The organism is Streptomyces sp. NPDC060184 (genome assembly GCF_042728795.1).
Classification (GTDB): domain Bacteria; phylum Actinomycetota; class Actinomycetes; order Streptomycetales; family Streptomycetaceae; genus Streptomyces.
This window is the reverse complement of the sequence record NZ_JBHWYX010000015.1, coordinates 1-57,671: the sequence shown is the minus strand read 5'-3', so window position 1 is coordinate 57,671 and position 57,671 is coordinate 1. Positions and strand designations below refer to the sequence as shown.

At 74.2% G+C, this 57,671-nt stretch carries 28 protein-coding genes (1 of these 28 running past the window's edge); 14 read left to right on the top strand and 14 right to left on the bottom strand.

Translation table 11 applies throughout. The features are described 5' to 3' along the window. Positions 1 to 4,422, bottom strand: partial view of a type I polyketide synthase gene (locus tag ACFWEE_RS12720; RefSeq protein ID WP_386888685.1) — the 5' portion only. Its footprint begins 3,900 nt before the window's first position; the window shows 4,422 of its 8,322 coding nt (coding positions 1–4,422); the start codon lies at positions 4,420 to 4,422; its stop codon lies off the left edge, out of view. Between the two features lie 444 nt (positions 4,423 to 4,866). Here ACFWEE_RS12720 and ccrA point away from each other — a divergent pair, with 444 nt between their 5' ends. The 3 genes from ccrA to ACFWEE_RS12705 all read left to right on the top strand — a co-directional run bounded on the left by ccrA (position 4,867) and on the right by ACFWEE_RS12705 (position 9,433). Continuing rightward, positions 4,867 to 6,228: a crotonyl-CoA carboxylase/reductase gene (ccrA, locus tag ACFWEE_RS12715; protein WP_386888608.1), complete on the top strand. Its 1,362-nt coding sequence runs from the start codon at positions 4,867 to 4,869 to the stop codon at positions 6,226 to 6,228. Positions 6,229 to 6,485: 257 nt separating this feature from the next. Next, positions 6,486 to 8,399: a fatty acyl-AMP ligase gene (locus tag ACFWEE_RS12710; protein ID WP_386888607.1), complete on the top strand. Its 1,914-nt coding sequence runs from the start codon at positions 6,486 to 6,488 to the stop codon at positions 8,397 to 8,399. Then, complete coding sequence (locus tag ACFWEE_RS12705) at positions 8,399 to 9,433, top strand: beta-ketoacyl-ACP synthase III (RefSeq protein WP_386888606.1); 1,035 nt, start codon at positions 8,399 to 8,401, stop codon at positions 9,431 to 9,433. The genes ACFWEE_RS12710 and ACFWEE_RS12705 overlap by 1 nt, the downstream gene beginning before the upstream one ends. Positions 9,434 to 9,533: 100 nt before the next feature. On the opposite strand, the gene ACFWEE_RS12700 is transcribed toward ACFWEE_RS12705, so the two are convergent. Next, the gene (locus tag ACFWEE_RS12700; RefSeq protein WP_386888605.1) at positions 9,534 to 10,379 is read right to left on the bottom strand and encodes an SDR family NAD(P)-dependent oxidoreductase; all 846 of its coding nucleotides are present in this window, start codon (positions 10,377 to 10,379) and stop codon (positions 9,534 to 9,536) included. A 306-nt stretch (positions 10,380 to 10,685) separates the two neighbouring features. Then, positions 10,686 to 11,510: a hypothetical protein gene (locus ACFWEE_RS12695; RefSeq protein ID WP_386888604.1), complete on the bottom strand. Its 825-nt coding sequence runs from the start codon at positions 11,508 to 11,510 to the stop codon at positions 10,686 to 10,688. Between the two features lie 226 nt (positions 11,511 to 11,736). Between ACFWEE_RS12695 and ACFWEE_RS12690 the strand changes: the two genes are divergently transcribed. Then, positions 11,737 to 12,603 (top strand): maleylpyruvate isomerase family mycothiol-dependent enzyme, encoded by an 867-nt coding sequence (locus ACFWEE_RS12690; protein WP_386888603.1) that lies wholly within the window; start codon positions 11,737 to 11,739, stop codon positions 12,601 to 12,603. A 67-nt stretch (positions 12,604 to 12,670) separates the two neighbouring features. Here the strand turns inward: ACFWEE_RS12690 and ACFWEE_RS12685 are convergent, their stop codons facing one another. The 3 genes from ACFWEE_RS12685 to ACFWEE_RS12675 all read right to left on the bottom strand — a co-directional run bounded on the left by ACFWEE_RS12685 (position 12,671) and on the right by ACFWEE_RS12675 (position 15,992). Further along, positions 12,671 to 13,684 carry a HEAT repeat domain-containing protein gene (locus ACFWEE_RS12685; protein ID WP_386888684.1) on the bottom strand — a complete coding sequence of 338 codons (1,014 nt, stop codon included), beginning with the start codon at positions 13,682 to 13,684 and terminating at the stop codon, positions 12,671 to 12,673. Further along, positions 13,671 to 14,360 carry a HEAT repeat domain-containing protein gene (locus ACFWEE_RS12680; RefSeq protein WP_386888602.1) on the bottom strand — a complete coding sequence of 230 codons (690 nt, stop codon included), beginning with the start codon at positions 14,358 to 14,360 and terminating at the stop codon, positions 13,671 to 13,673. The genes ACFWEE_RS12685 and ACFWEE_RS12680 overlap by 14 nt, the downstream gene beginning before the upstream one ends. A 231-nt stretch (positions 14,361 to 14,591) precedes the next feature. Continuing rightward, positions 14,592 to 15,992: an FAD-binding oxidoreductase gene (locus tag ACFWEE_RS12675; protein WP_386888601.1), complete on the bottom strand. Its 1,401-nt coding sequence runs from the start codon at positions 15,990 to 15,992 to the stop codon at positions 14,592 to 14,594. 118 nt (positions 15,993 to 16,110) lie between these two features. On the opposite strand from ACFWEE_RS12675, the gene ACFWEE_RS12670 reads away from it, so the two are divergent. The 4 genes from ACFWEE_RS12670 to ACFWEE_RS12655 all read left to right on the top strand — a co-directional run bounded on the left by ACFWEE_RS12670 (position 16,111) and on the right by ACFWEE_RS12655 (position 20,943). Further along, positions 16,111 to 17,052: a LysR family transcriptional regulator gene (locus tag ACFWEE_RS12670; RefSeq protein WP_386888600.1), complete on the top strand. Its 942-nt coding sequence runs from the start codon at positions 16,111 to 16,113 to the stop codon at positions 17,050 to 17,052. 140 nt (positions 17,053 to 17,192) lie between these two features. Next, positions 17,193 to 18,863, top strand: coding sequence for a cellulase family glycosylhydrolase (locus ACFWEE_RS12665; protein WP_386888599.1), 1,671 nt, complete (start codon positions 17,193 to 17,195; stop codon positions 18,861 to 18,863). A 189-nt stretch (positions 18,864 to 19,052) separates the two neighbouring features. Continuing rightward, positions 19,053 to 19,148 (top strand): putative leader peptide, encoded by a 96-nt coding sequence (locus ACFWEE_RS12660; protein ID WP_386888598.1) that lies wholly within the window; start codon positions 19,053 to 19,055, stop codon positions 19,146 to 19,148. A gap of 352 nt (positions 19,149 to 19,500) precedes the next feature. Beyond that, the gene (locus ACFWEE_RS12655) at positions 19,501 to 20,943 is read left to right on the top strand and encodes a hypothetical protein (RefSeq protein ID WP_386888597.1); all 1,443 of its coding nucleotides are present in this window, start codon (positions 19,501 to 19,503) and stop codon (positions 20,941 to 20,943) included. 53 nt (positions 20,944 to 20,996) lie between these two features. On the opposite strand, the gene ACFWEE_RS12650 is transcribed toward ACFWEE_RS12655, so the two are convergent. The 5 genes from ACFWEE_RS12650 to ACFWEE_RS12630 form a co-directional block, all read right to left on the bottom strand. Next, positions 20,997 to 28,718, bottom strand: a complete 7,722-nt coding sequence (locus ACFWEE_RS12650) for an amino acid adenylation domain-containing protein (RefSeq protein ID WP_386888596.1) — start codon at positions 28,716 to 28,718, stop codon at positions 20,997 to 20,999. Further along, positions 28,715 to 43,312 carry an amino acid adenylation domain-containing protein gene (locus ACFWEE_RS12645; RefSeq protein WP_386888595.1) on the bottom strand — a complete coding sequence of 4,866 codons (14,598 nt, stop codon included), beginning with the start codon at positions 43,310 to 43,312 and terminating at the stop codon, positions 28,715 to 28,717. The genes ACFWEE_RS12650 and ACFWEE_RS12645 overlap by 4 nt, the downstream gene beginning before the upstream one ends. A gap of 756 nt (positions 43,313 to 44,068) precedes the next feature. Beyond that, positions 44,069 to 44,287 carry an MbtH family protein gene (locus tag ACFWEE_RS12640; protein WP_386888594.1) on the bottom strand — a complete coding sequence of 73 codons (219 nt, stop codon included), beginning with the start codon at positions 44,285 to 44,287 and terminating at the stop codon, positions 44,069 to 44,071. A 582-nt stretch (positions 44,288 to 44,869) separates the two neighbouring features. After that, positions 44,870 to 45,265, bottom strand: coding sequence for a GNAT family N-acetyltransferase (locus ACFWEE_RS12635; protein WP_386888592.1), 396 nt, complete (start codon positions 45,263 to 45,265; stop codon positions 44,870 to 44,872). A gap of 136 nt (positions 45,266 to 45,401) precedes the next feature. Next, positions 45,402 to 45,995: a sigma-70 family RNA polymerase sigma factor gene (locus ACFWEE_RS12630; protein ID WP_386888591.1), complete on the bottom strand. Its 594-nt coding sequence runs from the start codon at positions 45,993 to 45,995 to the stop codon at positions 45,402 to 45,404. Positions 45,996 to 46,346: 351 nt separating this feature from the next. Here ACFWEE_RS12630 and ACFWEE_RS12625 point away from each other — a divergent pair, with 351 nt between their 5' ends. Then, positions 46,347 to 47,525 carry a hypothetical protein gene (locus ACFWEE_RS12625; protein ID WP_386888590.1) on the top strand — a complete coding sequence of 393 codons (1,179 nt, stop codon included), beginning with the start codon at positions 46,347 to 46,349 and terminating at the stop codon, positions 47,523 to 47,525. A gap of 211 nt (positions 47,526 to 47,736) precedes the next feature. Next, entirely contained in the window at positions 47,737 to 49,809 is a 2,073-nt protein-coding gene (locus ACFWEE_RS12620; protein ID WP_386888588.1) for a BTAD domain-containing putative transcriptional regulator, read from the top strand. Positions 49,810 to 49,890: 81 nt separating this feature from the next. Here the strand turns inward: ACFWEE_RS12620 and ACFWEE_RS12615 are convergent, their stop codons facing one another. Together ACFWEE_RS12615 and ACFWEE_RS12610 are read right to left on the bottom strand one after the other, a co-directional pair. Continuing rightward, positions 49,891 to 50,613, bottom strand: a complete 723-nt coding sequence (locus tag ACFWEE_RS12615; protein WP_386888587.1) for an alpha/beta fold hydrolase — start codon at positions 50,611 to 50,613, stop codon at positions 49,891 to 49,893. 134 nt (positions 50,614 to 50,747) lie between these two features. Continuing rightward, positions 50,748 to 51,326: a Dps family protein gene (locus ACFWEE_RS12610; RefSeq protein WP_386888586.1), complete on the bottom strand. Its 579-nt coding sequence runs from the start codon at positions 51,324 to 51,326 to the stop codon at positions 50,748 to 50,750. Positions 51,327 to 51,916: 590 nt separating this feature from the next. Between ACFWEE_RS12610 and ACFWEE_RS12605 the strand changes: the two genes are divergently transcribed. The 4 genes from ACFWEE_RS12605 to ACFWEE_RS12590 all read left to right on the top strand — a co-directional run bounded on the left by ACFWEE_RS12605 (position 51,917) and on the right by ACFWEE_RS12590 (position 55,881). Continuing rightward, the gene (locus ACFWEE_RS12605) at positions 51,917 to 53,797 is read left to right on the top strand and encodes an amidohydrolase (protein WP_386888683.1); all 1,881 of its coding nucleotides are present in this window, start codon (positions 51,917 to 51,919) and stop codon (positions 53,795 to 53,797) included. 123 nt (positions 53,798 to 53,920) lie between these two features. After that, complete coding sequence (locus ACFWEE_RS12600) at positions 53,921 to 54,583, top strand: hydrolase (protein ID WP_386888585.1); 663 nt, start codon at positions 53,921 to 53,923, stop codon at positions 54,581 to 54,583. Between the two features lie 49 nt (positions 54,584 to 54,632). Beyond that, complete coding sequence (locus tag ACFWEE_RS12595) at positions 54,633 to 55,172, top strand: DoxX family protein (RefSeq protein WP_386888682.1); 540 nt, start codon at positions 54,633 to 54,635, stop codon at positions 55,170 to 55,172. After that, positions 55,153 to 55,881, top strand: coding sequence for a YoaK family protein (locus ACFWEE_RS12590; RefSeq protein ID WP_386888584.1), 729 nt, complete (start codon positions 55,153 to 55,155; stop codon positions 55,879 to 55,881). Before ACFWEE_RS12595 ends, ACFWEE_RS12590 begins: the two co-directional genes overlap by 20 nt. Positions 55,882 to 55,961: 80 nt before the next feature. Here the strand turns inward: ACFWEE_RS12590 and ACFWEE_RS12585 are convergent, their stop codons facing one another. Next, a complete protein-coding gene (locus tag ACFWEE_RS12585; RefSeq protein WP_386888583.1) occupies positions 55,962 to 57,188 on the bottom strand; it encodes a helix-turn-helix domain-containing protein in 1,227 nt (408 codons plus the stop codon). Positions 57,189 to 57,671: the final 483 nt, after the last annotated feature.

Here is a 57,671-nt window from a genome sequence, read left to right as displayed (position 1 = left end):
GATGTTGGACTTCAGGGAGCCGAGGAGCAGCGGCCGGTCCTCGGGGCGGTTCTGTCCGTAGGTGTGGATCAGCGCCTGGGCCTCGACGGGGTCGCCGAGGGTGGTGCCGGTGCCGTGGGCCTCCACCGCGTCGACGTCGGCGGCGGCCAGCCCCGCCGACGCGAGTGCCTGTTGGACGACCCGCTGCTGGGAGGGGCCGTTCGGGGCGGTCAGTCCGTTGCTGGCGCCGTCCGAGTTGACCGCGCTCCCCCGGATCAGGGCGAGCACCCGGTGCCCGTGCCGACGGGCGTCGGAGAGGCGTTCCAGCAGGACCAGCCCCACCCCCTCCGACCAGGCGGTGCCGTCGGCCGCCGCCGCGAAGGGCTTGCAGAGCCCGTCCGGGGCCAGGCCGCGCTGTCGGCTGAACTCGGTGAACATGCCCGGTGTGGCCATCACGCTGACGCCGCCCGCCAGCGCGAGGTCGCACTCGCCGGACCGCAGGGCGCGGGCCGCGAGGTGGAGCGCGACCAGGGACGAGGAGCAGGCGGTGTCCACCGTGAGCGCGGGCCCCTCCAGGCCGAGGGCGTAGGCGATCCGGCCGGAGGCGACGCTGACGGCAGCGCCCGTCAGGCGGTAGCCCGCCCCGTCGCCGGTGGTCTCGTGCAGCCGGGGACCGTACTCCTGCTGGGTCGCCCCCACGAAGACCCCGGTACTGCTGCCGCGCAGGGTGGCGGGGTCCACTCCGGCGCGTTCCAGCAGTTCCCAGGAGGTCTCCAGCAGCAGCCGCTGCTGGGGGTCCGTCGCTTCGGCCTCGCGGGGCGACAGGCCGAAGAAGTCGGCGTCGAACCGGTCGGCGTCGTGCAGGAATCCGCCCCGTCCGACGTACGATCCGCCGGACCGGTCGGGGTCCGGGTGGTAGAGGTCCTCGGGCCAGCCCCGGTTGACGGGGAAGCCGCTGGTCGCGTCGGTGCCCGAGATCAGCAGGTCCCAGAGCTGTTCGGGGGTGTCGGCGCCGCCGGGCCAGCGGCCGGCGGTGGAGACGATCGCCACCGGGTCGTCCTCCGCGCCGGTGGACGCGCCGGTGTACGGGTCAGCGGGCACGTCGGTGTGCGGGTCCGTGGACGTCTCCGGGTGCGCGCCGCCCCGGAAGGTCTCACGGCGCTGTCGTACGGCTTCCGCGCCTTCCGGGGGCGCGTCCCGGTGGGACTCGGCCTCCAGGTGCCGGGCGAGCGCGAGGGGCGTGGGGTGGTCGAAAGTCAGCGTGGGCGTCAGCCGGAGCCCGCTCGCCCGGGAGAGCCGGTCGGCGAACTCCACGGCGCCCAGGGAGTCCAGGCCGAGGGCCTTGAAGGTACGTTCCGTGTCGAGCCCGTCCGTGGAGGTGGCGCCCAGCACCTCCGTGGCGGCGGTGGTCACGAGCCGCAGGAAGTCCGGGCGGGCGGCGGGGTCCGGCGTCTCTTCGCGGTGCGGGAGCTCCCGGCCGGGCGCCGCCTCAGCGTCCCGACCGGGGCTCCGCGTGGCGGCATCCGAGCGGGCCGGGAGCGCCGCTCCCGCGTCGGCGGCCTCGGCGCGGGCCGGGAGCGTCCCTTCCGCGTCCCGACCGGTGTCCGGCGTGGCGGCCTCGGCGCGGGGTGTGGTGGCGAACCGGAACGGCCGGCGCTGGAAGGCGTACGTGGGCAGGGCGGCGCGCTCCCGGCGACTGCCGCCGTCGAAGAAGCCCGCCCAGTCGGCGTCCGTGCCGGTCGTGTGGAGTCCGGCGACTCCGGTGAGCAGGGAGAGCCGTTCGGGCGTCCTGGGGCGCAGCAGCGGCACCGCGGTCGCGGTGGTGTCGCCGTCCGCCGCCAGGACGGAGCGGGTCAGCGCGGTGAGGACGTTGCCGGGGCCCAGCTCGACGTAGCCCGTGGTCCCCCGGGCCGCCAGCGTGCGCACGGCGTCGCGGAACCGGACCGGGCGCCGGATGTGCTCGGCCCAGTAGTCCGGGGAGGTCAGCTGGTCGGGTCGGGCGGGTCGTCCGGTGGTGTCGGAGATGACGGTGAGGGTCGGCGGCCGGAGGGTGAGGCCGGCGGCGATCCGCCGGAACTCTTCGACGGCGCTGTCCATGTGCGGGGAGTGGAAGGCGTGGCTCACCGTGAGCGCGCGGGTGCGGCGGCCCAGGGCGGCGAACCGTGCGGCGGCCTCCTCGGCCGCGTCGGCGTCTCCCGAAAGCACCACGGCCCGTGGTCCGTTGACGGCGGCAAGGGCCAGACGACCGGCGTAGTCGGCGAGTACGGGGGCCGCTTCCTCCTCCGTCGCCTCCACCGCGACCATCGCCCCGCCCGCGCGGGCCTCGCCCATGAGGCGTCCGCGCGCCGCGACGAGGGTGGCCGCGTCGGCGAGCGTCAGCACCCCCGCCACGTACGCGGCGGTGAGGCCTCCGACGGAGTGGCCGAGGACGAAGTCAGGGGGCGGAAGGTGTCGTTCGAGTGCCTTGTGGAGAGCGGCGCCGAGGGCGAAGAGCGCGGCCTGGGTGTACTCGGTGCGGTCGAGCAGAGCCGCTTCCGGAGTGCCGGATGCGGCGAACAGGATTGCGTGCAGGGGGCGTTCGAGGTGGGTGTCGAGAGCGGCGCACACCTCGTCGAGTGCGCGGGCGAAGGCGGGCGTGGTGCGGTGGAGTTCGAGGCCGGTGCCGGGGCGCTGGCTTCCCTGGCCGGGGAAGAGGAACGCGACGGGTCCGGCCGCCGCGGCGGCGCGGCCGGTCACCGCGTCGGGCGTGTGGTCGCCCGCCGCGACGGCGTCCAGGGCGGCCAGCAGGCTCGCGCGGTCGGCGCCGAGGGCCACCGCCCGGTGGTCGAACAGGGCGCGGGTGGTGGCGAGGGCGTGCCCGATGCCGTCGGGGGTCGCGTCCGGGTCGGCCCGCACATGTGCGGCGAGGCGTCCGGCCTGGGCGCGCAGGGCGGCCGGATCGGCGGCGGAGAGGGTCCAGGGCAGGACGGTCTTTGTGCCGGTGGCGGCGTCGGCGGCGGGTCCGGGGCGGGGTGCCGGGCGGACGGGCCGGGGCGGTTCGGCCAGCAGGACGTGGCAGTTGGTCCCGCCCATGCCGAAGGCGCTCACCCCGGCGATCAGCCGCCGGTCCGGCCGGGGCCACGGGCCGAGGTCGCGCTGGACCCGCAGGCCGAGCGCGTCGAGCGGGATGCGCGGGTTGGGTGTGTCGTGGTTGAGGGTCGCCGGGATGCGCCGGTTCTTCAGACTCAGCACGGTCTTGAGGAAGCCGGCGATCCCGGCGGCGCCCTCCAGGTGGCCGATGCCGGTCTTCACCGACCCCACCACGAGCGGTGCGTCCGCGGCGCGACCGGCGCCGTAGGCTGCGCCCAGCGCGGCGGCCTCCACCGGGTCCCCCACCGGGGTTCCGGTGCCGTGCAGTTCGACGTACTGGATCTCGTGCGGGTCGATGCCCGCCTCCCGGGCCGCCAGGTGCAGCACCTCGCGCTGGGCGTCGGCGCTCGGCACGGTGAGGGCTTCGGTCGCGCCGTCGTTGTTGACGGCGCTGGCGAGGATCACGCCGTGGACGCGGTCGCCGTCCGCGAGGGCCGCGTCCAGCGGCTTGAGGAGGACGAGCCCGCCGCCCTCGCCCCGTACGTATCCGTTGGCGCGGGCGTCGAAGGTGAACGAGCGCCCGTCCGGGGAGAGTCCGCCGAAGCGGGCGGCGGCGGTGGTGCTGTCGGGCGCCAGATTGAGGTTGACCCCGCCGGCCAGCGCGAGCTCGCAGTCGCCGTCCCGGACCGCCCGGTGGGCGAGGTGGAGGGAGACGAGGGCGGACGACTGGGCGGAGTCGACGGTCAGGCTGGGACCGCGCAGGCCGAGGTGGTAGGAGATCCGGTTGGCGAGCAGGCCCCGGTTGAGGCCGGTCAGGGTGTGCCGGGTGACGGGTTCGGCGTCCTCGCGGTGGCGCAGCAGCGCGTAGTCGTACGCCATCGCCCCGAGGTAGACGCCGACCGGCGTTCCGGCGAGGGAAGCGGGGACGATTCCGGCCTCTTCCAGCGCCTCCCAGGCGAGTTCGAGGACCAGCCGCTGCTGCGGGTCCATCTCGGCGGCCTCGCGCGGGGAGATCCCGAAGAACGCGTGGTCGAAGTGGTCGACCTCGTCCAGGAAACCGCCGGGCAGGTCCTCGTCGCGGGGCACCGGGGCTTCCCGGCTCCGGTCCCCGGCCCGGCCCGCACCCCGGTCCCCGGCCCGGCCCGCACCGCCGCCCGGTCCTCCGCCCGGCCCGTCGCTCCGGCGCCGCCCCGCGACGGGAGCCGGGCGGCGGTGCTCGGGCACCGGGCGGATCGCGTCGGCGCCCTTGCTCAGCAGGTCCCAGAAGGCGTCGGGACCGGGTGCTCCGGGCAGCCGGCACGCCAGTCCGACCACGGCGACGGCCCGGCCACCGTGGCCGGAGCCGGCCGCGCGGTTGGCACCTTGACTGGTCATCGTCATCGCCGAGCCCTTCTCGTACGTCGCACGGAGCGTTTCCGGCGGTAGGGGTCCGCTCTCCGCTTCCGGGGAATTCAGCACCGGGCGGACGGGGATCAAAAGCCGAGTTCCCCGCACCTGCTTCATTTCTTCCGGGGCCGGAACATTTCGATTCCACCCGTTTCCGAGTGGCCTGTTCCGGAGCCCGGCCGACCCCTCGGCACCACCTCCCACATCCTGACCTCCGGGGCGTGCCGCGCCTACCCCTAGCCTCCCCCTATGACCCCCATCACTCCGCCCCGACCTGGGATTTCACCCTCACACCCCTGGTTCGGCCCCTGCCTCGAAGTCACCCCCTAGCGGCACGGGGAATAGGGGTTCCGTTCCGGAAAAGGACCGCCGTAGCGTCGACGGGAAACAATGCGGCAGCCCCGCGCAGCATCAATTCGAGAGGGATCAGAAATGGATTCTCTGACCGAGGCCGTTCTCCGTGGAGCCTCACCGGACGAGCTGGAACGCGCCCCCGTGCCCACCGAATTCACCGCCGCCCACATCCGGCAGGAGGACGTCGGCATCTTCGACGGCGTGGCCGACAAGGACGTGCGCCGTTCGCTGAAGGTGGACCGGGTACCGATGCCCGAACTCGCCCCGGACGAGGTGCTGGTGGCGGTCATGGCCAGCTCCATCAACTACAACACCGTCTGGTCGGCGACCTTCCAGCCCGTCTCCACGTTCAACGCGCTCAAGCGGTACGCCCGCACCGGCGGTTACAACGCCCGCCACGACCAGCCCTTCCAGGTCGTCGGCTCCGACGCGGCCGGAGTGATCGTGCGCACCGGCGCCGGGGTCCGGCGCTGGAAGGTGGGCGACCACGTGGCCGTCAACGCGGCGGTGGTGGACGAGCAGGACCCGGTGACGCACTCCGACGGCATGCTCGGCGCCGACCAGAAGGCCTGGGGGTACGAGACCAACTTCGGTGGCCTCGCGCACTACACGGTCGTGCGGGCCAGCCAGTTGCTGCCCAAGCCGGCCCATCTGACCTGGGAGGAGGCCGCCTGCGTGCCGCTCTGCGGCGGGACCGCCTACCGCATGCTGGTCAGCGACCGGGGCGCCCGCATCAAGCAGGGCGACATCGTGCTGATCTGGGGCGCGACCGGTGGTCTCGGCGCGTTCGCCGTCCAACTGGTCAAGAACGGCGGTGGCATCCCCGTCGGAGTCGTCAACTCCGAAGCCAAGGCGAAGCAGTTGCAGAAGCTCGGCTGCGACGTGGTGATCAACCGCGAGGAGATCGGCATCGGTGGCGAGCCGGCGGCCGGAGCCGGGACGGTGGAGCTGGCCAAGCGGCTCGGCCGGGCCATCCGGGCGGAGCTCGGCGAGGACCCGCACGTGGTGTTCGACCACGTCGGCCGGGCCACCTTCGGCATCTCGGTCATCGTCGCGCGGCGCGGCGGCACGGTCGTCACCTGCGGTTCGAGCACCGGCTACGACCACAGCTTCGACAACCGGTACTTCTGGATGAACCTCAAGCGCATCGTGGGCAGTCACGGGATGAACCTCCACGAGGCGGCGGAGATGATGCGACTGCTCAAGCTCGGCAGCGTCTCACCGGTCCTCTCCGAGGTCTACCCGCTGGCGGAGGTCGGCGAGGCGGCACGCCTGGTGCAGACGAACAGCCACACCGGCAAGGTCGGCGTCCTCGCCCTCGCCCCCGAGGCCGGTCTCGGCGTGACCGACCCCCAACTGCGCGCCCGGATCGGCGAGGAGCGGCTCGGCCCGCTGCGCACCGGCCTTCTCCCGCAGCCCGCGCCCGCGCTCGCACGATGAGCGTGCCGCGCGGAGCACGTACGCGCACGGTGAGCACGCCACGCGGAGCCCGCGCTCGCACGCGCACGGTGAGCGCGCCTCCCGCAGCCCGCACACGCGCGACGAGAGTGCCGCGCGGAGCACGTACCGCACCGCCCGCCACTGTCATGCGTGCTCAGCGCCGAGCACGCGCCGCACCGCCCGGCACCGCCATGCGTGCTGCCCCGAGCCGAACGCACCGGCGCACGACGCCGCAGCGACGAGAGGCCTGACACCCCATGACCGCCACCGCTTCCACCGCCACCGCCCCCGCCCGGCGTCGCTCCGCCGCACCGGACACCACGACGGGTGAACTTCCGAGCCTCCCCGAGGTGCTGCGCCTGCGCGCCCGGACCCGGCCCGACGACCTCGCCTACGTCTTCCTCCGCAACGGCGAGACGCCCGACCAGACACTGACGTACCGTCAACTCGACGTGGCCGCGCGCTCCCGGGCCGCGAAGCTCGACGCGGCCGGACTGCGCGGCAGTGCCGTCGTGCTGCTCTACCCGTCCGGCCTGGAGTTCGTCTCCACGCTTCTCGCCTGCATGTACGCGGGTGTCGCGGGCGCCCCCGTCCAGGTGCCGACCCGGCAGCGCGGCCTGGAGCGGCTGCGGCGCATCGCGGACGACGCGGGCACGACCACCGTACTCACCACGGCTGCGGTCAGGAGTGATCTGGAGCAACGCTTCGGAGGTACCGAGGAGTTGGCAGGACTCACCCTCGTTGCCACTGACGCTACCGACGCCTCCGACTCCGCCGGACCGTCCGCCGGTACGCCGGACGGGCCGGCGGCGGACGGGCCGGCGGCGGACGGGCCGGAGACCGTGGAGTGGTCCGGACCGCCGGCCGGTCCGGACGACACTGCTCTGCTCCAGTACACGTCCGGATCGACCGGTGACCCCAAGGGCGTCCGCGTCACCCACGCCAACTTCCGCAGCAACGTCGCCGAGACGGACCAGCTGTGGCCCTGCCGTGCGGACAGCGCCGTCGTCAACTGGCTGCCGCTCTTCCACGACATGGGAATGCTGTTCGGGATCGTCCTGCCGCTGTGGGCGGGGATTCCGGCCTATCTGATGGCCCCCGAGGCGTTCATCCGGCGGCCGTCGCGCTGGCCGGAGGCGATCTCCCGGTTCCGGGGCAGCCACACCGCCGCGCCGAGCTTCGCGTACGAACTCTGTGTACGGGACGCCGCGGAGAACGGCCTGTCCGCAGGGCTCGACCTGTCCTCGCTCCGGGTGGCCGCCAACGGGGCCGAGCCCGTGCGATGGGACACGGTGCGCGCCTTCACCGAGGCGTTCGCCCCGGCCGGTTTCCGGTCGAGCGCCATGTGCCCCGGTTACGGCCTGGCGGAGAACACCCTGAAGGCCACCGGCAGCCGGGAGGACCGGGAGCCCACGCTCCTCGTCCTGTCGGCACAGGCACTGCGCGAGGGGCGCGCCCAGCTGGTCACCGGGGCGACGGCGGTCGAGGCCTCCGGCGCGGACGCGTCGGCCTCCTCCGCCCGCACGGTGTACGCGGTCGGCAGCGGCACCGCGGTCGGCGCCACCTCGGTCCGGATCGCGGATCCGGAGCGGTTGACCGGCCTGCCGGACGGATCGGTCGGCGAGATCTTGGTCAACGGCCCCTGTGTGGCCGATGGTTACCACGGGCGGCCCGAGGAGAGTCTGCGCACCTTCGGGGCGCGGCTGGTGGGCGAGGAGGAGCTGGGCAGCTGGCTGCGCACCGGCGACCTCGGCTTCTTCCACGACGGCGAGCTCTTCGTGACCGGCCGGCTGAAGGACGTGATCATCCGCAAGGGACGCAATTACTACCCGCAGGACATCGAGGTGTCGGCGGAGAGCGCCGATCCGGCGCTCCAGCCGAACTGCGCGGCGGCGTTCTCCGTCGACGACGGTGCGGCGGAGCGGCTGGTGCTGGTGGTCGAGGCGGACGGCCGGGCTCAGCGCGACGGAGGGGCCGAGGGCCTGCACGCCCGCGTCCGGGCCGCGGTGCTCGACCGGCAGCGGCTGGAGGCGGACGAGATCCTGCTGGTCCGACGCGGGTCGCTGCCGAAGACGTCGAGCGGGAAGGTGCAGCGCCGCGAGACCCGGCGCCGTTATCTGGACGGCGAGTTCGGGGCGCGTACGATCCCGTCGTCCGTCCCGGAGGCGTGATGGGCACCGAGGCGCCGCGGGCGGTGACCACCGCCGGAAGGCTGCGTGCGGCGGCAGCCGTCCCGGGCTCCCGTGTCCTCGGGGTCGGCGCCCACCGGCCCGCCCGGGTGGTGGGAAACGCCGAGGTGGCGGGGCCGATCGATTCGAGCGACGAATGGATCCGGCGCAGGTCGGGCATCGCCGCCCGGCGGTTCGCCGCTGCGGACGAGACGGTCGTCGGCATGGCGGCAGCCGCCTCCGTGAAGGCGCTGGCCCAGGCGGGCATCGCGCCGTCGAGCGTCGACACGGTCCTGCTGGCCTCGATGTCGCACCGGGAGCAGTCACCCCCGGCCGCTCCCCGGATCGCCCACCTCATGGGCGCGGAATCGGCGGGCGCCATGGACGTGGGGGCGGCGTGCGCCGGGTTCTGCCACGCGCTCGCGGCGGCCGACGCGCTGATCAGGTCCGGCAGCAGCAGATACGTCGTGGTGGTCGGCTCGGAGCGGATGTCCGACATCGTCGACCCGACGGACCGCGGCACGGCCTTCCTCTTCGGGGACGGTGCCGGCGCGGTCGTCGTGGGCCCGGCCGCCGAGCCCGGGATCGGGCCGGTGGTCTGGGGTTCCGAGGGTGGCCGCCAAGAGGCCATCGCGCACTCCTCGCCGTGGCCGGCGGTCGGTACGGAGCCGACTGCCTTTCCGCCCACGCTGCGGATGGACGGTCCCGCCGTCTTCCGGTGGGCGGTCGCGACCGTACCGAGGACGGCGCAGGCCGCGCTCGACGCGGCCGGTCTCACCGCGCACGACCTGGCCGCCTTCGTACCGCACCAGGCGAACCTTCGGATCATCGACGGGGCGGCCTCGGCGCTGCGGCTGCCGCCCCATGTGGTGGTCGCCCGGGACATCGTGCACGCGGGCAACACCTCCGCGGCGTCCATTCCGCTCGCCATGGAGGAGCTGCTCGCCCGGGGCGCGGTGCCCCGGGGCGGCCTGGCGCTGCTGGTGGGCTTCGGCGCCGGACTGGCGCACGCGGCCCAGGTGGTGGCGCTTCCCTGAAGGCCCCTGGGGGGGAGGGAAGCGCCTGGGGGTGAGCGAGGGGGCAGGTGCCCCAGGGGTGACCGAGGGCGGTCGAGTGACCCCGGGGTGACCGAGGCGGTCAGGTGAGCCAGGGGGTGGTGAACGCCTGGACGGCGGAGCCGTCCGCATCGGCCAGCTTGATCCCGGCGAGGTCCCGGGCGAGGCCGGAGGTCTGTACCCGGAACGCGGGCCGCTCGGCGGTGAGTACGTCCACCACGGAGGCCGCCGCTTCGGCCGAGCTCTGCGCCTGGTCGAAGAGGCCCTCCGTGGTCGCGGCGTACGCCTTGAAGGCGGCCTCGTACGGGCCTGCCGCCTCGATGAGACCGGGCACGGAAGGGCCGAGGGAGGCGACGAACTCACTGGCCACCGGGCCCGGTTCGACCACGGACACCTGGACGCCGGTGCCGGCGGCGACCGGCGCGAGCGACTCCAGGAAGCCTTCGACGGCGAACTTCGCGGCGCAGTATGCCTCGTTGAAGGGCTGGCCGATCACTCCCCCGAGGCTGCTGACGGCGATGACCCTGCCGCCGCTCGCGCGCAGATGCGGGAGCGCCGCGAGCGTCACCGTCACGACCCCGAAGAAGTTGGTCTCCATGACGGAGCGGAACGGCTCGACGCCGATCTGTTCGACGGTGCCGAGCTGCCCCACCCCGGCGTTGTTGATCACGGCGTCGAGCCGGCCGTACGCGGCGACCGCCCCGGCGACCGCCTCCGCGACGGAGGCCGGATCCGTCACGTCGAGGCGTGCGATCCGGACCCGTTCGGTGACGCCGGCCTCCTCGACGGCGGCGCGCAGGGCATCGGCCCTGCCGGTGTCGCGGAGGGTCGCGACGACGTTCCAGCCGGCCGTGGCCGCGGCGACCGCGGTGGCCAGGCCGATGCCGGAGGACGTGCCGGTGATGAGGACGGTACGGCGGTCGGTCATGGGGGCCTCCTGCGAAGTGCGCGTTCGCGCACGCCGGTTCGTGGGCGCGCCGACGCACGGCGGGTGGGACGGCTCCGCCCCGCGACGGCACGTCGGGTCCGGTGCGGGGCGGGGCGTCTCCTGGGATGCGGTCCACCGTGTCACCGCCGGGAAGAGGGGCCAACCCCTATCTTCCGGCCCCCTACGGTCAGCCCTGGTTTCGGTCCCTGAGCCGTGTCCCCGCGGCCTGCCGCTCCGGCCGGGGACCGGTCCACCCCGGCGCTCCTCCGGCCGGGGCCCGTCCACCCCGGCGGCTCCTCCCTCTCGTCAGTGGTTCCCGTCGTCGTGCGGCGGCGCGCCTTCCGCTTTCGGAAGAGGCGCGTGGCCGCCGTCGGCTCGGATCTTCGCGACGAGCCTCCCGAGTTCGGCCAGGGTGTCGTCGCCGAGCAGCGAGGGGTTCGCCTCCAGCATCAACGCGACCTGCTCCCCGATGCGCTGGGGCGTGAGTTCGTCCGTCGCCTCCAGTACCACCGGACCGTCCTCGCCCTCGTCCACGACCCGGGCGTTGCGCAGCAGCCGTAGCTGTCCATCGCTGTAGATCCTGGCCGTCACGGCCGCGGCGAAGCGTTTCCTCGCCTCGGCACCGGTCATGGTCGTCCGCCGGTCGTCCGAAACGGCGACGGCCTCCCCGAGGTCCTCGGCGGTCCCGGCCCGGTCGTCACCCGTGCGGCTTCGCGCCACTTTCCGCCACTTCGCCTTCGCGGACGGGAGCGCCTGGCTGTGCCACTTCGCTTTCACCGCCGGAAGCGCTTGTTCCTGCCACCACTTCCTGACGTGCGGCGCGGCCTTCTCCGCCAGCGAGAGGCCGATCTGGACGACCACCTCGGCGACGAACTCCGCGATCTCCTGGCGCTCCCGCGCTCGGGCCTGCGACTCCCGCTCGTCGGAGTGGAGCCAGTCCTGGGGGTACGCCGCCACCGGATCCGGCTCGCTCGCCTCCTTCAGGAAGATCTCGGCCTGGCCGACCTGATGGGTGTCGGGGTCGCGTGTCATGCCGCGATGAGCGCCCTCGGTCTTCCTCGACCGCGAGAGCCGTGTGCCCTTCGGGACTCTGACGATGGCCTCGTAGTCGTCGTACTCGCTGCTGTCCATGCCCCACCTTCGACCTGCGGGACGCCCTGCGTCCGCCGCCCGCCCCCCGGGAGCGATGCCCCCGACACTGTACGTCCGGCCGCCGACCGTCAGGCGATTCGGCGGAAGGACTTGTCCCTTGTCCCCGGGTCTGGTTGGGTACCGCGCACCCCACGCGACGGACGCGGCGGGCGGGACGGAAGCGGGCGGCGTGCGACCTTCGGTGCGGCAGGACGGGAGCGGGCCCTTGCCGACGGCGCTCCGAGAGGCGATACGGGAGACCGCGGCCGACATCGCCGCGCTGCTGCGCGGCGCGCCCGGCACCACCGCCTCCGTACCCGGGTCGGAGTGGACGGTCGGCGAGGCGGCGGCCCATCTGGCGCTGGCCAACGAGCTGATGGCGGACCTGGCGGCCGGTCGCGAACGCCCGTACGGGGACGGCACGCCGCAGAGCCTGGCCCCGGCCAACGCGCGGTCCCTCGCCGCCTTCGGGGAACGCGGGGCGGAGCCGCTGGCGGCGATGATCACGAAGCATGCCGAGGCGTTCCTGGCCGCCGTGGACAGGGCGGCGGAGTCTGTCCCGGCCGATGGGGACGACAAGGGCGACGCTGCCGGCGGAGGCGAGGCGGACCAGCGGGGCGACGAAGACGACGGCCCGACACTGATCACTCCGCTGGGCCCCATGAACCGGGCCGTGCTCGGGTCCTATCTGCTGACGCACATGCTGGGCCACGGTTACGATCTCGCCCGCGCGCTGCGCCGCCCGCACATGGTCGACGCCGCCCGGGTGGGGCTGTGCATGCCGTTCATGCTCGCCGTCATGCCCCGTGTCGCCGACCCGGCCGCGACCGCCCGCTTCTCGGCCCGGTACTCCGTACGGCTGCGCGGTGGTGGGCCGGCGTTCGGCGTCGCGCTGGCCGACGGCGCGGTGACCGTCACGGCGGGGCCGGCGGAACGGGCCGACTGCACCATCCTCATCGACCCCGTCGCCTTCCTGCTCATCGCGCTGGGGCGGCGTGATCCGTGGCGGGCCATGGCCCTGGGCCAGGTGTTCGCCCGGGGGCGCAAGCCGTGGCTCGGCCCCCGGTTCCCGGCCCTGTTCACCGCCCCGTGAACCGGCCCGGCGGGCCGGGACAGGTCGCGGGGAGCGGACGGCCGGTGCCGCGGAACGGACCACCGCGTCAGCGCGCCTCCCGCACCTCGCGGAGGTGGATCAGGTAGCGGGCGGTCAGCGAGACGGCGCGGTCCTCGTCGTGCGAGAGCTCCACGAGGGCGTGCGACGCCGACGGCCCGGGGATGCCCGACAGCGCCTGGGTCAGCCGTCCGCGTGCGGGTGCGCCGGTGGTGTCACGGGCGAGGCGGTCGACGAGCCCGGTCGCGATCCGCTCGGCGGTCGCGGTGTCGCTCGCCAGCTCGCTCAACGCGTCGGCCGCGTCGGTGTCGTTGCCGCCCTCCACGATCAGGTCGAGGAGCCTCGGGATCGCGGCTGCCTCTCCGCGTGTCCCCAGCGCGAGCGCCGCGTACCGGCGCACCGCCGTGTCGGGGTGGGCGAGGGCCTCCCGCAGGTGGGCGGTCGCCTCGGCGCCGGGCATCTCGGCGAGGGACCGCACGGCACGCTCCCGCACCGCCGCCGAGGGTGAGCCGAGGCCCTTCGCCAGCAGGGCCGTGCCGCCCCCGCCCGACTGGGCGAGCGCCCAGCGCAGGGCTCCGGCGACGTTCGGGTCCGTCTCGCCCAGGACCGCCTCGACCAGGGCCTCCACCGGCACGGGAGCCCGGTCGGCCGAGGAGAGCGCGGCGCGCTGGCGGGCGTCGGCGCTCGGTGACCCCAGCGCCTGGAGGAGGGCGACGACCTGGAGGACACCCTCCCAGTCGGCGGGGTCCGCGGCATCGATCCGGCGCAGCCGGGTGAGCAGTTCGGTCTCGGCCGCGATGCGCTCGCCCGTCCGGCGGACGAGGTCGTCCACGAGCGCCGAGGGCGTGAACCCGGGGTCGTCGAGCGCGCGCCCGATCTCCCGCAGCGACAGCCCCAGCGACCTCAGGCTCTCGATGTGGAAGATCCGCCGGATGTCCTCGGCGGAGTACTCCCGGTAGCCGGAGCCGGTACGGCCCGACGGCCGGACCAGGCCGAGCGATTCGTAATGCCGGAGCATGCGGGAACTGACCCCGGACCTTTTCGACACCTCACCGATCAGCACGGTCCTCATCGTCCGTCCCGGGGGCGCCGTCGAGGGCCACGACGCGCTTGGCCTCCTCGATCGCGGGCCCGAATCCGGCGTCCGGGTCGCGCGACAGAGCAGTGGTGGCGAGCGCGTGGGCGCGCACGCGCGGGTCGGCTGCGGCCTCGGCGGCGCGCAGAGCGGGCACGGCCGCGTCGCCCAGTGCGACCAGCGCCTGGCTGAGACTGAGCCGGGTCCGTCGCTCACCGCGTCCGAGCTGGGTCACCAGCACCGCGGCCAGGGAGGGCTGTTCGCCTTCCGGGACGAGTACGGCCGCGGCCCGCCAGGCGCTTCGCGCCACCTCGTCGTCGGGGTCCGCAAGCAGGGCCGGGGTGATCTCCGGCCACGCCCGCCGGTCCCCGAGCTTGGAGAGCGTGTGCAGCGCCTGGCTGCGCGCCTGTGCCCGGTCGGAGCGGACTTCGCGGAGCAGCCCGGGGAGCGTCAGGTCCACCGGGTGGCGGACGAGGGCCCAGGTCAGCATGTCGCGAACGAAGAACTCGGGTTCGACCGCGCAGCGCTCGACGAGCTTGCCGACGAAGCACGGGTCGGGCGCCGTGCCGACCGCGAGAGCGGCCCGCAGGCGTACGGTCGGGCTGCTGTCCTCCAGCGCCCGGAGCGCGCGTGCCGCGTTGGTGGCCGGTGGTGTCGTGGTCATGGGGACCACCTCCTCGGACAGCAGTGAAGACCTTGTCATCGTGTCAAGGTCAAGCCGCTCCGGACGCCCGGCGCCGAGTCGCCCGGTGGTGCCCGGTCTCCCGGCGGGAGACGGCCGGGAGACGGCCAGGAACGGCCGGGGGCGTCCGGGGGCCGGCCGCGGGGAGGCCAGGGGACGGCCGGGGGCCGGCGTACGCGGCTCGTCGCGCGGCCTCCGCCGCCCCCCTCGCGCTCAGACCGCCTTTCCCGGGTTCAGGATTCCGTGCGGGTCGAAGGCGGCCTTCACGCGCCGTTGCAGCGCGTGGTTCCCGGCTCCCAGCTCCTCGGCGATCCACTGGCGTTTGAGGGTGCCGACGCCGTGCTCGCCGGTGAGGGTGCCGCCGAGCCGCAGCGCGAGGGCGAAGATGTCGCCCGCCGCCTCCCAGGCGGCCTCGGGCAGTTCGGACAGGGCCGCGTCGACCACGACGACGGGGTGCAGGTTGCCGTCGGCCGCGTGGGCCAGGGTGAAGACGGGCACCCCGCGCCGGGCGGAGATCTCCGCGATGCCCCGTACCGCCTCGGCGAGCCGGGAGCGGGGGACGGCGATGTCCTCGATCAGCGGACGTCCGAGGCGTTCGAGGGAGGGCAGGGCGAGTCGCCGGGCCGCCAGCAGGGCGTCGGCCCCGGCGTCGTCGTCGGCGACGGTGAGCGTGGCGGCGCGCTTCTCCAGGACGGCGACGACCCGCTCGGCCTCCGCCCGCGCTCCCGCACCGTCGCACTGGACGATGAGCAGCGCCGCGCCCCGTACGCGCAGCGAGGTGCCTTCGGCCTCGTCGATCGCGCCGAGCACCGGGCCGTCCAGGAGTTCGGCCGTCGCGGGCTCGATTCCGGCCGCGGTGATCGCGGTCGCCGCGTCGGCGGCGTCGGCGAAGGTGTCGAACCAGGCCGCCAGGGTGGCGGTGGCGACGGGTACCGGACGGAGCCGCACGGTGGCTCCGGTGATGACGGCGAGTGTGCCCTCGGACCCGGTCAGCAACGCCGTCAGGTCGTATCCGGCGACCCCCTTCACCGTGCGCCGGCCGGTCCGCAGGACGGTTCCGTCGGCGAGTACGGCTTCCAGGCCCAGCACACTGTCCCGGGTGACCCCGTACTTGGCGCAGCGCAGTCCGCCTGCGTTGGTGGCGATGTTCCCGCCGATCGTGGAGAGGGCGGCGCTCGCCGGGTCGGGGGCGTAGCGCAGTCCGTGGGCGGCGGCGGCCCGGTCGAGGTCGGCGGTGACGACGCCCGGTTCCACGACGGCGAGCTGGTCGTCCGGGGCGAGTTCGACGATGCGGTTCATCCGGGACAGGTCGAGTACCAGGCTTCCCTCGCCGGCCGTCGCCCCTCCGGAGAGCCCGGTACCCGCTCCGCGTGGCACGACGGGGACCCGCAGGGCGTTCGCGTGGCGCAGCACGGTGGACACCTCGTCGGTGCGCAGGGCGTGCACGACGGCGAGCGGTTCGCCCGCTGAGGGGGCGCCCGAGCGGTCCGTGGCGTACGGGGCTGTGCGCACGGGGTCGGTGGTGAGCCGGTCGGGGTGCAGGTCCCGGGCGAGCAGGCCGAGTAACCGGGCTCCCGCCGAGGCCTGTTCGAGGGACTGGGTGGCCGTGTTCACGGTCCGGCCGTGGTGTGCGACATGCGGCCAGGATGGCGGAGCCCGCCACGTACGTTCAACAAGGAAGAACGATCACAAGTGATCGTGAATGCTTATTGATTGATGCTAGCGTGCCCGCATGGGACCAGTGTTCGACATTGTCGCGTTGCGTAGTCTCGTCGCTGTCGCGGACCGGGGCGGATTCCACCGGGCCGCGGAGGCGCTGACCCTCAGTCAGTCGGCAGTGAGTCAGCATGTCCGCCGCCTGGAGCGGGCGTTGGGCAGGCCGGTGGTCGAACGCGCGGGCCGGGCAACCCGGTTCACCGACGCCGGGAATCTCCTCCTCGAAGAGGCGCGCCGGATACTCGGCGTGCACGACGAGGCCGCACGCAGGCTCCTCGGCTCCGAGCCCGCCACCATCGTGATCGGCTCCACCGAGCACGGAGCCGACCAGATCCTCCCCAGAATCACCGAGGCGGTCCACGGAACGCTCCCGCACTGCCGAGTCCGGTTCCGCATCGATCGCTCCGCGCGCCTGGTGGAGGCCGTCGACCGCAGGTCGGTGGACCTGGCGGTGTACGTGACCGAGGCGGCCTCCACCGAGGGCATGCAGGTCGGCGGCATGCCTTTGACCTGGTACGCGGCGCCGGGCTGGTCACCGCCACCGGCCCCGGCACCGCTCCCCCTGGTGGCGGTCGCGGCACCGTGCGCGATCCGCCGCCGGGCGCTCGACGTGCTGTCCTCGCACTCCATCGCCGCCTCGGTGGTCTGCGACGCCGGCTACCTGGCGGGGGTGCTGGAGGCCGCGCGCGCCGGGCTCGGGGTGGCCCTGCTGGCGACGGCGGGCCGGGCCCCGGAGGGCCTGGTCGCGTACGCGGGCCTCCCGCAGGCACCCGCGATCCGGATGAGCGCGCACGCCCGGCCGGGCGCGGACCCCGCGATGGTCATGCACGCGGTGGAGGCCGTCCGTTCGCTGCTGGTCGGGCTGGAACAGCCCGGGGTGGACGCACCGCACGGGCCGTACCCGCCCCCGGAGACGATCGTCGCCGGCTCGGCAGCGCCGGTCGCACCGGCCCGGTGAGCCGGATCGCCCCTCGATCGTTCCGGCTCTGCGCGATGTCTTGACGTGACCCCGACAGAATGGCTTCATGGGAGCGCTCCCATTTGTGGGAGCGCTCCCATATCGCCCCATGCTCGACGCGTCCACCCTCTGGAGCCGCAGTGAGAACAGCGAGAAGCACGGCACGAACCCACCCCACCACCCTCCTCGGGCGAGCGCTGACCGCTCTCCTCGGGATCATCCTCGTCGGCGCCCTGGCCCCGGCGACGGCCCTGGCGCAGACCCGGTCGGCGGAGGCCGCCACCGGACTCCACATCAGCAACGGGCGCCTCCTGGAAGGCAACGGCAACGACTTCGTGATGCGCGGGGTCAACCACGCGCACACCTGGTACCCGGGCGAGACCCAGTCGTTGGCCGACATCAAGGCGACGGGCGCCAACACGGTCCGCGTCGTGCTCTCCGACGGATACCGGTGGACGAAGAACAGCCCCACCGAGGTCGCCGGGATCGTCGCCCAGTGCAAGGCCAACCGGCTCATCTGCGTACTGGAGGTGCACGACACCACCGGTTACGGCGAGGACTCCGCGGCAGGCACCCTCGACCACGCGGCCGACTACTGGATCAGCCTGAAGGACGTGCTGGCCGGTGAAGAGAGCTACATCATCGTCAACATCGGCAACGAGCCCTGGGGCAACACCAACCCCGCCGGGTGGACCGCGCCCACCATCAGCGCCGTCCAGAAGCTGAGGAACGCCGGCTTCCAGCACACGATCATGGTGGACGCCCCCAACTGGGGCCAGGACTGGCAGGGCGTCATGCGCGCCAACGCCCAGTCGGTGTACGACGCCGACACCACCGGCAACCTGATCTTCTCGATCCACATGTACAGCGTCTACAACACCGCGCAGGCCGTCACCGACTACCTTCACGCCTTCGTGGACGCCGGACTGCCCATCCTCATCGGCGAGTTCGGAGGACCGGCGGACCAGTACGGCGACCCGGACGAGGACACCATGATGGCCACCGCCGAGCAGCTGAAGCTCGGCTACCTGGCCTGGTCGTGGAGCGGCAACACGGACCCGATCCTGGACCTGGTCATCGACTTCGACCCGACCCGGCTCAGCTCCTGGGGCGAGCGCATCTTCCACGGCGTCAACGGCATCGCGCAGACCTCGAAGGAGGCGACCGTCTTCGGCGGGGCGACGGCCGACACCCAGGCCCCGACCGCTCCCGGCACCCCGGCCGCCTCGGCGGTGACCGCCACCTCCGCGACCCTCAACTGGGCCGCCTCGACGGACAACGTCGGCGTGAAGAGCTATGACGTCGTGCGCGTCAGCGGCGCCACCGAGACGGTGGTCGCCTCCTCCACCACGACCGGCGTGACCGTCAACTCCCTCACGTCCGGCACCGCTTACTCCTTCGCGGTGTACGCGCGCGACGCGGCCGGAAACCGTTCGGCCCGCTCGGCCGCGGTGAGCCTGACCACCACCACCGGCGGCGGCACATCCGGGGCCGCCTGCTCCGTCGCGTACCGCGTGGTCGGCGACTGGCAGAGCGGGTTCCAGGGCGAGATCACCGTCCGCAACACCGGCACCGCCGCCATCAACGCCTGGAAGCTCGGCTTCTCCTTCGCCAACGGCCAGACCGTCAGCAGCATGTGGGGCGGAACGGCCACCCAGAGCGGAAGCGCGGTGAGCGTGACCCCGGCCTCGTACACCTCCGCCATCGCCGCGGGCACCTCGGTGACCCTCGGCTTCCTCGGCACCCGGGGCGCCACGAACACCGCCCCGACCGCCTTCGACCTCAGCGGCACCGCCTGCACCGTCGCCTGACCGGTCGGGCCCGACCGGCCGGAGCGGTCCGACTCCTCCGGCCGCCGCGGACCGACCGCTCGTGAACCGATGCCCGGCAGGGGCTCCCGCCCTCTGCCGGGCATCGGCGTGACGCGGGAGCATCCCCGCGGGTCCACCATGTGGACCGCCCATTGCCCCCGACGGCACGGGCTGCCAAGGTCCATGACCATGACAACCCTCGGGGAACTCGGGTACACGCCCGCCCTGCTCGTGGCCCGCCGCCACGTGGACCAGTGCAGGCAGTCCAGCGCACTCTGTCGCTGAGCCCACCGGTCCGGTCGCGACGGGGACTTCCGCCGTCCCGCGGCGCTCGCTTCGCCCCCGGGTTCATTCCCCGGCGGCCCGCCGCGCGACGGCCTCCGCCCGTCGGCCTCCTGGCAGTGACGACCACCGCCCCGCCCTGTCGCGCCCGACTCCGCGGGCGGCCCGGCTCCGCCCTCCTCACCGCCTGAACGCCGGTCACTGAGCGCCGGACACTGAGCACCGGTCACCCACGGATGCCAGCTGCCCCCAGCCGTCCTCCGCCAAAGCCGGCCGCCTTTCGCCGTCCGCTTCCTCTTCTCCGTCCTCTTCTCCCTCTCCGCCCCCTCCTCCCCCTCTCCCGAATGGAATCCCCGTGCCTCGTCCGTCCCTGTTCCCCCGTGCCGCGGTGCTGGGCGCCGCCGCCCTCTTCACCCTGACGGCCGCGTTCCCCGCCCAGGCCGCGACGGCGTTCGGCCCGTTGCCGCCGCACAACCCGTACAGCGGACCCCAGGGCACCGCGACCATGCACGGCGACACCGGCTCGTCCGACGCCACTCCGCTCCCGGGGCCGGGTGCCGGGTCGCTGACCTCGAAGCGGGTCGCCCTCCAGTCCGCCTGCCCCACGATCCTGGTCGGGTCGGACGGGTACCCGGTCGCCCTGTGCACGCCGATCTTCGGCCAGGTGCCCACCGTGCATCTGCTCGACCCCGCGTCCGGGGAGTCGCTGACCACCCTCACCATCGCCAAGGGCTCGCTGCTGGGCGGGGTGTACGCGTACCTCGACGACCAGGACCGGCTCGTCGCGGTCGACGGGAACCGCACGCTGCTGCGCATCGGCCACCGCCGCAACGCCTCGGGCAACTGGGAGCTGTACGTGGCGAGTTCGCTCTCGCTGGCCGGTGCCGTCCCGGAGGGCGACGCCGTCACCGGGGTCTCGCCGGACTGGCAGGGCCGGGTCTGGTTCGCCACCGGCGGCGGTGTGGTCGGTACCGCGGACGACCGCACCGGCACCGTACGCTCGCTGGCCCTGCCGGCCGGGGAGCGTGTCGACAACTCGATCTCGACGGCGCCGGAGGGCACGGCCGTCGCCACCAGCCACGCCACCTACCTGCTGAACGCCGCCGCGGACGGCACGCCCACCGTCACCTGGCGTCAGCCCTACGACCGCGGACCCGCCCGCAAGCCCGGCCAGCTGAGCTGGGGCACCGGTTCGACCCCGACGTTCTTCGGCCCGAACACCGGCACCGGCTACGTCACCATCGTGGACAACGCCTCCCCCACCGAGAACCTCCTCGTGTACCGGACCGACACCGGCGCCCGGGTCTGCTCGGTCCCGGTGCTCAAGTCCGGCAGCGGCAGTGAGAACTCCCCCGTCGCGGTGGGCAATGCGGTCTTCGTCGCCAGCACCTACGGCTACCCCTATCCCGCCCTCCCCGAGAACGCCGGCACCAGCGTCCCCTCCTCCGCCGACTTCACGGGCGGCTTCAGCCGGGTCGACGTACGCGCGGACGGTTCCGGCTGCGACCTGAAGTGGGACACCAACATCCGCTCCTCGGCCGTGCCCCGGCTCTCCACGGCCGACGGTCTGCTCCACACCATCGTCCGCAGCCCGCTCATCCCGGGCACCAACAGCACCTCCATCCTCGACAACTTCGCCTACGCGGAGATCGACCCGGAGACCGGCAAGACGGTCCGCACCAAGTCCGTCGGCACCGGTTCGCTCTTCGACTCCCTCCAGATGGTGGGCTCCATCGCCCCGGGCGGTGTGGTGTACCAGGGGACCGTCACCGGGGTGGTGCGCATCACCAACGGCTGACCGGGCAAAGGGCCGGGGAGCGGCCTCCGCCTCCCCGGCCCCTCCGCCGTGCGTCAGGACGTCACGGGCACTCCACCGGGCGCGGGGAGGAACCCCGTTCCTCGGAAGTACGTCAGATAGCGGGTCAGGACCTCGTCGGTGAGCGGTGGCAGGTGGACGCCGAGGGCGGCCACCGCCTCGGCGGTGCGGCCGGAGTCGAAGCGGCGGTGGTCCCTTGCCCCGCCCTCCGGCCGCTCCCCGTCGCCGAGGAACAGCTGGGCCGCGTTGTCCGGCTGGGCCGCCACACGGGCCTGCCACTCCTTGGCGGGGAGCGTGCGCACCTCGTGGCCGAGGCGGGCGGCGACCTCGAAGACCCGGTCCAGGCCGGGGGCTTCAGGGTTGGTGTGGTGGTACGTCGCACCGGTCGCCTCGTCGGCGAGGGCGAGCGCCACCACGGCCGCGCCGACGTGGTCCACCGGCACCCAGTCCGTCGAGCCGTGCGGCAGGTCCGGTACCGCCTCCGCCTGCAGGCACCCCTTGATCAGCTGCCAGAGCAGGTCCCGGTCCTGGCAGGCACCGGTCACGGTGTCGCCGCTGATGCGGCCCGGGCGGTGGACGGTGACCGGGAGCCCGCGTTCCCGGGCGAGGCCGACGAGCCCCTCGGCGACCCATTTGCTCCGCGCGTAACCGTCCGGCAGTGCGGCGGCCGGGCCGGTCGGGCTCGTCTCGGTGAGGGTGACGGGGGCGGAGGCGGGGGCGTGGACGCCGGTGGTCGAGACGTAGTGCATCCCGGGTGAGGCGGAGTCGGCGAGCAGCCGCAGCAGCTCCTCGGTGCCGGCGACGTTGGCAGCGCGCAGGTCTCCGTACGGGGCGGCGAAGTTGACGTGCGCGCCGTTGTGCAGCACGGGTCCCAGGCGCCGCACCAGGGCGTTCCGGTCCTCGGGCGACAGGCCGAGCCCGGGGGCCGCGAGGTCGCCGGGTACGGGGTGGATCAGCTCGGCGTACCGGGGGTGCCAGAGCCCGTAGCGCTCCAGGTTGGTGCGCAGCCGGCCGGCGGCGCGGGGTGCGTCCTCGGCCCGTACCAGGCAGTCGACGGGGCCGCCGGTGGTCTCGATGAGGTCGCGCAGGAGGTAGGCGCCGAGGAACCCGGAGGCGCCGGTCAGCAACGGGCGGGCGGACGGCCGGGCGGGGCGGCGGGCGGGTGCGGGCACCGGGGCGTTCCGGCCGGCGCCGGTGATGTCCGGGGCGAGGCGGACCTCGGCGGCGAGGTCCGCCTCCGCGGTGGTCTCCGGCGGGCTCTGCTCTCCGGCCGCGCTCCCCAGGAGGCGGTCCACCCCTTCGACCGTGGGCGCCGCGAACAGGGCGCGCAGGGAGGGGCGCCGGCCGCAGCGCTCCTCGATCCGCTGGGCGAGGGTCACCGCGAGCAGGGAGTGGCCGCCCAGGGCGAAGAAGTCGTCGGTGACGCCGACCTCGTCGACGCCGAGGGTCTTGGCGAACGCCTCGCACAGGGCCCGCTCGCGGTCCGTGCGCGGAGCCCGGCCGCCGGCCGGCGCCGCCCGGTCGGGCGCGGGCAGGGCCCGCCGGTCGGTCTTGCCGTTGGGGGTGAGTGGCAGCGCGTCGAGGGGGACGAAGGCGGCGGGAACCATGTGGGCGGGCAGGGCGGCGGCGAGGCGGGCCCGCAGCTCGGCCGCGTCCGGTCCGGCCGCGCCGTCGGCCGGGACGGTGTACGCGACGAGGCGCCGGTCGCCGGGCCGGTCCTCGCGGACGACGGCGCAGGCCGCCGCCACGCCGGGCAGGGCGGTGAGCACCGCCTCGATCTCGCCGAGTTCGATGCGGAAGCCGCGGAGCTTGACCTGGTCGTCCACGCGGGAGACGTAGACGAGTTCACCGTCGCCGCCGCCCGGTCCGCCGCCGGTGGTCCAGCGGACCAGGTCGCCGGTGCGGTACATCCGGCCCCCCGCGGGGTCGGCGGGGTCGGCCACGAAGCGGGTCGCGGTGAGGCCGGGCCTGCCGTGGTAGCCGCGGGCGACTCCCGCCCCGGAGACGTAGAGTTCGCCGACGACGCCGGGCGGCACGGGGACCAGCCGGTCGTCCAGGACGTGGACCCGGGTGCCGTCGACGGGGACGCCGATGGGCACCGTACGGTCGGGGGCGAGCGGCCCGTCGGGGTGCTGGGCGGCGCTCATGGTCGCGCAGACGGTGGTTTCGGTGGGGCCGTAGGCGTTGACGAGAGAGCGGCCGGCCGCCCAGTCGCGCACCAGGGCGGGGGTGCACGCCTCGCCCGCGAGGACCAGGGTGGTTCCGGTGGGCAGCGAGCCGGGCGGCATCACCGCGAGCGCGGCGGGCGGCAGCGTGAGATGGGTGGCACCGCGTTCGCGGACGGTGGCGGCGAGGGCGGGACCGGGCAGCAGGGCGTCGCGTTCGTCGATCTCCAGGCAGGCCCCGGAGAGCAGGGCCATGCAGAGTTCCCAGAAGGCGGCGTCGAAGCTGACGGACGCCATGTGCAGCACCCGGCTGTCCGGGGTGACGCGCAGCCGTTCCCGCTGGGCCCTCGCCATGGCGCCGGCGCCCCGGTGGGTGACCACGACGCCCTTGGGCCGGCCGGTGGAGCCGGAGGTGTAGATGACGTACGCGGGGTGCTCCGGGAGCGGCCGGCGGGCCGGGCCGTCGCCGGTCCCGACGGCACCGTCGGCGGGGCCGTCGGGTCCGGTGGCGTACAGGTGGGGCACGGGGGTGGCGGGGAGCCGCCGGTGGAGGGCGGGGGTGGTCAGGAGCAGGCGCGGGCCGGCGTCTTCGAGCATGTAGGAGAGGCGGTCGGCCGGGTAGTCGGGGTCGAGCGGTACGTACGCCGCTCCCGCCTTGAGGACGCCGAGGAGGCCGACGAGGAGGTCGTGGGTGCGGGGCAGGGCGACCGCCACCCGGTCCTCGGGGCCGATGCCGAGGGCGGTGAGCCGGCGGGCGAGGGCGTCGGCGCGGGCGTCGAGGGCGGCGTACGTGAGGGTGGTACGGGCGTCGCGGACGGCCGGCGCGTCGGGGGTGCGCCGGGCCCACTCCTCGTAGAGCGAGGGGACGGTGGAGCCGGGCAGGTCGTCCGCGGGGCCGGTGCCCCAGGCCGTGAGGCGGGCGCGCTCGGGGGCGCTGAGCACCTCGTACGTGGTCAGCGGGCGGTCCGGGTCGGCGGTGACGGCGTCGAGCAGCAGGGCGAGCCGTTCGGCGAGTCCGTGCACGGTCGCGGCGTCGAAGAGTTCCGTCGCGTAGTCGACGGTTACCCGCATGCCGTCGGGCGTCCCCGTCGCGTCGTGGGTCTCGGTGAAGGTGAAGGAGAGGTCGAACTTGCTCACGGCCGTGTCGAGGGGCACGGGGGTGACGGTGAGACCGGGCAGGTCGACGGGGGCGGCGGGGGTGTGGTTCTGGAGGACGAGCATGGTCTGGAAGAGCGGGTGGTGGTTCTGCGAGCGGGCGGGGTTGAGGAGTTCCACCAGCCGCTCGAAGGGGACGTCCTGGTGCGCGTACGCGGCGAGGTCGAACTCCTTGACCCGGCCGAGAAGTTCGAGGAACGTCGGGTCGCCGGAGAGGTCCGTGCGCAGCACGAGGGTGTTGACGAAGAAGCCGACCAGGTCGGTGGCGGCCTCGTCGGTGCGGCCCGCGACGGCCGTGCCGAGCGGGACGTCGTCCCCGGCGCCGTGGCGGGAGAGTGTGAGGGACAGGGCCGCCTGGAGCACCATGAAGACGGTGCTGCCGGTGGCGCGGGCGAGTTCGCCGATCCGCCGGGCGGTCGCGGGGTCGAGGGTGAAGGCGTGGGTGGCGCCGGTGTGCCGGGAGACCGGCGGGCGCGGACGGTCCCAGGGCAGCTCGGTGATCTCCGGCAGGCCCGCCAATGCCTGTTTCCAGTGGGCGAGCTGACGGCTCAACAGGTCATCGGGCCCGCCGCTGCCGCCGTCGAGGAGGCGGCGCTGCCAGAGCGCGTGGTCCGCGTAGTCCACGCGGAGCTCCGTCCAGGCGGGGGCCTCGGCGCGCAGGCGCGCGCGGTAGGCGGCGGAGAGGTCGCGGGCGAACGGCGCCAGGGAGGAACCGTCGGCCGCGATGTGGTGGATCACCAGGACCAGGACGTGCGCTTCTTCGGCGAGACGCAGCAGCGTCGCCCGGACGGGGAGGCGGTGTTCGATGTCGATCGGCTCGGTCGCGCACGCGCGGACGCGGTCGGCGAGCTTCTCCTCGTCGACGGCCTCCACGACGAGCGGTAGCCGCAGGTCGCCGGGGTCGGTGATGTGCTGGCACGGTCCGCCGTCGCGCTCCGGGAAGACGGTGCGCAGGGAGGCGTGCCGGGTGACGACGTCGCGCAGCGCCCGGCACAGGGCTTCGGTGTCGAGCGGCCCGTCGAGGCGTACGGCGAAGGGGATGTTGTACGTGGCGGAGGGGCCTTCGAGCCGGTGGAGGAACCACAGGCGCTGCTGGGCGTAGGAGAGCGGGAGCGATGCGGGGCGCTCCTGCGGGACGAGGGCCGGGCGGGCGGGGCGGGCGGCGTGCTCCAGGGCGGTGGCGAGCGTGGCGACGGTGGGGTTCTCGAAGAGGGTGCGGATGTCCGCCTCGGTCTCCAGAGCGGTGCGGACGCGGCCCACGAGACGGGTGGCGAGCAGTGAATGGCCGCCCAGTGAGAAGAAGTTGTCGTCGGCCGCGACGCGGTCCACGCCCAGTACGTCGGCGAAGAGCCCGGCAAGGATCTCCTCGTGGGCGCCGCGCGGCGGTCGTCCGGCCGGCGCCGCCGGTCGGGCGGGCGCGGGCAGGGCCTGGCGGTCGAGTTTGCCGTTGGGGGTGAGCGGGAGCGCGTCGAGGGGCTGGATGGCGGCCGGCACCATGGAGGCGGGCAGATGGCGGCCGACGTGCGCGGCGAGGCGGACCGGGTCCGGGGTGCGGCCGGGGGCGGGGACGACGTAGGCGGTGAGCGTGCGGTCGCCGGGCAGGTCCTCGCGGACCATGACGCAGGCGGCGCGTACGGAGGGATCGGCGCGCAGCACCGCTTCGATCTCCGCGGGTTCGATGCGGTGGCCGCGCAGCTTGATCTGCTGGTCCGCCCGCGCCAGGTGGTGCACGGCACCGCCCGGGTCGCGGCGCACGAGGTCGCCGGTGCGGTACATGCGCGTCCCGTCCCCGGCGAAGGGGTCGGCGACGAACCGGGTGGCGGTGGGGCCGGGGCGGCCGAGGTAACCGCGTGCGACGCCGGGGCCCGCGAGGTACAGCTCCCCTTCGGCGCCCGGTGGTACGGGGCGCAGGGCCGGGTCCAGGACGTGGGCGCGCATGCCGTCGAGGGGCCGGCCGATCGGGGGCGCCCCGTGGGGTGCGTCGCCGGGGCGGACGCGGTGCAGGGTGGCGAAGGTGGTGGCCTCGGTCGGCCCGTAGGCGTTGAGGACGGTGGTGCCGGGGTGGGCGGCGGCCAGCCGCTGGAGGACGCCGGGGGTGGCGGCCTCTCCCCCGGCGGCGACCAGTCGCAGCAGCCCGAGGGCGCCGGGGTCGGTGTCGGCGACGACGTCGAACAGCGCGGTCGTCAGGAACGCCGCGGTCACACCGTGGCGGGCCACCAGGTCGCGGACGGCGGCCGGCTGGAGGGCCCCGTCGGGGGCGAGGACGACGCGGCCCCCGTTGAGGAGGGGCACCCAGATCTCGAAGGTGGAGGCGTCGAAGGCGTACGCCGAGTGCATGAGGACGGCGTCGGTGGCGCCGCCGCCCCAGGTCCGGTCGGCCGCCAGCGCGGCGATGTCGGCGTGGGTGACGCCGACGCCCTTGGGCAGTCCGGTGGAGCCGGAGGTGAACATCACGTAGGCGAGACGGGCTCCGCCACCGGCGGAGAGGAGAGCGTCGGAGGGGAGCGGGCCGGGGACGTCCGGCCCTCCGTGCAGCACCCGGCCGGCCGGGTCCACGGTCACCACAGTCGTCCCGGGCGGCAGGTGCCGCACCCAGGGGTGCGTGCGGGTGGTCCCGTCGACGAGGAGGACGCGCGGGGCGGATGCCTCCGCGACCCGGGCGAGGCGTTCGGCGGGCCAGCGCGGGTCGAGGGGCACGTAGGCGGCGCCCGCGCGCAGGGCCGCGAGGGAGGCGGTGACCTGGGCGGTCGAACGGCCCAGGAGGATACCGACGCCCCTCTCCGCACCGGCGCCGAGTCCGCTGAGCGCCCCGGCCAGCTCACCGGACAGGTGGAGAAGTCCGCCGTACGTCAGCTCCTCGCCGACGCCGGTGACGGCGATCCGGTCCGGCTGCCGGGCGGCGATGCGCGCCACGGCCTGCGGGACGCTCTCCCCCGTCACGCCGGGCGGGAGTCCGGCACCCTGCCCCTGCGCCAGCAGCGCCTCCCGTTCGCCGTCCAGGAGGACGGACACCGCGTCGGCGCGCACGTCGAGCCCCTGGGCCATCACGGTCAGCAGCCGGCGCATCCGGGCAGCGGTACGGACCACCTCGTCCCGGCCGAGAACCGCGGCCCGGTGGCCGAAGGTGATGCGCAGGGTGTCGCCCGGGGCGATGGTCAGAGTGAGCGGGTAGTGGGCGGCGTCCGTGCCGGTGAAGCCGGTGACGGCGAGGCCGGCCAGCCCCCGCTGGGCGGTGCGCAGGGCCTCCGCGTCCAGCGGATAGTTCTCGAACACCGTGAGGGTGTCGAAGAGTTCGTCCACCCCGCTGACCTCGCGGATCTCGGTCAGCCCCACGAACTGGGCTCCGAGGAGGCGCCCTTGCTCCTCCTGGAGCCGGGTCAGGAGGGTGGCCAGGGTGTCGTCGGGCGCCGGACGCAGCCGCACCGGCACGGTGTTGATGAACAGCCCGACCATCGACTCCACGCCGGGGATCTCGGGCGGGCGGCCGGAGACGGTGGTGCCGAACACGATGTCGGCGCGGCCGGTGAGCCGGGTGAGCAGCAGCCCCCAAGCGCCCTGGACCAGGGTGTTGAGGGTGAGCCGGTGGGCGCGGGCGGTTTCGCGCAGCCGGGTGGTGGTGGCCTCGTCCAGGTCGAGGACGAGCGTCTCGGGAAGCTCGGCGAAGGGCTGGTCGACGGAGGGAAGTTCACCGGACGCGGGTGCGCCGGAGGGCAGCTCGCCGGACGCCGGTGCGCCGGGGGCCGGTACGCCGGAGGGCGGTTCGCCGTGGCCGCCGCGACCGCTTCGACCGGCGCGACCGGCGAGCAGGGTCGGCGCCTCGATTCCGGCCAGCGCGGTGCGCCAGGCGTCGAGGGCCTCCGCGCGGTCCTGCTGGGCCAGCCACGCGAGGTAGGTGCGGTACGGGGCGACCCGGGGCAGCGCGGAGTCGTCGCCCCCGGTCGCGTACAGCTCGAACAACTCCCGCACCAGCAGTGGCATCGACCAGCCGTCGAGCAGGATGTGATGGGCCGTCATCACGAGCCGGTGGCGGCGCGGCGCGGTGCGCAGCAGGGTGAAGCGCATCAGGGGCGGGGTGGTGAGGTCGAAGCGCCGGGTGCGGTCGGCGGCGAGGAACGCGGCGAGGCGCTCCTCGGTGACCGCCGGGCCGTCGGGTCCGGTCAGGTCCACCTCCTCCAGCGGCACAGAGACCCGGGCGGCGACGGCCTGCACGGGCTCGGGCAGGTCCTCGTGGAGGAAGCCGACCCGGAGATTGGCGTGCCGCCGCAGCAGGCCACCGACGGCGGCGCGCAGCGCGGGGACGTCGGGGGTGCCTTCGAGGTCGAAGACGAACTGCGCGGTGTAGACGTCCACGGCGTGGGAGTCGTACAGCGCGTGGAAGAGCATGCCTGCCTGCAACGGCGTCAGCGGCAGTACGTCCTCCAGCTGGAACCCGGTCACTTGCGTCCACCCCACTTGTTCTGCAGTCGGTCGATCTGGGCCTGGTCCAGGGAGACCAGGGGAAGGTCGGAGGGCGTCCAGCCGCCCGCGTCGGGCCGCTCGGCGTGTTCGGCGAGCGCGCCGAGGGCGCGGACGAAAGCGTCGGACAGCGCCTCCACGGCGTCCTCCGGGAGGAGGCCGGCGGGCCAGGTCCAGCGGATCACCAGGGACGGGCCGCCCACGCCGTCCTCGGTGTGCGCGTTGATGTCGAGCACGTGGTGGACGGGCATCGCGGGATCCTGGGCCCGGGGGCCGCCGCCGTCGAGCAGCACCTCCCAGTCGGCGGCTTCGTCCGGGCCGGTTGCCTCTTGCGAACCCGCGTACCTGCCCAGGTAGTTGAAGCCGATCTGGGGTTCGGGTGCGGCGGCCAGCCTGGGGCCGGTGGTCGCGTTGAGACGGCGGAGCATGCCGTAGCCGACTCCGTGGTCCGGGACGGTCCGCAGCTGTTCCTTGACCCGTTTGAGGGCGCGTTCGGCGAGGGCCGCGTCGAAGCGCCCGGGGGCGCGGGGATCGAGCGGTCCCGGGTCGAGGCGGACCGGGTAGAGGCTGGTGAACCAGCCGACGGTACGCGACAGGTCGAGGCGCTCGTCGATCTGTTCCCGGCCGTGCCCCTCCAGGTCGACCAGGACGCCCGTTCCCACCGGACCGGCCGCGCCGGAGGCGCGCTCGGTGCGCCAGGCGCTCACGGCGAGGGCCAGACCGGTGAGCAGCACGTCGTCGACTCCGGCGTGGAAGGCGGTGGGGACGGTGGTGAGGAGGGGCTCGGTGCGGGCGGCGGGCAGCCGGGTGACGAGGGTGCGCGTGCGGCCCGCGGTGTCCAGGGCGGGGTCGAGCGGGCGGTGTCCCAGCTGCGGGTCGGGGGCGCTCGACATCGCTTCCCAGAGCGGGAGTTCGGCCTCGCGTGCGGCGTCGTGCGCCTGGGCGGCGAGGAGGTGCGCCCAGTGCCGGTAGGAGGTGGTCGCGGCGGGGAGCCCCGCCCCCGGCCCTCCGGGACCACCCGTGTCTGCGGTGCCTTCGGGACCACCCGTGTCTCCGGGAACACCCGGACCACCGGGACTTCCGGTGACGGTCCGCCAGGCGGTGGCCAGGTCGGCGGCGAGGATGCGCCAGGAGACGGCGTCGACGGCGAGATGGTGGACGACGAGGAGCAGCCGTCCTCGGGCGCCGGGTCCGGCGTCGCACCAGACGGCCTCCACGACGTTCCCGTCCGCGGGGCTGAGCCGTCCCCGGGCAGCCTCGCCCGCCTCGGTGACGGCGGCCCGGACGGCGTCGGCGGGCAGGCCCGTGACGTCGATCCGGGTGAACCGGTCGCGGGCGAGGACGGAGCCCGTCGGCAGCACGTCGAGTACGGGCTCGCCCCCGGCCGGGCGGGCGACCCGGAGCCGGAGCATGTCGTGGTGGTCGACGAGGAGTTGCAGGGCGGCGGTCAGCGTGTCGGTGCCGGCTCCGGACGGTGTGCGCAGGACCCCGGACTGGTTGTAGCCGTCCGTCGGTCCGGGGCGCTCCAGGAACCAGGCGACGATGGGGGTCGCCGGCAGGGTGCCGGTCCCCCGCTCGGTGGGCGCGGGAGTGGTCCGGCCGGGCCCGGCGCCCTGATAGAGCGCGGTGGACACGGCGGCGATGGCCTCCGGGGTGCGGTGGACGAAGACGTCGCGGGGGGTGACCCTCAGGCCGGCCTCGCGGACCCGGCTGACGAGCTGGATGGAGAGGATGCTGTCGCCGCCGAGGGCGAAGAAGTCGTCGTCGGCGCGGACGGCGGGCACGCGCAGGACGGCGGCGAACACCGCGCAGAGCGCTTCCTCCTTCGCGGTGCGCGGCCGGCCGCCCGGACGTCCGTCGGCGGGCCGGACGGGGGCGGGCAGGGCCCGCCGGTCGGTCTTGCCGTTGGGCAGCAGCGGCAGCGCGTCCAGGGTCACGAAGACGGCGGGCACCATGTACGGCGGCAGTGACTCCGCGAGGCGGGCGCGGAGTTCGCGCTCCGCGGGGGCCGGGGAGTCGCCGCGCGGGCCGGGGACCGTGTAGGCGACCAGGCGGCGCTCGCCGGGCCGGTCCTCACGGACCAGGACGCAGGCGGTGGCGACGGTGCCGAGCGCCGTGAGAGCGGCCTCGATCTCGCCCGGTTCGATGCGGAATCCGTTGACCTTGACCTGGTCGTCGGCGCGCCCGACGTGGGTGAGCAGGCCGTCGGCGTCCCGGCGGACGAGGTCGCCGGTGCGGTACATCCGGCTTCCGGCGGGGCCGTAGGGGTCGGCGACGAACCGTGCGGCGGTCAGGCCGGGCCGCCCCAGGTATCCGCGGGCGAGTCCGTCGCCCGCGAGGTGGAGTTCCCCGGTGACGCCGTTGGGCACGGGGCGCAGACCGGCGTCGAGGACGTAGGCGCGGGTGTTGTCGACGGGGTGGCCGAGCGGCACGCTCCCCTCCCCCGCCGGTCCGTCGGCTCCGGCGGGCCGGTGGTGGTGGGCGGTGGCGTCGATGGTGGCCTCGGTCGGCCCGTAGAGGTTGTGCACCTCGGTCCGCCACGCGCGGCCGACCCGTTCCGCCAGGGCCCGGGGCAGCGGTTCACCGCCGCACAGGACGGCCCGCAGGGTGCCGGGCGCCGCGTCCGGGCCGGTCTCGGCGAGGACGACGGAGAGGTGGGAGGGTACGAACTGGGCGAGGGTCACGCCCTCGGCGCGCATCCGGGAGAGCAGTCCGGCGGGGTCGTGGTTGAGGGCGGGCGGCACGGGGCACGTGGAACCGCCGTGCAGGAGTGGCAGCCAGGTCTCCCAGACCGAGGCGTCGAAGCTCGGCGAGGTGCGGGCGAGGACCCGGTCGTCGCCGCTGAGGCCGAGGTGGTCCGCCATCCACGCCATGTGGTTGGTGAGGGAGGCGTGGGTGACGACCACGCCCTTGGGCCGGCCGGTGGAGCCCGAGGTGTAGATGACGTACGCGGCGTCGCGCGGGTCGGGCCCGGCGCCGGCCGGCGCGGGCCGCCCGGTGGACCAGGCGCCCCGGTCGTCGAGTGCGAGCCGGGGCAGGGCGCGACGGGCGTCCCGGGGGTCGTGGGCGCCCCGGACGTCGCGGTCGCCGTGGGTGAGGAGCAGCGCCGGACGGGCGTCGTCGAGCATGTGGGCGATACGCGCCTCGGGGTACTCCAGGTCGACGGGCAGGTAGGCGGCCCCGGCCTTGGTGACCGCCAGCATCGCGAGCACGTGGTCGGCGGTGCCGTCCAGGGCCAGGGCGACCAGATCGCCGCGGCCGATGCCCCGGTCGTGCAGGTGGTGGGCCAAGTCGTCCGAGAGCACGTCGAGTTCGGCGAAGGTGATCCCGTCGCCGCCGTCGCGTACGGCGATCGCCCCGGGGGTACGGGCGGCCTGCGCGCGGAACGCCCCGGGTGCGGTGGGGGCGGCCGGCGGGCGGGCGGGGCCGTGGGCGACCCGGTCCAGGCTCCGCCGCTCCTCCGGCTCCAGCACGTCGACGGCGTGGACGCGCCGTCCGGGGTCGGCGGCGAGCGTGGCGAGGAGGCGGGTCAGCCGGGCGGCCAGGGTGTGGGCGGTGGCGGGGACGAAGAGTTCGGTGGAGAACTCCAGGACGCCCCGGAGCCCCGCGGGCCGGCCGGACGCGTCGTGGGTCTCGGTGAAGGTGAAGGTCAGGTCGAACTTGCTGATGCCGGTGTGCACGGGTTGCTCGGTCACCGTCAGTCCGGGCAGGTCGACGGCGGCGTCGCCCTGGTTCTGGAGGACGAGCATGGTCTGGAAGAGCGGGTGGTGGTTCTGGGCGCGGACCGGACTGAGGGCGTCCACCAGCCGCTCGAAGGGCAGGTCCTGGTGGGCGTAGGCGGCCAGGTCGAAGTCGCGCACCCGGTCGACGACGTCACCGAAGGTCGGGTCGCCGCTCAGGTCGGTGCGCAGCACCAGGGTGTTGACGAAGAACCCGACCAGGTCGTCGAGCGCTTCGTCGGTGCGTCCGGCGACCGCGGTGCCCAGCGGGATGTCCTCCCCGGCGCCGTGGCGGGAGAGGAGGACCGACAGGGCGGCCTGGAGGACCATGAAGAGGCTGCTGCCCCGGGCGCGGGCGAGGTCGGCGAGCGCCCGGTGGGTGTCGGGGCCGACGGCGAAGGGGTGGGCGTCGCCGCAGTGGGCGGGGACGGCGGGCCGCGGCCGGTCGCAGGGCAGTTCCAGCAGATCGGGTGCGCCGTCCAGGGCGGTACGCCAGAAGGCGAGTTGGCGGGCCGCACGGCTGGAGGGATCGTCCTCCTCGCCGAGCAGGGCGCGCTGCCAGAGGGTGTAGTCGGCGTACTGGACGGCGAGTTCGCTCCAGCGCGGTTCCCGGCCCTCGGCCCGCGCCCGGTACGCGTCGCCCAGGTCGCGGGCGAGCGGGGCGAGGGACCAGCCGTCGCCGGCGATGTGGTGCACCACCAGCACCAGGACGTGGGACTCGGGTGCGAGCCTCATCAGCCTGGCCCGCACGGGGAGTTCGATGCTCACGTCGAAGGGGTGCGTCACCTCGGCGGTGAGCGCGTCGCCGAGGTGGTCGGGGTCGGTGTCGCGGGGTGTCAGGTCGAGATCGGCGCCGACGGCGTCGAGCACCAGCTGCCGGGCGACGCCGTCGGTCTCGGGGAAGACGGTGCGCAGGCTCTCGTGGCGCCCGACCACGTCCGCGAGGGCGTTCTCCAGGGCTCCCGTGTCGAGCGGGCCGTCCAGGCGGAGCACCAGCGGCACGTTGTACGTGGCGCTGGGGCCCTCCAGCCGGCCGAGGAACCAGAGGCGCTGCTGTGCGTAGGAGAGCGGCAGCGGGTCGGGGCGTTCCCCGGCTCTCTCCAGGGGTCTTGCGGCCCGCTCGGCGCCGTCCAGCGCCGCGGCGAGGGCGGCCGGGGTGGGGTGCTCGAAGAGCGCCTTCACGGGGATCTCCACGCCGAGCACGGTCCTCAGGCGGGCCACGAGGCGGGTGGCGAGCAGGGAGTGGCCGCCGAGGGCGAAGAAGTCGTCCTCGGCGTCGAGCCCGTCGAGCCCGAGCACGTCGGCGAAGAGTCCGCAGAGGATCTCCGCGCGGGCGCTGCGGGCCGGGCCGCCGCCGGTCCCCCGGGTCCGCTCCCCGTGGGCGGGTGCGGGCAGCGCCCGCCGGTCCACCTTGCCGTTGACGGTCAGCGGGAGCGCGTCGAGCAGCACGAACGCGGAGGGCACCATGTACGCGGGCAGGGCCCGGCCGAGGGCGCGGGCGAGGTCGGCGGGCGCGGGGAGCGTCCGGGCGGTCGGCACCACGTAGGCGACGAGGCGCCGGTCGCCGGGGGTGTCCTCGCGGACGACGGCGAAGGTGTCGGCGACCCCCTCGCAGCGGGCCAGGACGGATTCGATCTCGCCGAGCTCGATGCGGTAGCCGCGCAGTTTCACCTGTCCGTCCGCGCGGGTGACGTAGGCGAGGTGCCCGTCCCGGGTCCAGCGGACGAGGTCGCCGGTGCGGTACATCCGGCTTCCGGCGGGGCCGAACGGGTCCGCGACGAAGCGGCCGGCGGTCAGGGCGGGCTGTCCGGTGTAGCCCCGGGACACTCCGCGCCCGGCGAGGTACAGCTCGCCCGTGACGCCGGGGGCGACCGGGCCGAGGGAGCCGTCGAGCACGTACAGCCGCATGCCGTCCAGCGGGCGGCCGATGGGCGGCGGTCCGGCCGGGAGGCCGGCGGTCACGTCGTGGCGGGTGGCGAAGGTGGTGGTCTCGGTCGGCCCGTAGACGTGGAGGACGCGCAGGCCGGGCGTGGTACCGGCGACGCGCTGCATGGCGTCCGGGGAGGCGAGTTCGCCTCCGGCGCACAGGAGGCGGAGCCCCCGGAACGCTTCCGGAGCGGTCTCGGCGATCACGTTGAAGAGCGCCGTCGTCAGGAAGACGGCGGTCACCCCGTGCGCGCGGACGGCGTCGCCGAGGGCGCGGGCCTCCAGCACACCGTCCGGCGCGACGACGACGGTGCCGCCGTGCAGGAGCGGGGCCCAGATCTCGAAGGTGGAGGCGTCGAAGACGTACGCCGAGTGCATCAGTACCGCGTCGGCGGCGCCCTCGCGCCAGGCGGAGTCCTCGGTGAGCGCGGCCACGTCGGCGTGGGTGACGCCGACGCCCTTGGGCAGGCCGGTGGAGCCGGAGGTGAACATGGTGTACGCGAGGGCTTGCGGCCCCGGTACGGCGGCCGGGCGGCCCTGCCGTTCGGGTCCGCCGCGCAGGATCCGGCCGAGCCGGTCCACGACCAGGACCGGCAGCCGGCCCGCGGTCGCGGTCACCCAGGGGGAGGCGAGGGCGGTCTCGTCGACGACGAGGACCCGCAACGACGCCACCGCGGCGGCCTGTTCGAGCCGTTCCGCGGGCCAGCGCGCGTCCATGGGGACGTAGGTGCCCGCGGCGCGGACCGCGCCGAGGGAGGCCGTCACCACGGCGGGCGACCGGGCGAGCAGCACGCCGACGCCGGACTCGGGTCCGACGCCGAGCCCGGCGAGCGCCCCGGCGAGGGTGGCGGAGAGCGCGTCGAGCCCGGCGTAGTCGAGTGTGGTGGCGCCGTCGGTGACGGCGGTGGCGTCCGGGGTGCGGAGCGCCTGGGCCGCGAAGAGGGCGGGCAGGGTGGTGTCCGGTGCGATCTCACCGAGCGGGCGGCCGGTGCCCCAGCGGGTGACCCGGCCGTGTTCGCCGGCCGTCAGCAGGTCGTGGTCGGCGAGCGGACGGCCGGGGTCGGCGGCGGCCTGCTCCAGGAGGCGCAGGAGCCGGGCGGCGAGGGTTTCGACGGTGTCCCGGTCGAAGAGGGCGGTGGCGTACTCGATCCCGGCGAGGAGACCGCCGCCGTCGCGCTCCTCGGTGAACGCGAAGGTGAGGTCGAACTTGCTCAGGCCGTTGTGGACGATCCGGTCCTCCACGGTGAGGCCGGGGAGTTCGGGGCGGACGGTCTCCTGGTTCTGGAGGACCAGCATGGTCTGGAAGAGCGGGTGGTGGTCGCGGGCCCGGACCGGGTTGAGGCTCTCCACCAGCCGTTCGAAGGGCACGTCCTGGTTCCCGTACGCGGCGAGGTCGAACTCCCGCACCCGGTCGAGGAGTTCCCGGAAGCTCGGGTTGCCCGACAGGTCCGTGCGCAGGACCAGGGTGTTGACGAAGAACCCGACCAGGTCCTCCAGCGCCTCGTCGGTGCGTCCGGCGACGGGGGTGCCGAGCGGGATGTCGTCGCCCGCGCCGTGCCGGTGCAGCAGGGCGGCCACCGCCGCCTGGAGCACCATGAAGAGGCTGCTCCCCGACTCCCGCGCCAGGAGCAGGAGTCGCGCGTGGAGCGCGGGTGGTACGTCGAAGGCGTGGACGTCTCCGCGCGGGTCGGCGGTGACCGGACGGGGCCGGTCCAGCGGCAGGTCGATCAGGCCGGGCAGCCCCGCGAGGGCGGTGTGCCAGTGCTCCAGCTGCCGCCCGAGCGCGCTTTCGGGCGCGGTGTCGTCGCCCAGGGCCGCGTGCTGCCAGAGGGTGTAGTCGGCGTACTGGAGCACGGGGCCCGTCGCCCACGCGGGCTCCCGTCCGTCGAGCCGGTCCCGGTAGGCCTCGCCCAGGTGGCGGGCGAGCGGGGCGAGGGACCAGCCGTCGCCCGCGATGTGGTGCACCACCAGCACCAGGACGTGGTGGTCGGGGGCGGCGCGCAGCAGCAGGGCGCGCAGCGGCAGGTCGGCGGTGACGTCGAACGGCACGCGTACGGCGTCGAAGACGGCCTCCTCCAGGCCGTCGGGGTCCACGTCCACGACCGGAAGCGCGGGAGCGGCCTCGTCCACGCCGACGATCGACTGGTGCGGGGTGCCGTGCTGTTCGGGGAAGCGGGTGCGCAGCGACTCGTGCCGCCCGACGACGTCCCCGAGGGCGGCGCGGAGCGCGTCCGTGTCCGGGGTGCCGCGGAGTTCGAGGACGAGCGGGATGTTGTAGGTGGAGCTGGGTCCTTCGAGCCGGTTGAGGAACCACAGGCGCCGCTGGGCGAAGGAGAGCGGCAGCGGATCGGGCCGCAGCCCGGCCGGTACGACGGGTGGGCGGGTCCGGGCCGCCGGGTCGACGGCGCGGGCCAGGCCCGCGACGGTGGGGTGTTCGAAGAGGGTGCGTACGGCGATCTCGGCGCCCAGTACCGCGCGGACGCGGCTCACCACGCGCATGGCGAGGAGCGAGTGTCCGCCGAGGTCGAAGAAGCTGGTGTGCGGGCCGACCCGGGGCCGGTCCAGCACGTCGGCGAAGATCCCGGCGAGCAGTTCCTCCCGGATGCCGAGCCGCCCCGGTGCGTCCGGTACGCCGTCCTCGGGATCGGGTTCGGGCAGGGCGCGCCGGTCCACCTTGCCGTTGGGCAGCAGGGGCAGGGCGTCCAGCACGACGACGGCGGAGGGCACCATGTGGTGCGGGAGGGCCTCGGCGAGGCCGTCGCGCAGAGCGCAGGGGCGTACGGCGCGGTCGTCGGTGACGGTGTAGGCGACGAGGCGCCGTCGACCGGGAGCGTCCTCGCGGATCGCCGCGCAGGCCCCGGTGACGCCGGGGCAGGCCAGGAGCGCGGCTTCCACCTCGCCCAACTCGATCCGGAACCCTCGGAGTTTGACCTGGTCGTCGGCGCGGGACTGGTAGTCGAGCAGCCCGTGTGCGTTCCATCGCACGAGGTCGCCGGTCCGGTACATGCGGGTTCCGTCGGCGGTGAAGGGGTCGGCGACGAAGCGTTCGGCGGTCAGACCGGGCCGGTGCAGGTAGCCCCGGGCGAGGTTGGGCCCGGAGAGGTACAACTCCCCGGTGACGCCCGGCGGTACGGGGCGCAGCCGGCCGTCGAGGACGTACGCGCGCATGGTGTCCACGGGGCGGCCGATCGGGACGGTCTCGGCCGGGGAGGCGGTGCGGGTGCGGCTCGCTCGGTGCGCGGTCGCGTCGATGGCCGTCTCGGTGGGTCCGTACAGGTTGTGTGCTTCGGCTCCCCAGCGGTCGGCGATCTCGTCGGCGAGGGCGCGCGGCAGGGGTTCGCCGCCGCAGAGCACGGCGCGCAGCCGGGGCAGCGGCGCCCGTCGGGCCGCCTCGGCGAGGACGTGGGCCAGGTGCGAGGGCACGAACTGGGCGACGGTGATGCCGAACCGGCCCATACAGTCCACGAGTTCGGCGGGTTCCCGGTTGGCCCGGGGTGGCAGGACGCAGACTTCGGCGCCGTTCATGAGCGGGAGCCACAGCTCCCACACGGAGGCGTCGAAGCTGGTGGAGGTGCGGGCGAGGACCCGGTCCTCGCCGGTGAGGTCCAGGTGGTCCGCCATCCACGCCATGTGGTTGGCGAGCGCGGCGTGGGTCACGACCACCCCCTTGGGGCGGCCGGTGGAGCCGGAGGTGTAGATCACGTACGCCGGGTCGTCCGGGTGGGGCGTGTGCCGGGTGGGCGGGGCGGTCCGGTCCGCCGGTGCGTCGAGGGCGAGCCAGGGCACGTCGACCGGGGGCAGCGACGCACGGGTGCCCGCGGTGGTGAGCAGCAGGACCGGCCGGGCGTCGTCGAGCATGTGGCGGATGCGGGCCGCCGGGTACTCCGGGTCGACGGGTACGTAGGCGGCCCCGGCCCGCAGGACGGCCAGCATGGCGACGGCGGTGTGGACGGAGGCCGGCGCGGCGACGGCCACCCGGTCCTCGCGGCCCGCGCCCCGCTCGCGCAGGGTGTGGGCGAGGGCGTCGGCGCGGGCGTCGAGCTCCGCGTAGGTGAGGCTGGTCAGCTCGTCGCGGACGGCGACCGCGCCAGGGGTGCGCGCGGCCTGCTCGCGGACCGCCTCGGGGGCGCTGAGGGCGGGCAACGGCTTTGTTCTGCCTCGGCCTTGGGTGAGGATCCGGTCCCGCTCGGCCGTTTCGAGCGGGTCGATGCCCAGGACAGCGAGGTCGGGATCGGCGACGGCGAGGGCGAGCACACGGGCGAACCGGGCGCTCAGGCCGTGGGCGGTGGCGGCGTCGAACAGGTCGGTGGCGTACTCCAGATAGCCGCCGATTCCGGCGAACTCCTCTTCGCCGTGGTCGAGTTCGGTGAGCGAGAACGTCAGGTCAAACTTGCTGATCCCGGTGTGGCGGGACCGGTCCCGGGTGGTGATGCCGGGCAGGTCCAGGTCCGTCCGCTCCTGGTTCTGGAGGACCAGCATGGTCTGGAAGAGCGGGTGGTGGCCGCCGGAGCGCTCGGGGTTGACGGCCTCCACGATGCGTTCGAAGGGGAGGTCGCCGTGGCCGAAGGCGGCAATGTCGAACTCCCTTACCCGGTGGAGTAGTTCACGGAAGGTCGGGTCGCCGGAGAGGTCCGTGCGCAGCACGACGGTGTTGACGAAGAACCCGACGAGGTCGCCGAGGGCTTCGTCGGAGCGGCCCGCGGTGGCCGTGCCCAGCGGGATGTCGGTGCCGGCGCCGTGGGCGTGCAGCGTCACCGCCAGCGCCGCCTGGAGCACCATGAAGGGGGTGCACCCCACCGAGCGGGCGAGCCGGACGAGCGCGGCGTGCTCGGGCGCGGGCAGTGCGAAGGGGACGGTGTCGCCCCGGTGGCTGGGGACGGCGGGGCGCGGCCGGTCGAGGGGCAGGCCGAGCAGGTCCGGTGCACCGCGCAGGGCCTCCCGCCAGTGGGCGAGCTGGATCGCGGCCAGGCTCCGCGGGTCGGTGTCGTCGCCGAGCAGACGGCGCTGCCAGAGGGTGTAGTCGGCGTACTGCACCGGCAGCGCGGGCCAGTCGGGGGTGCCGGTGCCCTCGGTCCTGGCACGGTAGGCGGCACCGAGGTCACGGACGAGGGGGGCGAGGGACCAGCCGTCGGCGACGACGTGGTGGAGGACGAGGACCAGGAGGTGGCGGTCCGGGGCCTCCTGGAGCAGGTGGGCGCGGACGGCGAGGTCGCCGGTGAGGTCGAAGGGCTCGGCGATCAGACGGCGGACCGTTTCTTCCGCCCAGGCCCCGGCACCTCCTGCCGCACCGGCGCCCGAACCAGCCGCACCGCCCGAACCACCCGCACCGCCCGAACCAGCCGCTTCGACCACTCCGGAAGACCCGCCCGCTCCGGCGCCGGTTTCCCCGGCCGGGGGCCGCCGGACGACGAGCGGGACCAGCTCCGCCGCGTCGGCGGCGTCGAGGACTTCCTGACGGGGCACCCCGTCGTGCTCGGCGAAGACGGTGCGCAGGCTCTCGTGCCGGGCGACCACGTCGGCCAGCGCGCCCCGCAGGGCAGCCGTGTCGAGCGGGCCGTCGAGCTCCAGGACGAGCGGGACGGTGTAGGTGTCGCCGGGGCCCTCCGCCCGGTTGAGGAACCAGAGGCGCTGCTGCGCGGAGGAGAGCGGCACCGCCTCGGGCCGCCGCTGCGGCGTGAGGGCGGGCCGTGCGGAGCCCGCCGTGTCGAGGACGGCGGCGAGCGAGGCGACGGTGGGGTGGTCGAAGAGGGTACGCAGCCCGAGTTCGGTGCCCAGGGCGGCGCGCACCCGGCCGGTGAGGCGGGTGGCGAGCAGCGAATGACCGCCCAGGGAGAAGAAGTTGTCGTCGGCGCCGACGGTGGCGACGCCCAGGACGTCGGCGAAGAGGCCGGCCAGCACCTCCTCGTACGCGGTGCGCGGGGCGCGCCCCGTGGTGGTCGCGGCGGGGGGCGCGGGCAGGGCGCGGCGGTCGACCTTGCCGTTGGCGTTCAGCGGCAGCGCGTCGAGCGTCACGAACACGGAGGGCACCATGTACGCGGGCAGGGCGCGGCCCACCCGGCGGGCGAGCGCGGTGTCGTCCGGGCGGGCGCCGGTGGCGGGCACGACGTAGGCGACGAGCCGGCGGTCGCCGGGTATGTCCTCGCGCACCAGGACGCCGGCGGCCACCACGCCCGGGTCGGCGAGCAGGGTGGACTCGATCTCGGCGGGTTCGATGCGGTATCCACGCAGCTTGACCTGGCCGTCCGCGCGGCCGACGTACTCGATCTCACCGCGCGCGGTCCACCGGACGAGGTCTCCGGTGCGGTACATGCGGGCCCCGTGCGGACCGTGCGGGTCGGCCACGAACCGGCCGGCGGTCAGCGCGGGGCGGCCCAGGTAGCCGCGCGCGACGCCGCGCCCCGACACGTACAGCTCCCCCACCACGCCGGGCGGCACCAGGCCGAGGTCGCCGTCGAGGACGTGGAGCCGCGTCCCGTCGAGCGGGCGGCCGATGGGAGGCACCCCGCCCGTGTCGGCGGCGACCCGGTGGCGGGCGGCGAAGGTGGTGGTCTCGGTGGGGCCGTACACGTGCAGGACCCGGGTGCGCGGGGCGGCGGCGGCAACCCGCCGCATGAGGTCCGGTGTGGCGGCCTCGCCGCCGGCGGCGACCAGGCGCAGCCCGGCGAAGGCCGCCGGGTCCGCCTCGGCCACCACGTTGAACAGGGCGGTGGTGAGGAAGAGCGCGGTGACGCCGTACCGGTCGACCAGCCCCGTGAGGACCGGCGCCTCCAGGACGCCCGGGGGTGCGACGACGACTCTGCCGCCGCGCAGGAGCGGAGCCCAGATCTCGAAGGTGGAGGCGTCGAAGACGTACGCCGAGTGCATCAGCACCGCGTCGCACGCCCCGTCCCGCCAGGCGGAGTCGGCGGTCAGCGCGAGGACGTCCCCATGGCTGACGCCGACGCCCTTGGGCAGGCCGGTGGAGCCGGAGGTGAACATCACGTAGGCGAGCCGGTCGGTGTGGGACACGTCCGGCAGCCGTCCCGGACGCGGCGGGGCGCCGCGCAGCACCCGGCCGAGGGAGTCGATGACGACGACCGGCAGAGCGGCAGCGGTCACCTTCACCCAGTGCTGCCCGGCGGCGGCCTCGTCGACCACCAGGGCACGGATCCCGGCGACGCCCGCGACGCGCCCGAGCCGCTCCTCGGGCCAGGTGGCGTCCATCGGTACGTACGCGGCGCCCGCGCCGACCACGCCGAGGGTGGCGGCCACCACCGCGGCGGAGCGGTCCACCAGGACGCCGACGCCGTCCTCGGCGGCGAGCCCCCAGCCCGCCAGCGCTCCGGAGATCTCCGCCGCGTGGTGGGCCAGCTCCCGGTAGGTCTGCGTGACGGCTCCGTCCACCACCGCGGGGGCCTCCGGGGTGCGGCGCACCTGCGCTTCGAACGCCTGGGCCAGGCCCGTGGCCGGTTCGAGGACCTCCAGGTCGGCGCCCCGGCCGCGGGCGAGGAGTTCGGCGGCGGCCTCGGAGTCGAGCAACGGCAGCTCGCGCAGGGGGGTTTCGGTGTCCGCTCCGGCGAGGGCCTTCAGGAAGGAGATGACGGCGCGCTGGCTCAGCCGCACGTCCTCGGGGCGGTAGAGCTCCGGGTTGGCGTCGAATCCGATCAACGGGCCGCTTCCCTCCGAGCGTTCGGAGACGAAGAGCGAGACGTCGTCGACCGGGCCGATGGAGAGCAGACGGGAAGTGGCGGGGCTGCCGCCGAAGTCGAGGTCGTACGCGTACCCCATGATGTTGACGACCACGTCCGTCAGGCGTGCCGCGTCGTCGGCCATGTTCAGTTCGCGGGCGAGCTGTTCGCGCGAGAAGCGCCGGTGGCGCAGGGCACCGCGCATCTCGGCGGCGACGGCGCGGACGTGTGCGCCGACCGTCATGTTGGTGGTGATCTCCAGCCGCAGCGGAAGGATGTTGGCGGTCATGCCGACGATGTGCCGCAGCCCGCCGTGGCGGCCGTTGGAGGCGAGGCCCACGACGACGTCCCGGGTTCCGGTGACCCGGCCGACGTAGGCGGCGACCGCGCTGACCAGCACGGCGGACCAGGTGGTGCGGTTGGCGGCGGCGAGCCTCCGCAGGTCGTCGAGGACGGTGACGGGCAGCGTCTGTCCAGTGTGCAGGTTCACGCCGTCCGCGCCGACAGGAGCGGCCGGGACCGGGGCGTCGGTACGGCGGCGGATGAGCGGCGTACCGCCCCGTGCGCCCGCCCCGCCGTCGGACCCGCCGGGGCCGGTGGCGTCCACCGCGCGGTCGGCGAACCTGGCCGTCCAGTGGGCCCGGTCGGCCTCGTACCGGTCGGAGCCGAGGTAGGCCGCCTCGTCCGCGAGCAGGTCGGCGAGCGGGGCGGGGGGCAGCTCGGCCTCGGCGATGTCCTCGCCGCGCAGGGCGCGCGCGTAGAGATCGGCCACGATGCGGGCGAAGACGGATCCGCCGAGGCCGTCGACGACGATGTGGTGGAAGCGGATGTACCAGTAGTGCCGGCGGGGTCCGAGCCGCAGCAGTGCCAGGCTGTGGCGCGGGGCGTCGATCCGGTCGACGGTGGCCATGTCGTCGGCCAGGTAGCGCTCGGCAGCGGCGGCGGGGTCGTCGGTGCCGGAGAGGTCGACGAGGCGGAGCCGACCGGCGTCCGCCCGGGGAGGCGGCGTGACCCGCTGGCGCACGGCACCGTCGTGGACGAGGAACTCGACGTTGAGGCCGTCGCAGAGGGCGACCGCACGGGCGACGGCGGCGGAAAACGTCTCCGCGTCGAGATCGCCCCGGATCTCGAAGCACTCGGCGATGTTGAACTTCGGGCTCTCCGGTTCGACCAGTTGGCCGTACCACACACCCTGTTGAGCAACGGTCAGTTCGAAAAGGTCTGCGGGAATCGAACGAGACGGGATCGAGTCGTTTTCATGCATGCCGGTCGACACCTTTGGGGAGAGATTTCGGGGACGACGGAGAAGGCGCGGAGTAACCAGCCGCACCGGTGTGCACATCGTCGGCAAAGAGGACCGCCGAAGCGGAAAGAAGAGTCGGCGCACCCACGGAGAAGGAATCACCGGGGTCTCGCGCCGGGCGCATTCATCCGGCGCACACCCCGTGACCCCCTTCCGCCGAAGGGGGCCGCGCGACGAATCGCCGGTGTTCTCCGAGTGAATCGGAGAATCCGCGCAGCGGCACAGGAATGACATCAGCCGAGCACGAATCGCATACCGGCCACGTCCCGACCGATTCCGTACGAACAGAAACCGTCAAGACCCCTGAGTCGGCGCGCGACCTCAACGGACCCCATAGACCTCAAGGGGACCGCAAGGGACATCGAAGGACCTCATCCGGTCCGAAGTGGACAGGAATCGATCAGGATGACGGACCGGACCACGCGCCGGAACGCCGCCCACCCCGACGGGGCGAGGGCGCCCCGCGCACCGGCGACGGACCAGGGGCGCCCCGTGATCCGTCGCGCTCCCGCCGGGGAGTCCGCACGTACGGGGCGGCCCCGGGTCGTGTGGTGAAAGGGCCGTCGTCCGCCCGGAAGGCGGGTCGGGTGGTGTCCGGTGCGTGCGATCGCACGGCGGGGGGGGCGCCCCGGTACTGGATGTACCGGGGCGATCCCGACGACACGGCGAGCGTGCGTGCCAGGCGCCGCCCGACAGGCGGGACTTTCACCACACGGCCTACTCGGAAGCCGCCCCCGTCGCCCTCACCAGGCTCGCGGGCCGCATGTCGGTCCAGGCGGCCTCGATCGCGTCCAGACACTCCTGGCGCGAGCCCTCCGGGCCGACGGCACGCCAGCCGCCCGGAATCTCGATCCGCGCGGGCCACAGCGAGTACTGCCCCTCGTCGTTGACCAGCGCCACGAACCGTCCCGACTCGTCGTCGAAAGGATTGGTCACGGCCTTCCCCCACCTGTTCTCGCGCATTCTGCGACTTGTCCGTCAGACATTCCCGGGCACCTCGCGCCGGACCATTCCCGCCGCGACGCCGCCGGCCCCCGACCCTTCGCCCGGCGCTCCGGCCCCGGAGAGATCGGCGACGTATCGCACGCTCTTTCGATGGACCTTCACTGCCGGAACAGGGTCACACCCCGACTTCACCCGTTCATGCCAATCACATTAGAGGATGCACGGCCACCGAAGTCCCCATTCGCTCCATTGCCCCGCACACCCCGAATCCGACGAGGCGGCCCATCTCGCCCTGGACATATGCCAAGTGATCACCTGTGAAACTGTTCAGTCACCCCATGTCCCTCTTGCGCGGGTATCACTGAATTTGGGCCCCGGCATTTCACGGAAGCGCCCGCGCGCGCCCGCAGACGTCATCGTGCCGAATGATTCGATCGAGCTACCGTGCGCCGGGCACGCGCCCCGCCCGCCACGCGATTGGCCCGTGTCCGGAACGCGAAAGGGCGTCCCCCTGGGGGCCGGTCCGGCGGCGCTCGTACCGCGGCCCGCACGCGACCGGAACCCCGTGCGGCGTCAGAGAGCGATCAGCCCCGCCGGGGTCGCCCGGAAACCGCAGACGTCGACGTAGAACGTCCGCAGATGCTCCTCGAAGTCGACGTGCAGCCAGGCGCATCCCGCCGCGCGGGCCTCTTCGGCCGCGGCGGCGACCAGCGCCGCGCCGACCCCGCGCGACCGGTGGTGCCTGGCCACCGCCGTGTCCAGCAGGAAGGCGTGGACCCCGCCGTCCCAGAGCACGTTGACGAACCCGATCAGCGAGCCGTCCTCCCGCGCGCAGACCCAGCCCAGGCTGTGGCGCTCCAGGCGGGCCCGCCAGTCGATCCCGGCGGGCGGGCCGCCGAACGCCTCGGCGTGCAGTGCGTCGAGGGCCGCGTCGCCGAAGTCGCCGCGCCACTCGTAGGTGATCGTCACACCCGGGATCGTAGGGGTGCCGCGGGCGCGGCCCCGGGTGCGGGAGCCTCGGGGGCGTGTCCCGTGGCGCCCGGGACGCGGCCGGGACGACCGGCGGGCCCGCGGCGCACGCGCCCCGGGGCGGACCGGGTGCCGGTCAGGAGTCCGGGGCGAGCACACCTCGGTTCTTCAGGGCACTCTTCAGTGCCCTGACGGCATAGTGGCAGCGGGACTTGACCGTGCCCGGGGGGACACCGAGGCGCTGCGCGGCGTCGGCCACGGTGAATCGGGCGTAATGGACGAGGAGAAGGGCCTCCGCGTGCTGGGGGGACAGATCGCGCAGCGCCTGGACCAGCATCTGCGAGGTGAGGAGTTCCTCGGTCCGGTCCACGGTGGGCGCCTCGGGGTGCTCGCCCGTGAGCAGTTCCGGCGGGCGCACCTGGCGCGCCCGGTAGTGGTCGATGGCGAGATTGCGCACCACCCGGAACAGCCAGGGCCGCGCCTCCTCGGAGGAGCGCAGGTTGTCGGCGTGGTGCCACGCCCGCGCGGCGGCCTCCTGGACGATGTCCTCCGCCTGGTACCAGTCACCTCTCATGAGCCGGGAGGCGTACCGCACGAGATCGCTTCCGTGCCGGTCGTACAGCTCACGGGCGAAGGCGTCCCGGTCCGGAGAGCCGCCGGTCGTCCCTGGTGCCGGCCCGGACGGGCGCGGCTCGGCACGGGCTCCGACGGCGTCCAGGGTGCCCCTCATGGCGTGCAGTCCTTGCTGATCGGGGAAGTGCTGGTCCGCGCGGGCCGCGCATGCACACACCCAGGCTGACCGCAGGCTCTTGGCCAGAACTTGCCGATCGCTTGCCGTCTCCGGGCCGCCCTCACGAACGGATGCGTCCACTGCCACCGCGGTTCCGCAGTGCTGTCGGCCGCCGGTCACCATGCGATCGAACCCGATCGATGAACTGGTCGTAGGGGGAAAGAACGAGGGTCCTCGCGCGGCCCGGCACCCGGCACTCCCGGCCCCCACGCCCCAGGTCCCAGCCGTCGCACTCCCTCGGCCGTCGGACCACGTGGTCCCGCGGATCGGCATCAGTGAGCAAGGAGCGGTATGTCCGACAAGAACGAGGCCGGGGGAGAACCCCACGCCTCGCTCCGGCGGCTCCCGGAGCGCGGCACGAGTCCTGCCGCCCTCGTGGCGGGCGCCCCAGCCGGCTCGAAGCAGACCGAGCCGAAGAGGACCGGCTCGAAGCAGCCCGGTCCGCGGAACGACGCCACGCAGCACGCGGGCGGGCAGAAGGGCGGCGCGGGGAAGTCCGGTGCGCAGAAGGCCGGTACCGGACGGATGTCCCAGCTGGTCCAGGCCGCCCGGCCGCCGCAGCGGTGGGTCCCTGTCGCGGCGGCGGCTGCCGTCGTGGCCGTGGCGCTGCCGCTGGCCCTGAAGTACACGGACGGCTCGGACCGCTCCTCCAGCGACGCGTCCGAGAGCGCGCAGCTGAGTTCCGGCGGGTACGGGGAGGAGCTGCCCGCCGGTGACCCGCTCCAGGCCGGTCCGGCTCCGTCCGCGTCGAAGTCCGGCAAGGGAAGCTCCACTTCGCCCGGCGCCGACACCAAAACCGGTCAGGAAGGCCGGACGGACACGGACGGCGGGGCGGCGAAGGGATCGGGCACGGAGCAGGAGATCCGGAAGAAGGGCGGGGACGGACAGCAGGAGGACACGCGCTCGTCGGGCACGGTCTCCGAGGACGGCACGGACTCCGAGGACGGCACGGTCTCCGAGGACGGCACGGACTCCGAGGACGGCACGGTCTCCGAGGACGGCACGGACTCGTCCGACGTGGTGAGCGGCGACAGCGGAGGGACGACGGCGAAGGCGCCCACCGGATGGGAAGGCGTCAAGCGGTCCCTCACCAGCGACCGCGCCGGTACGTGCCTGGCGGTCGGGTCGGAGCGGGCGGTCGTCGTGGGAACGTGCGGCCCGGCGAACACGTGGGAGCGCATGATGACCGACGACGGCTCCTTCCTCCTGCGGCACGCCTCGGGGAACCGGTGCCTGGACAGTGGCGGTGACGCCATGTACGTCTCGCCCTGCACCACCGCCGACTCCGGCCAGCTCTGGCGCTCCACGACGGCGAGCAGCTGCTCGGTCCACCTGACGAGCCCGCGCTTCGGCACCTACGTCACCGTCTGGAACACCGGGACGGTGGGCCTGGGGTCCGCTTCCGCCTCGTCGGACGCACCGGCCAAGCGTTCCTGGACGGTCTCGCCCGCCCTTCCGGAAGGGTGCTGACGGCACGGCCCTCGGGACGTCGGTCCGGATCAGGCCTCCGCGGGCCCGGCCCGGCCCGGACCGACGTCCCCCGTCCGGCTCGCCGCGTCGGAACGGGCACCGGATGGCCGGTGCATGGGCAGCGCACGGGCGGTCTTCGGCCTGGTGCGTGAGCACATCCCTGCCCGACGGTGGCGTGGACGTAGGGATGTGTCTTCCTGTGGAATTTCGTTTGCTGGGGCCCCTGGAAGTCGGGCGGGGCGCCGAGAACCTCGATGCGGGGCCGCCCACCCGGCGGGTGCTGCTGCTCCGTCTCCTGCTGGAGAACGGGCGTGCCGTCTCCGTGGAGCGCCTCTGCGACGATCTGTGGGAAGGCCGCCCTCCGGCGAGCGCGGTCTCCTCCGTGCAAGCGCACATCAGCAGGCTGCGGGCCGTGCTGGAGCCGGAACGCGCGCCCCAGGACCGGGGCAGGGTGCTGCGGCGGGTGCCCACCGGGTACGCGCTGCGGATACCCCCCGAGTCCCGTGACACGGTCCTCTTCGAACGAGCGCTGCGACGGGCGCACGGGCTCGCCGCAGGGTCCGGGTCCGGGCGCGGGGAAGCCCTCCGGGAGATCGAAGGGGCGCTGCGCATGTGGCGGGGCACGCCCTTCGCCGACGCCGCACACAAGCCCTTCGCCGCGGGCGAGGTGACCCGGCTGGAGGAACTCGGGGCCGGAGCCGAGGAGTTCCGGACCACCCTGCTCTTCGAGGAGGGCCGGACGGCCCAGGCGATCATCGGCGCGGAGAGTCTGGTCGAGCGCCACCCGCTGCGCGAGACGTCCTGGGTGCTGCTGATGCGCGCCCTGTACGCCGCCGGACGGCACGCCGAGGCCCTCCAGCGGTACGAGACGGTACGCGCCCTGCTGGCGCGCGAGCTCGGTCTGGACCCCGGCCCCGCGCTGCGCGCCACGCAGGTGGCGGTGCTCCGGCACGACACGGAGTCGCTGTGCCCGTCGGCCCGGCCGCTCGACCGGCCCGCACCCGCGTCCGTACCGGCCCGCGCACTCGCTTCCGTACCGGCCCCCGAGCCCGCGCCCGTACCCGATTCCCCGCCGGCCTCCGTGCCCGCGTCCCTGCCCGCCGGGGTCCCCTCCTCCGTGGCTCCCCCGCCGCCCCGTGATCCCGTGCGTCCGTTGCGGGGGCGCGAGGAGGAGATGGCCAGGCTCTCCGTACTGCTCGGGGAGGCCGCCGGGGGGCGTACCGGCTGGGCGGTCGTCTCGGGTGGACCCGGCGTGGGCAGGACCCGTCTCGCCGAGGAGGTGGCCCGGCAGGCGGCGGCGTCCGGCTTCCGCGTGGTGTGGGCGCGGTGCGCCGGCAGCCCCGGAGCCCCGTGGGAGACGCGGGACGGCCCGGTGGACCGGCTGGCATTCGATCTCCGGGACCGGGCGGCGGCACCGTCGGCGGGGCCGGACGCGGACGTGCCGGTCCTGTACGTGGTGGACGACCTCCAGCGTGCGGACGCCGGGCTGAGCGGGCTGCTCACCGGCTGCGCGCGCGGGGTGCGCGGAGCTGCGTTCGCCGTGCTGTGCACCGTCTCGGACGACCCGGGGCGCGAGACGGACCGGCTTCTCGCGGATCTGGCGTCCTGCGGCGCCGATCTGATGCACCTCGCCCCTCTGTCGCGTGCGGCCGTGAGGCTGATCGCCAGGGACTCCGGCACCAAGTGCCCGGGTTCCACGAGCACGTTGCACGGTCTGAGCGGCGGGAACCCCTTCCTGCTCACGGAGTTGCTGAAGCTTCCCCCACACTTGAGGACGGGCGTGTGCGCCCGGACACCTCCGGCGGTGCGGAGTGTGACGCGGGTCGGCCTGGCCGGGCTGACGCCGGCCGCCCGCCGGATCGTCGACGTCGTCGCGGTCCTCGGGGACCGGCCGGACATGGCTCTCGTCGCCCGGCTGGCCGCCCTGCCGTCGCGCGAGGTGCGCGCACTGGCGGACGAGGGCGTCGCCGCCGGACTGCTGGCCTGGTCCGAGGCCCCCGACTCCCGGCGGCCGGGCGGCGGTTACGTCTTTCCGGCCGGGCTGTTGAGGCGCGCGGTCCTGGCGGAGATGGCCCCGTCGCGCAGGGAGTTCCTGTACGCCGAAGCCGCCCGGTCGCACGCCCCGCAGCCCGGACCGGAGGCCCCGGACGCCGTACGGCACACCGTGAACGGCCGGGCCACGGCCACCCGGAAGAGCCCGCGTCCCGGGCGGCACCCGTGTCCGGGCGGAACACGGCCGGACACCACCCGGGCACGGCACCCGCCGGGCGGCCCAGAGGGCTGACGAACCATCGAGCTGACATTCCATCAGCCCCACAGCCCGTGAGCCCGTCAGCCGGGCACAGCCCGTGAGCCCGTCAGCCGGTCAGCCGGTCGCGCGGACGGCGCGCAGGATCAGGTCGGCCACGGGGCCGGGGTCGCTCACGGAGACCGCGTGGGGTGCGCTGACGCTGACCGTGTGGGCGCCGGCCCGCTCGGCCATCCATTCCTCGGCGGCCGGCGGGATGTTGCGGTCCTCGGTGGCCACGAGGTACCAGCTGGGGATCTCCTTCCAGGCGGCGGCGGTGGCCTCGCCCTGGAGCGCGGCGAGGGCGATCGGGCGCTGGCCCACCGCCATCACCCGGGCGGTCTCGGCAGGCACTCCGGCCGCGAACTGCCCTTCGAAAAGGTGCTGTTGAATGATCAGCTCCTCACCCTGGCCACCGTCGGGAAGCGGGTAGGACTGGGTGGTGGTCGCCTCGCCCAGGGTGCTGCCGGGGAACTTCCCGGTGAGTTCCAGCGCGCTCTCACCGATGTCGGGCACGAAGGCCGCGATGTAGACGAGGGCCTTGACCTGCGGGGCGCCGGAGGCGGCGATGCTGATGACCGAACCGCCGTACGAGTGGCCCACGAGCACGACGGGGCCCTGGACGCTGTCCAGCACGCTGCGGATGTAGGCGGCGTCGCTCGCCAGTCCGCGCAGCGGCAGCGCGGGTGCCAGGACGGGAAGGCCCTCCTGCTGGAGGCGTGCGATCACCGAGCTCCAGCTGGAGGCGTCGGCGAAGGCGCCGTGGATCAGGACGACGGTGGGGGCGGTCGAGGGGGCCATGGGAGAACTCCTGGGTGAACCGTGGTACGGACAGGGCCGACCGGTCGGCCGGGGGTGCGGCCGGGCGGTCGTGGAAGAGAGAAAGCGGGGTGCCGGCGAAGACCTCGTGGGAGGGACCGCTCGCCGGGGTGGCGTCAGGCGCGGACCAGCGGGGTGTCGACCAGGTGCTCGGCCAGGAACCACGCCTGCAGTTCCCCGGTGCGGATGACCTGCGAGACCAGCAGGTCGTTGGTGCCGTCGTCGCCGAGTTCGATGGTCCGGGCCGCCGCGTCGTGGGCGTCCACCAGGATCGCCTCGTGCGCCTCCAGCAGCCGGGAGAGCATCGCCGGGACCTCCTCGGCGCCGTCCGGAGGCCGCGGGATCGAGGTGATCTCGGCGACGTGCCGGGGGTCGCCCACGGCGACCCCGCCCAGGGACTGGACGCGTTCGGCGATGGTGTCGACGAGTTCGAGCTGCTCACCCGCGTGCTTGTCCAGTACCAGGTGCAGTTGGTAGAAGGTCGCGCCGCGCATCAGCCAGTGGTGCTTCTTGTAGAGGCCGTAGAGGATCTGCGTGTCGGCCAGGACCTTGTTGAGCCGCTGGCAGGAGTACATCCGCGCCTCGTAGGTGAGGCCGATCGGGAACTGCTTGACCGTGCCGAACTCCTGGATCACTTCGCCCTTCTGGTGCAGCCACGGCTGGCTGCCGCTCGCGGACGGGGACGGGTTGGTCATGGGTTCCTCCTGCGGTGCCGTGCTGTGTCTCGTGGGGTGCGTGCCGCGCCGCGCTGTGCCGCGCCGCTCGCACCTGCGTGGGGTCCGGCCTCGATCCGCCGGACACCACCCAGGCGACGCTAGGCGCCGGAGCCGGCGACGTGTGTCCCGCAGCGCATGCGGTGATGCCCGTCAGCGCACGAGGCGGGAACGCAACGGAACCGGTGCGCTCCTGGAACGCACCGGGTGCGCTGCCGGAACACGCGGGCGCACCGACTGCTCCTAATGTCCTGAGAGAGCGATCGGGGACCACCGTCTCGACGAAAACGCCGGACACGCCACACACGGCGCCAAGTTGCCCCTCTTTCTCTCTCCACCGCCGTCGCCCGGCCGCACGCGAAGAGCAAGCCGGACGAGACCGAATGCGGCACCGGCTCTCGCACACGTGCCGGTGCGCGTTCCGAACCCCGGTACGTATTCCGGTACGTATTCCGGTGCGCATTCCGGTACGCATTCCGGTGCGCATTCCGGTGCGCATTCCGGTGCGCACGAAAACGAAGCACGTCCCACCAGATGTTCCCACTGCAGGAGGTTGTCGAAAGGTGTCCACGATGCCGGTCGGAGGGCTGGTCCCCAGCGCCACCGAGAACGCAGCGGACCTCGTCGTCCGCAACGCGAAGATCCACACCGGTGACCCTGGTCGCCCGCAGGCAGGGGCCTTGGCGATCCGCGACGGCGTCATCACGGTCGTCGGCGACGACAACGACGTGGCGCCTTTCGTCGGCCCCGGCACGCGGGTGGTCGACGCGCTCGGCCGCCGGATGGTCCCCGGCCTCAACGACTCCCACCTGCACGTGATCCGGGGCGGGCTCAACTACGTCCTGGAGCTCCGCTGGGACGGTGTCCGTACCCTGCGCGAGGGTCTGGCGATGCTCCGGGAGCAGGCGGCGCGGACCCCGAAGGGCCAGTGGGTGCGGGTGGTCGGCGGCTGGTCGGCCGAGCAGTTCGCCGAGCGGCGGCTGCCGACCGTCGCGGAGCTCAACGCCGCCGCACCGGACACCCCGGTGTTCGTGCTGCACCTGTACCAGTCGGCGGTGCTCAACCGGGCGGCGCTCAAGGCTGCCGGGCACACCAGGGACACCCCCGATCCGAAGGGCGGGCAGATCGTCCGTGGCCGGGACGGCGAGCCCACCGGCATGCTGCTGGCCGCGCCGAGCGCGCTGATCCTGTACTCGACGCTCGCGAAGGCGCCGGTGCTGGAGGGCGGGGACAAGAAGGTCTCCACCCTTCACTTCCTGCGGGAGCTGAACAGGTTCGGCCTCACCTCGGCGATCGACGCCGCCGGCGGCTTCCAGAATTTCCCGGAGAACTACAGCACCGTCGCCGAACTGGCCGAGGAGGGCCGGTTGTCGCTGCGGATCGCCTATCATCTCTTCCCGCAGACAGCGGGCCAGGAAATCGACGACCTCAGGCGCTGGATCGAGATGACGCGCGCCGATGACGGCGACGCATGGCTGCGTCTCAACGGCGCGGGTGAGAATCTGACCTGGGCCGCCGCGGATTTCGAGAACTTCGCCCAGCCGCGTCCGGAACATTCGCCGGACTACGAGGTCGAGTTCGAGAAGGCCGTGCGTCTCCTCATGGAGAACGGCTGGGGATTCCGGCTGCACGCCACGTACGACGAGACGATCCGCCGGGACCTCGCGGTGTTCGAGAAGCTTGCCGCCGAGGGCCTCTTCCCGGCCGGGAACCGGTGGCTCTTCGACCACGCGGAGACCGTCTCGACGGACAGCCTCGACCGGGTCGCCGCGCTGGGCGGCGCCATGTCCGTACAGAACCGGCTGTCGTTCCAGGGCGAAGCGTTCCTGCGCCGTTACGGTCCCGGTGTCGCCGCGGACGCACCCCCGGTGCGGGCCATGCTGGAGCGCGGGCTGACCGTCGGGGCCGGTACCGACGCCACCCGGGTCTCCACGTACAACCCGTGGATCGCCCTGCACTGGCTGGTCACCGGCCGCACCGTCGGCGACGTGGTGCTGCGTCCGCCGCTGAACCGGGTCGACCGGGCGACGGCGCTGGCCATGTTCACCCGGGCGGGCGCGGAGCTGACGGGCGAGCAGGACGTCAAGGGCGTGCTGCGGCCGGGTTGCTTCGGTGACCTCGCGGTCCTCTCCGAGGACTACTTCGAGGTGCCCGACCAGGACATCGCGCACATCGAGTCGCTGCTGACCGTCGTCGGCGGCCGGATCGTCTGGGCCACCGCCGAGTACGAGGGCCTGGACGAGGAGTTGCCGCCGGTCAGCCCGGAGTGGAGCCCGGTCACGCGTTTCGGCGGCTACCAGGCTGCCCCGCGCACCGGTCCGTCGGGCGCTCGCCAGGCCGAACTGCTCGGTCAGGCCGTCGCCGAGTCCGAGCAGCACCGCCAGTGGCGCGCCCGGCGCGGCCTGGCTCCCGAGGCCCAGAGCCCGGTCTTCGACCCCTGCTTCTCGCTCTGATCCTCCCCCTGATCTCCCGGGAGGGGCCCGGTCACGAGCCGCCCCTCCCGGGGCACCACCGCACCACCGCGTTCCCGCGCCGGGCGTCCGTCCGCGCGCGTCCCCTTCATGAAAGGTTCTCCCATGGCCGACATCTCCGAGGTCACCGCTGTCCCGAGCGACGCCCTGCTGACCCCCGACAACTGCGCGGTGCTCTTCGTGGACCACCAGCCGCAGATGTTCTTCGGCACGGGCAGCGGCGACCGCACCGCGATCATCAACGCGACGGTGGGCCTGGCGAAGGCCGCCAAGGTCTTCGACGTCCCCGTGGTGCTGAGCACGGTGGCCGCCGAGTCCTTCTCCGGGCCGCTCCTGCCCCAGCTGGCCGACGTCTTCCCCGAGCAGAAGATCATCGACCGTTCCACGATGAACGCGTGGGAGGACGTCGCGTTCGTGGAGGCCGTCAAGGCCACCGGCCGCAAGAAGCTCGTGATCGCCGGTCTGTGGACCGAGGTCTGCATCGTGCTGCCCACCCTCTCCGCGCTCGCGCAGGGTTACGAGGTCTACGTCGTCGCCGACGCGTCCGGCGGCGTCACCCCGCAGGCCCACGACCACGCGGTCCAGCGAATGGTCCAGGCCGGCGCGGTCCCGGTCACCTGGGTGCAGGTGCTGCTGGAGCTCCAGCGCGACTGGGCGCGTGCGGAGACGTACCTGCCGGTCATGGACGTGGTGAAGGAGCACGGCGGCACCTATGGTCTCGGCGTCGTCTACGCGCAGGCCGTCATCGGCGAGCACGCGGCCGGCTGAGCCGCCCCGAACGGACATCGACGAAACGTCAGGAACAGGCATGAACGCAATGGACACCGGGCTCCTGGTCCTCCGTCTGCTGGTGGGACTCCTCATCGCCGGACACGGGGTGCAGAAGGTCAGCTTCCGGCTGGGCGGCAACGGGTTCGCGGGCGGGACCGAGGAGTTCCGCCACGACGGCTTCCGCGGCGGCCGTCTCACCGCGCTCGCCGCGGGCGCCAGCCAGATCGGCGCCGGCCTGTTCCTGGCGGCCGGTGCGCTCACTCCCCTGGCGGCGATGGCCGCCATGGGGGTGATGACGGTCGCCGGCACCGTCAAATGGCACAACGGGCTGTGGGTCCAGAACGACGGATACGAGTACCCGATGGTCCTCGTCGTCGCTTCGGGGGCGCTCGCGCTCACCGGGCCGGGCCGCTGGTCGGCCGACCGGCTGCTCGGAACGGACCCCTGGCCGCTGTGGGTCGTGGTCGCGGCCCTCGTGGCCGGTCCGGTGAGCGGCCTGCTCACCCGGGCGGTGCTGCACCGCCCCTCCGTACCCCACCCCACCACCCCGGAAGGAGCGACTCCGCATGCGCGCCCTGCTCGTTGACGCGGTTCGCACGCTGGTTCCCCCGAAGGAGGACCGGCACGGCCCGCTGCCGCCGCTCATGCTGACGCTGACGGTGGTCACCGGCCTGATCGACGCCGTGAGCTATCTGTCCCTCGGGCACGTCTTCGTCGCCAACATGACCGGCAACGTGGTGTTCCTGGGGTTCGCCCTGGCGGGTGCCGACGGCCTGTCCGTGCTCGCCTCCCTGGTGTCCATGGCCGCGTTCCTCACCGGCGCGCTGGCCGGAGGCCGGTTCGGGGCGCGGTTCGCCGCGCACCGGGGGCGGCTGCTGGCCTTCACCACGGCGCTCCAGGCGGTCCTCGTCCTCGGCGCCCTCGTCGCGGTCACGGTCTCCGGCGGCGAGGTGACCACCTGGGCCCGCTACACCCTGATCGTCCTGCTCGGCCTGGCCATGGGCATGCAGAACGCGGTCGCCCGCCGCCTGGGCGTCCCGGACCTGACGACGACCGTGCTGACCCTGACCCTGACGGGGCTGGCCGCGGACTCCGGCCCGGCCGGTGGCGCCGCGCCCCGACCCGGACGGCGCGTCCTGTCCGTACTGGCCATGTTCCTCGGCGCGCTCGTCGGCGCGGCGCTGCGCACCGAACTCCCCGTCACCCTGGGCCTCGCCCTGGCGTTCCTCGTGGTGACGTCCCTGGTCGTCCGCCGCCTCTCGGCCCCGGACGCGGCCTGGGCCAAGCCGGTCTGACCGGGGGCGCGGGGCCGGGGCGCGGGGCCGGGTCCCGCGCCCCGGGCCGTACCCGCGCCGGTCGGCCCGTCGGCCACGGCCTACGCGGACAGGACGCGCCGTCCTCCCGCCGGGAGGCTCCGGTCCTCGGCGGGGGGCCGGGTACGGCCGGGAAACGCCGGCTGCTCCGTCGACGCCGAGGACTGCCATTCGCTGGGAGACATGCCGTAGGCGTCCCGGAAGGCCCGGCTGAAGTGCGAGGGGCTGACGAACCCCCAGCGGTGCGCCACGGCGGCCACGGTGAGCCTGCGGCGCGGCGAGCGGCCGAGCTCGCGGCGGCACGCCTCCAGTCTGCGGCGGCGGATCAGCCGGCTCACCGTGGTGCCCTCGTCCTGGAAGAGCTTGTGCAGGTAGCGGACGGAGATGTGGTGGGCGCGGGCGATCGAGCGCGGTGACAGGTCGGGGTCGGTCAGATGCAGCTCGATGTGGTTCCGGATGCTCTCCGCCATCCGTGTGCCGGGGTCCGAGGGACCCGGGTGCTCCGTCTCCACGGAGTCCGTGACGAGATCGGCCAGGATCTCCACCGCGTTGGCGACGAGCCGCTCGCCGCTCCGCGACCGGTGGGTCTCCCTGCTCTCGGCGAGCACCGACAGGGAGTGCGACACCAGCGCCCCCACCCCCTCCGCACAGCGCAGCGGCACCCCCAGGACCCGGCGCAGATCGGTGTCGGTGATCGCCAGGAGTCGACGCGGTACGTGGAAGACCGTCATGCGGCACGCGTCGCCGGGGCGCGGGGAGGCGGGCGTGCCGGGCCCGCAGAACACGATGTCACCCGGCTCCAGGAAGACGTCGGATCCGCCGCGGGGGACGGCTGCCGCACCGTGGACGTGCTGCGCGAGGTAGAGCGTCTGCCCGTCGCCGGAGTCCGACAGCCACGGCGGGACGGAGACTCGTGCGTGGCCGGGGTGGACGGAGTCTCCCGGGTGGACGGAGCCGTGGGACTCCAGGACGGAGATCCGCAGGCGCTCGGCCGCGGCACCGGGAGTGCGCCGGCCCAGCACCGTCAGATGCGGGCGGCCCTGGACCGAGGGAACGAACGGGGCGGAGAGGTGGGAGCGGCCCGAGGCGGCCGAGGGGTTCGGCGGGCGGTCAGGCCCCGCCGCTCCGGCTCCGGCTCCGGCTCCGGCTCCGGCTCCGGCTCCGGCTCCGGCCAGGGAACGGCAGCACCCGCCCGCCGGCCGGTCCGCGTTCGCCGTCGCTCGTCCTCTCCCGGAGCCGCGGCCTCCCTCGGCCTCGGCGTTCTGCTGGGTGTGCACGGCGTTCCTCACGCTTGATCTCTCCGTCTTCACTGTGATCGTCGGCACCTCGACAACGCGGCCGGGGCGTCCGCACGGGCCCTTGGGCACGGTCCGGCGCGCGGCCGGACGCTCGTCCGTCGGGTGCCTCCGGAGCCACGCCCAAGGCGTCGTGTCCGGGTACTCCGGATGCTGTCAGCGGGGCGGAGCGCCACGCTTCTGTCATGTGACCAGTCATGGGCCGGCACGCCGCCGCGACGGGACTCCGCCGATCGCTCCACGCCGCCGACCTGGCAAAATGCCTCGGAGCGGCCTGTTCGTGCGTCGCTCGGCGCCCCTCGGGGCGGGGTGGTTCGCGGGGAAGGGAAGAGCAGCATGGATCTCGGTACCGAGTCGGTGGCCGAGCCGGAGATCCTGAGCAGGGAGGCCGAGCTGGCCCGGATCTTCGAGCTGGTCGACACCGCGGAGGGCACCGGCTCGAAGGTGCTGGTGCTGACCGGCGAGCCCGGTGCCGGC

Bases quoted from the DNA above. Each gene is read 5' to 3' on its own strand.
- ACFWEE_RS12610 (WP_386888586.1), bottom strand. From the start codon at position 51,326: ATGACCAACCCGTCCCCGTCCGCGAGCGGCAGCCAGCCGTGGCTGCAC.
- ACFWEE_RS12645 (WP_386888595.1), bottom strand. From the start codon at position 43,312: ATGCATGAAAACGACTCGATCCCGTCTCGTTCGATTCCCGCAGACCTT.
- ACFWEE_RS12710 (WP_386888607.1), top strand. From the start codon at position 6,486: ATGACCGCCACCGCTTCCACCGCCACCGCCCCCGCCCGGCGTCGCTCC.
- ACFWEE_RS12705 (WP_386888606.1), top strand. From the start codon at position 8,399: ATGGGCACCGAGGCGCCGCGGGCGGTGACCACCGCCGGAAGGCTGCGT.
- ccrA (WP_386888608.1), top strand. From the start codon at position 4,867: ATGGATTCTCTGACCGAGGCCGTTCTCCGTGGAGCCTCACCGGACGAG.
- ACFWEE_RS12600 (WP_386888585.1), top strand. From the start codon at position 53,921: ATGGCCGACATCTCCGAGGTCACCGCTGTCCCGAGCGACGCCCTGCTG.
- ACFWEE_RS12670 (WP_386888600.1), top strand. From the start codon at position 16,111: ATGGGACCAGTGTTCGACATTGTCGCGTTGCGTAGTCTCGTCGCTGTC.
- ACFWEE_RS12595 (WP_386888682.1), top strand. From the start codon at position 54,633: ATGGACACCGGGCTCCTGGTCCTCCGTCTGCTGGTGGGACTCCTCATC.
- ACFWEE_RS12605 (WP_386888683.1), top strand. From the start codon at position 51,917: ATGCCGGTCGGAGGGCTGGTCCCCAGCGCCACCGAGAACGCAGCGGAC.
- ACFWEE_RS12615 (WP_386888587.1), bottom strand. From the start codon at position 50,613: ATGGCCCCCTCGACCGCCCCCACCGTCGTCCTGATCCACGGCGCCTTC.
- ACFWEE_RS12700 (WP_386888605.1), bottom strand. From the start codon at position 10,379: ATGACCGACCGCCGTACCGTCCTCATCACCGGCACGTCCTCCGGCATC.
- ACFWEE_RS12695 (WP_386888604.1), bottom strand. From the start codon at position 11,510: ATGGACAGCAGCGAGTACGACGACTACGAGGCCATCGTCAGAGTCCCG.
- ACFWEE_RS12660 (WP_386888598.1), top strand. From the start codon at position 19,053: ATGACAACCCTCGGGGAACTCGGGTACACGCCCGCCCTGCTCGTGGCC.
- ACFWEE_RS12680 (WP_386888602.1), bottom strand. From the start codon at position 14,360: ATGACCACGACACCACCGGCCACCAACGCGGCACGCGCGCTCCGGGCG.
- ACFWEE_RS12625 (WP_386888590.1), top strand. From the start codon at position 46,347: ATGTCCGACAAGAACGAGGCCGGGGGAGAACCCCACGCCTCGCTCCGG.
- ACFWEE_RS12630 (WP_386888591.1), bottom strand. From the start codon at position 45,995: ATGAGGGGCACCCTGGACGCCGTCGGAGCCCGTGCCGAGCCGCGCCCG.
- ACFWEE_RS12590 (WP_386888584.1), top strand. From the start codon at position 55,153: ATGCGCGCCCTGCTCGTTGACGCGGTTCGCACGCTGGTTCCCCCGAAG.